Origin of the sequence: Halalkalibaculum sp. DA3122 (assembly GCF_043951865.1) — a bacterium.
Lineage (GTDB): Bacteria > Bacteroidota > Rhodothermia > Balneolales > Balneolaceae > JAMQKA01.
The window spans coordinates 1-57,671 of the sequence record NZ_JBINJF010000002.1 but is presented as its reverse complement, the minus strand read 5'-3'; the positions used below and the strand labels follow the sequence as shown (position 1 = coordinate 57,671).

General features: G+C 51.3%; 48 protein-coding genes (1 of these 48 running past the window's edge). 15 read left to right on the top strand and 33 right to left on the bottom strand.

The window, feature by feature from the left end; genetic code table 11:
* Together mrdA and rodA are read left to right on the top strand one after the other, a co-directional pair.
* On the top strand, nucleotides 1-1,754 hold the 3' portion of the coding sequence (gene mrdA / locus ACG2F4_RS02035) for a penicillin-binding protein 2 (protein ID WP_395257793.1). It extends 100 nt beyond the left edge of the window; only the last 1,754 of its 1,854 coding nucleotides appear in the window; its start codon lies beyond the left edge, outside the window; the stop codon is at nucleotides 1,752-1,754.
* The gene (gene rodA, locus ACG2F4_RS02030) at nucleotides 1,751-3,001 is read left to right on the top strand and encodes a rod shape-determining protein RodA (protein WP_395257791.1); all 1,251 of its coding nucleotides are present in this window, start codon (nucleotides 1,751-1,753) and stop codon (nucleotides 2,999-3,001) included. The genes mrdA and rodA overlap by 4 nt, the downstream gene beginning before the upstream one ends.
* Before the next feature lie 22 nt (nucleotides 3,002-3,023).
* Here the strand turns inward: rodA and ACG2F4_RS02025 are convergent, their stop codons facing one another.
* Nucleotides 3,024-3,647 (bottom strand): ribonuclease HII, encoded by a 624-nt coding sequence (locus ACG2F4_RS02025; RefSeq protein WP_395257789.1) that lies wholly within the window; start codon nucleotides 3,645-3,647, stop codon nucleotides 3,024-3,026.
* Between the two features lie 186 nt (nucleotides 3,648-3,833).
* On the opposite strand from ACG2F4_RS02025, the gene ACG2F4_RS02020 reads away from it, so the two are divergent.
* The 6 genes from ACG2F4_RS02020 to ACG2F4_RS01995 all read left to right on the top strand — a co-directional run bounded on the left by ACG2F4_RS02020 (nucleotide 3,834) and on the right by ACG2F4_RS01995 (nucleotide 11,139).
* Complete coding sequence (locus ACG2F4_RS02020; RefSeq protein ID WP_395257787.1) at nucleotides 3,834-4,406, top strand: RNA polymerase sigma-70 factor; 573 nt, start codon at nucleotides 3,834-3,836, stop codon at nucleotides 4,404-4,406.
* Nucleotides 4,407-4,409: 3 nt separating this feature from the next.
* Nucleotides 4,410-5,360, top strand: coding sequence for a FecR family protein (locus tag ACG2F4_RS02015; RefSeq protein ID WP_395257785.1), 951 nt, complete (start codon nucleotides 4,410-4,412; stop codon nucleotides 5,358-5,360).
* A 107-nt stretch (nucleotides 5,361-5,467) separates the two neighbouring features.
* Nucleotides 5,468-8,239 carry a carboxypeptidase-like regulatory domain-containing protein gene (locus tag ACG2F4_RS02010; protein ID WP_395257783.1) on the top strand — a complete coding sequence of 924 codons (2,772 nt, stop codon included), beginning with the start codon at nucleotides 5,468-5,470 and terminating at the stop codon, nucleotides 8,237-8,239.
* Nucleotides 8,240-8,347: 108 nt separating this feature from the next.
* Nucleotides 8,348-9,151, top strand: a complete 804-nt coding sequence (locus ACG2F4_RS02005; RefSeq protein WP_395257781.1) for a hypothetical protein — start codon at nucleotides 8,348-8,350, stop codon at nucleotides 9,149-9,151.
* 12 nt (nucleotides 9,152-9,163) lie between these two features.
* Entirely contained in the window at nucleotides 9,164-9,661 is a 498-nt protein-coding gene (locus ACG2F4_RS02000) for a hypothetical protein (RefSeq protein ID WP_395257779.1), read from the top strand.
* Nucleotides 9,662-10,026: 365 nt separating this feature from the next.
* Nucleotides 10,027-11,139 carry a VWA domain-containing protein gene (locus ACG2F4_RS01995; protein WP_395257778.1) on the top strand — a complete coding sequence of 371 codons (1,113 nt, stop codon included), beginning with the start codon at nucleotides 10,027-10,029 and terminating at the stop codon, nucleotides 11,137-11,139.
* A 152-nt stretch (nucleotides 11,140-11,291) separates the two neighbouring features.
* Here the strand turns inward: ACG2F4_RS01995 and ACG2F4_RS01990 are convergent, their stop codons facing one another.
* From ACG2F4_RS01990 to ACG2F4_RS01920, 15 genes are all read right to left on the bottom strand, one after another.
* A complete protein-coding gene (locus tag ACG2F4_RS01990) occupies nucleotides 11,292-11,840 on the bottom strand; it encodes an OmpH family outer membrane protein (RefSeq protein ID WP_395257776.1) in 549 nt (182 codons plus the stop codon).
* A 30-nt stretch (nucleotides 11,841-11,870) separates the two neighbouring features.
* The gene (locus ACG2F4_RS01985; RefSeq protein ID WP_395257774.1) at nucleotides 11,871-12,404 is read right to left on the bottom strand and encodes an OmpH family outer membrane protein; all 534 of its coding nucleotides are present in this window, start codon (nucleotides 12,402-12,404) and stop codon (nucleotides 11,871-11,873) included.
* Between the two features lie 54 nt (nucleotides 12,405-12,458).
* A complete protein-coding gene (locus ACG2F4_RS01980; RefSeq protein WP_395257772.1) occupies nucleotides 12,459-13,025 on the bottom strand; it encodes an OmpH family outer membrane protein in 567 nt (188 codons plus the stop codon).
* Nucleotides 13,026-13,030: 5 nt separating this feature from the next.
* Nucleotides 13,031-15,520, bottom strand: a complete 2,490-nt coding sequence (gene bamA, locus ACG2F4_RS01975; protein ID WP_395257770.1) for an outer membrane protein assembly factor BamA — start codon at nucleotides 15,518-15,520, stop codon at nucleotides 13,031-13,033.
* Between the two features lie 46 nt (nucleotides 15,521-15,566).
* Nucleotides 15,567-16,388, bottom strand: coding sequence for an isoprenyl transferase (locus ACG2F4_RS01970; protein WP_395257768.1), 822 nt, complete (start codon nucleotides 16,386-16,388; stop codon nucleotides 15,567-15,569).
* Nucleotides 16,389-16,453: 65 nt separating this feature from the next.
* On the bottom strand, nucleotides 16,454-16,930 hold the full coding sequence (gene ribH, locus ACG2F4_RS01965; protein ID WP_395257766.1) for a 6,7-dimethyl-8-ribityllumazine synthase: 477 nt from the start codon (nucleotides 16,928-16,930) through the stop codon (nucleotides 16,454-16,456).
* An 11-nt stretch (nucleotides 16,931-16,941) separates the two neighbouring features.
* Nucleotides 16,942-17,781, bottom strand: a complete 840-nt coding sequence (locus ACG2F4_RS01960; protein ID WP_395257764.1) for a PHP domain-containing protein — start codon at nucleotides 17,779-17,781, stop codon at nucleotides 16,942-16,944.
* A gap of 3 nt (nucleotides 17,782-17,784) precedes the next feature.
* Nucleotides 17,785-19,440 carry a S41 family peptidase gene (locus tag ACG2F4_RS01955; protein WP_395257762.1) on the bottom strand — a complete coding sequence of 552 codons (1,656 nt, stop codon included), beginning with the start codon at nucleotides 19,438-19,440 and terminating at the stop codon, nucleotides 17,785-17,787.
* A gap of 28 nt (nucleotides 19,441-19,468) precedes the next feature.
* Complete coding sequence (locus ACG2F4_RS01950; protein WP_395257760.1) at nucleotides 19,469-21,454, bottom strand: LysM peptidoglycan-binding domain-containing protein; 1,986 nt, start codon at nucleotides 21,452-21,454, stop codon at nucleotides 19,469-19,471.
* 270 nt (nucleotides 21,455-21,724) lie between these two features.
* Nucleotides 21,725-23,404, bottom strand: a complete 1,680-nt coding sequence (locus ACG2F4_RS01945) for an NAD+ synthase (RefSeq protein WP_395257758.1) — start codon at nucleotides 23,402-23,404, stop codon at nucleotides 21,725-21,727.
* A gap of 243 nt (nucleotides 23,405-23,647) precedes the next feature.
* Nucleotides 23,648-24,130, bottom strand: coding sequence for an NUDIX domain-containing protein (locus ACG2F4_RS01940; protein WP_395258171.1), 483 nt, complete (start codon nucleotides 24,128-24,130; stop codon nucleotides 23,648-23,650).
* Between the two features lies 1 nt (nucleotide 24,131).
* On the bottom strand, nucleotides 24,132-25,784 hold the full coding sequence (locus tag ACG2F4_RS01935; RefSeq protein WP_395257756.1) for a CTP synthase: 1,653 nt from the start codon (nucleotides 25,782-25,784) through the stop codon (nucleotides 24,132-24,134).
* A gap of 418 nt (nucleotides 25,785-26,202) precedes the next feature.
* Nucleotides 26,203-26,982 carry a glycerophosphodiester phosphodiesterase gene (locus ACG2F4_RS01930; protein WP_395257754.1) on the bottom strand — a complete coding sequence of 260 codons (780 nt, stop codon included), beginning with the start codon at nucleotides 26,980-26,982 and terminating at the stop codon, nucleotides 26,203-26,205.
* A 79-nt stretch (nucleotides 26,983-27,061) separates the two neighbouring features.
* The gene (locus ACG2F4_RS01925; protein ID WP_395257752.1) at nucleotides 27,062-27,388 is read right to left on the bottom strand and encodes a hypothetical protein; all 327 of its coding nucleotides are present in this window, start codon (nucleotides 27,386-27,388) and stop codon (nucleotides 27,062-27,064) included.
* Nucleotides 27,389-27,390: 2 nt separating this feature from the next.
* The gene (locus tag ACG2F4_RS01920) at nucleotides 27,391-27,738 is read right to left on the bottom strand and encodes a hypothetical protein (RefSeq protein WP_395257750.1); all 348 of its coding nucleotides are present in this window, start codon (nucleotides 27,736-27,738) and stop codon (nucleotides 27,391-27,393) included.
* A gap of 132 nt (nucleotides 27,739-27,870) precedes the next feature.
* Between ACG2F4_RS01920 and rlmB the strand changes: the two genes are divergently transcribed.
* Complete coding sequence (gene rlmB, locus ACG2F4_RS01915; protein ID WP_395257748.1) at nucleotides 27,871-28,617, top strand: 23S rRNA (guanosine(2251)-2'-O)-methyltransferase RlmB; 747 nt, start codon at nucleotides 27,871-27,873, stop codon at nucleotides 28,615-28,617.
* 405 nt (nucleotides 28,618-29,022) lie between these two features.
* On the opposite strand, the gene ACG2F4_RS01910 is transcribed toward rlmB, so the two are convergent.
* From ACG2F4_RS01910 to ACG2F4_RS01895, 4 genes are all read right to left on the bottom strand, one after another.
* Nucleotides 29,023-29,838 carry an NYN domain-containing protein gene (locus ACG2F4_RS01910; protein WP_395257746.1) on the bottom strand — a complete coding sequence of 272 codons (816 nt, stop codon included), beginning with the start codon at nucleotides 29,836-29,838 and terminating at the stop codon, nucleotides 29,023-29,025.
* A gap of 108 nt (nucleotides 29,839-29,946) precedes the next feature.
* A complete protein-coding gene (locus ACG2F4_RS01905) occupies nucleotides 29,947-31,419 on the bottom strand; it encodes a lipopolysaccharide biosynthesis protein (protein ID WP_395257744.1) in 1,473 nt (490 codons plus the stop codon).
* Between the two features lie 208 nt (nucleotides 31,420-31,627).
* Nucleotides 31,628-32,059, bottom strand: coding sequence for a type II 3-dehydroquinate dehydratase (locus ACG2F4_RS01900; protein WP_395257742.1), 432 nt, complete (start codon nucleotides 32,057-32,059; stop codon nucleotides 31,628-31,630).
* Entirely contained in the window at nucleotides 32,056-32,454 is a 399-nt protein-coding gene (locus tag ACG2F4_RS01895; protein WP_395257740.1) for an HIT family protein, read from the bottom strand. The genes ACG2F4_RS01900 and ACG2F4_RS01895 overlap by 4 nt, the downstream gene beginning before the upstream one ends.
* Nucleotides 32,455-32,678: 224 nt before the next feature.
* Between ACG2F4_RS01895 and ACG2F4_RS01890 the strand changes: the two genes are divergently transcribed.
* The 6 genes from ACG2F4_RS01890 (at nucleotide 32,679) to ACG2F4_RS01865 (ending at nucleotide 39,155) form a co-directional block, all read left to right on the top strand.
* The gene (locus tag ACG2F4_RS01890; protein WP_395257738.1) at nucleotides 32,679-33,215 is read left to right on the top strand and encodes a DinB family protein; all 537 of its coding nucleotides are present in this window, start codon (nucleotides 32,679-32,681) and stop codon (nucleotides 33,213-33,215) included.
* Nucleotides 33,216-33,676: 461 nt separating this feature from the next.
* On the top strand, nucleotides 33,677-36,112 hold the full coding sequence (locus ACG2F4_RS01885; RefSeq protein WP_395257736.1) for a TonB-dependent receptor domain-containing protein: 2,436 nt from the start codon (nucleotides 33,677-33,679) through the stop codon (nucleotides 36,110-36,112).
* Between the two features lie 427 nt (nucleotides 36,113-36,539).
* The gene (locus ACG2F4_RS01880) at nucleotides 36,540-37,244 is read left to right on the top strand and encodes a DUF1080 domain-containing protein (RefSeq protein ID WP_395258169.1); all 705 of its coding nucleotides are present in this window, start codon (nucleotides 36,540-36,542) and stop codon (nucleotides 37,242-37,244) included.
* Between the two features lie 243 nt (nucleotides 37,245-37,487).
* Nucleotides 37,488-37,907 carry a TonB-dependent receptor plug domain-containing protein gene (locus ACG2F4_RS01875; RefSeq protein WP_395257734.1) on the top strand — a complete coding sequence of 140 codons (420 nt, stop codon included), beginning with the start codon at nucleotides 37,488-37,490 and terminating at the stop codon, nucleotides 37,905-37,907.
* 197 nt (nucleotides 37,908-38,104) lie between these two features.
* Entirely contained in the window at nucleotides 38,105-38,533 is a 429-nt protein-coding gene (locus ACG2F4_RS01870) for a TonB-dependent receptor plug domain-containing protein (protein ID WP_395257732.1), read from the top strand.
* A gap of 193 nt (nucleotides 38,534-38,726) precedes the next feature.
* Complete coding sequence (locus ACG2F4_RS01865) at nucleotides 38,727-39,155, top strand: TonB-dependent receptor plug domain-containing protein (RefSeq protein WP_395257730.1); 429 nt, start codon at nucleotides 38,727-38,729, stop codon at nucleotides 39,153-39,155.
* Nucleotides 39,156-39,297: 142 nt separating this feature from the next.
* Here the strand turns inward: ACG2F4_RS01865 and ACG2F4_RS01860 are convergent, their stop codons facing one another.
* From ACG2F4_RS01860 to ACG2F4_RS01800, 13 genes are all read right to left on the bottom strand, one after another.
* Entirely contained in the window at nucleotides 39,298-39,972 is a 675-nt protein-coding gene (locus tag ACG2F4_RS01860; protein ID WP_395257728.1) for a GDSL-type esterase/lipase family protein, read from the bottom strand.
* A gap of 36 nt (nucleotides 39,973-40,008) precedes the next feature.
* Nucleotides 40,009-42,846: a DUF6797 domain-containing protein gene (locus ACG2F4_RS01855; protein ID WP_395257726.1), complete on the bottom strand. Its 2,838-nt coding sequence runs from the start codon at nucleotides 42,844-42,846 to the stop codon at nucleotides 40,009-40,011.
* Between the two features lie 59 nt (nucleotides 42,847-42,905).
* A complete protein-coding gene (locus tag ACG2F4_RS01850; protein ID WP_395257724.1) occupies nucleotides 42,906-44,126 on the bottom strand; it encodes a PmoA family protein in 1,221 nt (406 codons plus the stop codon).
* Between the two features lie 20 nt (nucleotides 44,127-44,146).
* Nucleotides 44,147-45,721, bottom strand: coding sequence for an SLC13 family permease (locus tag ACG2F4_RS01845; protein ID WP_395257722.1), 1,575 nt, complete (start codon nucleotides 45,719-45,721; stop codon nucleotides 44,147-44,149).
* A gap of 47 nt (nucleotides 45,722-45,768) precedes the next feature.
* Nucleotides 45,769-46,539, bottom strand: a complete 771-nt coding sequence (locus ACG2F4_RS01840) for a 3-ketoacyl-ACP reductase (RefSeq protein ID WP_395258166.1) — start codon at nucleotides 46,537-46,539, stop codon at nucleotides 45,769-45,771.
* Nucleotides 46,540-46,541: 2 nt separating this feature from the next.
* On the bottom strand, nucleotides 46,542-47,933 hold the full coding sequence (locus ACG2F4_RS01835) for a glycosyl hydrolase (RefSeq protein ID WP_395257720.1): 1,392 nt from the start codon (nucleotides 47,931-47,933) through the stop codon (nucleotides 46,542-46,544).
* A 22-nt stretch (nucleotides 47,934-47,955) separates the two neighbouring features.
* Nucleotides 47,956-49,056, bottom strand: a complete 1,101-nt coding sequence (locus ACG2F4_RS01830) for a Gfo/Idh/MocA family protein (RefSeq protein WP_395257718.1) — start codon at nucleotides 49,054-49,056, stop codon at nucleotides 47,956-47,958.
* 96 nt (nucleotides 49,057-49,152) lie between these two features.
* Nucleotides 49,153-49,608: a dimethylsulfonioproprionate lyase family protein gene (locus tag ACG2F4_RS01825; RefSeq protein WP_395257716.1), complete on the bottom strand. Its 456-nt coding sequence runs from the start codon at nucleotides 49,606-49,608 to the stop codon at nucleotides 49,153-49,155.
* A 77-nt stretch (nucleotides 49,609-49,685) separates the two neighbouring features.
* Entirely contained in the window at nucleotides 49,686-50,753 is a 1,068-nt protein-coding gene (locus ACG2F4_RS01820) for a PmoA family protein (protein WP_395257714.1), read from the bottom strand.
* Between the two features lie 131 nt (nucleotides 50,754-50,884).
* A complete protein-coding gene (locus tag ACG2F4_RS01815; RefSeq protein ID WP_395257712.1) occupies nucleotides 50,885-52,252 on the bottom strand; it encodes a Gfo/Idh/MocA family protein in 1,368 nt (455 codons plus the stop codon).
* Nucleotides 52,253-52,383: 131 nt separating this feature from the next.
* The gene (locus ACG2F4_RS01810; protein ID WP_395257710.1) at nucleotides 52,384-54,078 is read right to left on the bottom strand and encodes a RagB/SusD family nutrient uptake outer membrane protein; all 1,695 of its coding nucleotides are present in this window, start codon (nucleotides 54,076-54,078) and stop codon (nucleotides 52,384-52,386) included.
* Between the two features lie 21 nt (nucleotides 54,079-54,099).
* A complete protein-coding gene (locus ACG2F4_RS01805) occupies nucleotides 54,100-57,096 on the bottom strand; it encodes a SusC/RagA family TonB-linked outer membrane protein (protein WP_395257708.1) in 2,997 nt (998 codons plus the stop codon).
* Between the two features lie 221 nt (nucleotides 57,097-57,317).
* Nucleotides 57,318-57,536 (bottom strand): hypothetical protein, encoded by a 219-nt coding sequence (locus ACG2F4_RS01800; RefSeq protein ID WP_395257706.1) that lies wholly within the window; start codon nucleotides 57,534-57,536, stop codon nucleotides 57,318-57,320.
* Nucleotides 57,537-57,671: the final 135 nt, after the last annotated feature.

Sequence of the window (57,671 nt, the reverse complement as noted above, 5' to 3'; positions counted from 1 at the left end):
AGCTTCAGATCATAGAATATGACCTGTACAGCCCGATGAGCCGCGATAACTCCCTGCGGCAGGAGATTATCAATCCGGCCCGCGGGCTTATTTACGACCGGAATGGACAACTGATTGTGGACAACGAACCGATCTATTCCATTACCATCACGCCGGCCAATTATGACCAATCAAACACGCCCCTGCTGGCAGACCTGCTCGACTTGCCGGAAGAAGAGGTCAATAACCGGATTGAACAGGCCCGCGCCTACTCCTGGTACCGTTCATCCCGGTTGTTTACCGAAATAAGCTTTCCGAAATTTTCGCTTATTCAGGAAAATATCTGGCGTCTGCCCGGCATTGGGCACCAGATCGAAAGTAAGCGTCACTACGCGGTGGACAGCATGAAGGCCTCGCATGTGCTTGGCTATTTACGGGAGGTCTCGGAGCAGAAATATCTCGATTCTGATAATTACCACATCGGCGACAAGGTGGGGAAAAGCGGTCTTGAGATGGTATACGAGGAACGCCTGCGGGGATCCTTCGGTGTCGAATACATTCGCATCAATGCGCTCGGACAGTCGCTCGGCCCCTTTAACGAGGAAAACATCAGCGAAGCTCCCGAAAAGGGCAACGACCTGCACACCACGCTCGATGCCCGCCTTCAGCTGCTGGCTGAAGACCTGATGGAGGGCAAGCAGGGAGGAGTAGTTGCCATGGACCCCAACAACGGGGCAATTCTTTCTCTCGTGAGTTCTCCCCAGTACAGCATCCGGCGACTTTCGGGGCGTATTGACTCCACTTACTGGCAGGTAGTCAACACCGATACGACCAACCCGCTCTACAACCGGGCCATCTCCAGCAAGCAGCCCCCGGGATCGACCTTTAAGCCCCTTATGGCGTTGATCGGCATGGAGATGGGCATCATCACTCCCGAAACCGAGATCAATAATCCCGGCTACTACTATCGCGGGCGACGGTACGGTGATCTGGCCGACCCCGGGATGTACGATGTGGAGAAAGCCCTGGAAAAATCAAGCAACACTTTTTTCTTCTGGATGATGGACAAAATAGCCTCCAACGGACGGCTGAACCAGTGGCACGATCTTGCCACCGAATTTGGCCTGGGCCGGATAAACGGAATCGACCTGCCGCACGAAACCGCCGGTATTCTCCCTGACAGCAGCTACATGGATCGCGTTTTTGGCGAAAACAGATGGGGAATTGGTGATATCATCAACCTGGGCGTAGGCCAGGGATCGATTGCAGCCTCCCCGCTCCAGATGGCGGTGGTCGCCTCCGGAATCGCCAACGACGGGTACCGCGTTCAGCCGCACCTGGTCAGCAGAATCGAAACGCCTGAAGGGCGGGTGTTCAACTCGAATCCAGACAGAAAAAAAATAAGCTGGGTTGACCAGCATGAAATTGACATCGTCAAGGACGGCATGCGACGAGTGGTTACCGATGGCAGCGGGCGCTGGTATGCCAATCTCGACAGTATTAAAGTAGCCGGCAAAACCGGTACGGCCCAAAACCCGCACGGGCGCGATCACGGCTGGTTTATCTCGTTCGCACCACTCGAAAATCCACAGATTGTCGTAGCCGTACTGGTAGAAAACGCCGGGTATGGATCCATTTCAGCCGCCCCGATCGCCTCACTGGTTATTGAACAATATCTGAAGGGAGAGATCGAACGGACCCACGTGTACGACTATGTCAAAAACTTTGAACCACGGAACACCAACAACAGCAGCAGTGAAGAGGAGGAAGAATGAATGACATTCGTGACATCAGCTGGTCGCTTGTCCTCTTTTGGCTGGGCCTCACCTCCATCGGCCTTATTGGCATATATAGTGCCACACAGGGACCTGTTGCGCAGTTTCTACCCGAGTTCATCCAAAATAATTTTTTCAAACAGCTTGTTTGGATCGGAATATCCATCTGTATACTTGTAGGAATACAGTTCCTCTCTCCCCGGTTTTTCCAGAATTTTTCGTACCTGCTTTATGGATTTGGCCTTTTCCTCATGGTGTTGACCCTGCTGTTCGGGCAGGAGATAAATGGCGCCAAAAGCTGGTTGCAGGTAGGTCCGGTGAACCTCCAGGTCAGTGAATTTATGAAGGTAGCGACCATACTGGCCGTGGCAAACTACCTGACAAGCCGTCGTAATATTTCAGCAGAGAACCTGCGTTACGCACTTATCGCCGTACTGCTCATTCTTATTCCAACCGTGCTGGTCATCCTGCAGAATGATATGGGAACGGCCGTCGTGTTTATGGCGCTGATTCCAGTCATGCTGTTCTGGTCGGGCCTGCCATACGGGGTTTCCCTTTTTATCATCTCTCCAGCTATTATCGGCTATTTGAGTATCATTCAGTGGTACTGGGGGTTGATTGCCACCGTGGTCTTAACCCTTGCGATCTTTATCATTCAGCGACGGACCTGGCTGACGTTTGCCTCTTTTGTCTGCGGGGTGCTTATGGTCATCGGTGTTCAGGTAGCCCTGTTCCAGGTTCTGCAACCGCATCAGCGGGCGCGTATCGCCGCATTCACGAATCCCTCCTTTGACCCACAGGGTGCCGGATGGAATGTAATTCAGGCGAAAACGGCGATCGGATCGGGGGGCATCTATGGCAAGGGATTCCTGGAGGGAACCCAAACGCAGCGGCGTTTTTTGCCCGAGCAGTGGACTGATTTTATCTTTTGTGTAGTGGGAGAGGAGTTTGGTTTTATCGGGGCCAGCCTGGTTGTGTTACTTTTTCTCGGTATGGTGCTGCGGATGCTCAATGCGGCCGGCAGTCATAAACACCCCTTTGCCCAGCTTGTCATCGTCGGGGTAACGACCATCCTGTTTATCCACTTCTTTATCAATGTCGGGAGTGCCACCGGCCTGCTTCCCGTGATCGGCTTGCCGCTTCCGTTTGTCAGCTACGGGGGATCCGCTTTCCTCGCAAACACGCTGATGCTCGCCATCTGTGTCAACCTGGATACGTACAAACGGCAGTTCAGCATTTATCGCTGAGAAGTTCCTTGTCTGCTCATTGCTACTGGTCCTTCTCTCTGTATTCCTTGTCAGTCTTCAGGTTAAAACTGCGCCGGTGATATTGAGTAATTCCATATGCCTGTAACCCCTCGTAGTGCTGAACCGTTGGGTAGCCGACATTCGTTTTCCACCCATAGTACGGGAAATCCTGATGCAGGCGCTTCATCAGCTCATCGCGATGCACTTTGGCCAGGATTGAGGCCGCACCGATGGAAACCGACCGGTCATCTCCCTTGACGAGACAGGTGTAAGGAATCAGGCTGCTGCCGTACCGGTTGCCGTCGACAAGCAGATAATCCGGTTTCTCGCGGGCGGCATCCACACACTTTTGCATCGCTTTCAGGGAGGCCCAGAGAATATTCAGCTTATCGATCTCATCAACACTGCAGTATTCTACTGTCCAGAACAGGGCCCGTTGCTTGATCAGGCCTGCAAGACGCTTGCGTTCGCCTTCCTCCAGGTTCTTGCTGTCCCTGATCCCCTCGATATCGGTGCCGGACTCAAAAATAACGCCGGCCGCGGCCACCGGTCCGGAGAGACACCCCCGCCCCACCTCATCAAGTCCCATCACCCGGCTATAGCCCTGTTGCCATAATCGCTGTTCATATTCCAGTCTCGCATTCATGCTCAGATAATATTTTCTGCAGTATTTGAATGTTGGGTTAGCCGAAAAACTATAAAAAACCGTCAAATTTTCAGAAGTTTTTTACTTATCAGGCATCCTAAAAAATATTCCCGAAAATATCTCATTAAAAAAGCAAAGCCAATAGTTGTTTATCTTGTGGAAGTGTAACTCTAGTAGAATAAGAACATGGAAAAACCGACAGCAGAACAAATACAGATCTGGGCAAAACGGATTTCCGAGTCGGACCAGGAGGCTTTCAACCGCTTTTTCCGGTCTATGTACCCCCGGCTTATCCATTTTGCCATGCGATATACGAGACGTAAAACCGTAGCCAGTGATATCGTCCAGGATGCATTTGTGAAGTTGTGGGAAAAACGGCGAAACATCGATCCGGGCCAGTCGATCAAGGCCTACATTTACAGGACCGTGCGGAACAAGGCTCTCAATTATATACGCGATCACTCAGACGAGACGGTGGGACTGGAGGTGTTGAATGATACACCGGCCGATACCGAAACAGAAATTCAGTTAAACGATCGTTCCGAACAGTTATGGGAACTTCTGAAACAGTGGATCGAGGAGCTGCCGGATCGCCAGCGCGAGGCGTTTAAGCTGAGCCGGTTTGACGGGCTTGACCACGAAGAGATAGCCGGGGTCATGAATATATCATCCAACACGGTGAACAATCATATCGTAGCCGCCCTGGACAATCTGCGAAGCCGCTGCGATCTTTATCAACAAGAAGTAAACGAAGCATGAGTTATGACTGATCACACCGGACATAACAAAACCAACAAGCGTGAAGTGGAAAAACTGCTTAACCAGTTTCCTGCTGACAAGAAAGACCTTGCAAAAAAAATATGGGAGGAGAGTCCCCGGGCCGCCCCTGAATACGCCGCTATAACTGAGGAAGAAACCGAACAGGCACTGAATAACGTTCACGAACGGCTGCCGGATTTCAGTTCTGACAGCCCAAACAACGGCTCATCTATTTCACCTGCCTGGCGGTGGATGGCAGCTGCGGCTGTATTGTTTCTTGCCCTCGGGGCCGGATGGCTGTTCCTTCCCAAAACTGCTTCTGCCCCGTACGGGGAACTCGCCTCGGTGGTGTTGCCGGATGGATCTACCATTGACTTAAACAGTGGAACTCACATCACGTACAACCGCTTGTTCGGAATAACACATCGCGATATAGATTTGGAGGGCGAAGCCTACTTTATTGTTGAAGACGGTGACCATCCATTCGTCGTCAACACCGCCACCTCTACTATCCAGGTCACCGGCACCGAGTTCAACGTCCGTTCGTGGAGCGAAGATCCGGGCGGAGAAACCGAAGTAACAGTTTCGGAAGGAAGTGTACAGTTTTTTCCCGCTGAAGAACCCGACAGTTTCGTTACGATCAATCCGGGCCAGTTAAGCAGGTTCACCGCACGGTGGAACAGGCCCACCCCTCCCGAATCGGTGGCGGTTGATCGCTTTCTGGGATGGCGGAACAATAAATTGATCTTCAACAATAAAACGCTTGGCGTCATCTTCCGGGAACTTGAACGCAGATTTGATGTAGCTATTGACCTTCAGGCCGTGGAGGTCGCCAATGAAACGTTAACGACCTACTATGCAAATCCCAAAGATATTGAGCCCATACTCGCGGATATCTGCCGGGTTAAGGGACTTCGCTACGCGCAGACCGCCAATGGATTTCGCGTATACTGAACCTGGCGGTATTCCGGTTATGAAAGATGGAAAAAACAATTTCTGGTATATCCTGTTATGCTGAATCTCAAAACCAGGATCAAAACAAAACACCCTGATTTTAACAGATGAAAAGCAGCTTTTTACGGACCTGTCTCTGCGTTCTCCTCCTTTTTTGGGCAGGGAGTACCCTCCATGCGCAAGAGCGGCCGGAAAAGAACTACTCGTTCGAGTTCAGGGGCGTTTCCCTGACTGCTGCCCTCGATGAAATTGCCCGCGAGACCGGTATCGACCTGGTGTACGATCCGGAACTCGTCAACGATGTCACCATATATGAACGGATTCAGGCACAACCAGTCCCCGAGTTGTTGAAGACCATTCTCGCTGATACCCCGCTCGACTTCCTCACACTCTCTTCCGGCACTGTTGTCATCGTGCAGACGGTGAATGAAGAACCGGCTTACGGTTCGTACTACGGGAAGGTCGTAGACAGCGAGACCGGCGATCCCCTGCCCGGCGCTTCTGTCATGCTCGCCGATGCATCCGGCGGCACCAGTACCAGCCAGGCGGGCAACTTTTCCCTGAATCGCCTGGTTTCCGGAACATATAACATTATCTTCAGCTACGTCGGCTATCATCCTGTCCAGAAAACAGTGGAGATCAGGCCAAACCAGGATACGCAGCAAAAAGTGGCCCTGCGTCCCAAGCCGCTGGATTTCAGCCCTATTATAGTAACGGGCCACGTTCCGCAGATGCCATTTAATCACGACGGGGGAGAAACGATCGCTGTCGACTCGCAGTGGGAGCCAACCGGGCGCATTCAGAATACCATCCACAGCCTGTCACTGCTCCCCGGGGTCCAGTACGGACTGCCGATGACCGACCTGCACCTGCAGGGCGGGCAGAGCAGTGAACACCGTATTCTGCTGGATGGAGTTCCTGTTTACAACCCATACAGCTTTGGCAAAATGTTCAGTGCATTTAGTCCCTATGCCATCAACAAGGTAGAGCTTCATAAAGCGGGATATGGAGTATCGCAGGGCAGCCAGATTGCGGGACTGGTGGACCTGCAGCATCGCATCGGCAATAATTCCGGGCCGGATGCCATGGTACAAGCTGATCCCCTGAGCCTGAATGCACGAGCCGGTACCCGCCTGAACTTCAGTAACAACGATTCCTCTTCACTGGATATCATGGCAGCAGCCCGTACGAATTACTGGGACCTGTACCAGGAGCCGATACTCCAGCAGACTCTCCGCAAGTGGGATGCCCTCGATCCACTTGTTACCAACCTGCTTATCGATTCTGACGAAGACGCCACCCTGTACCGGCCCGAAGAACACCATTCCGATGTACGGTTTTACGACCTCCACCTGGCATCACAGTACAATATCGATGCCTACCGTACCCTTTCCTCATCGTTTTATGTCGGAGAAAATTTTGTCAGTACTGATCTGCTCCGGCAGGCACCCCGGGCTGAAGAACTTCCGGAATACCTGTATGCCCAGGATGCGTATCGCTGGAACAACGTGATGGGACAGCTAACCTACGAACATTTTATATCTTCACGTTTCGACCTTCAGTCCCAGCTCAGTTTCAGCTCCAACCGGTTCAGCCACCGCTATCGCATAGGAACCAATGAGGACCCCAGCCTCCCCGAACTCAACCTGGCTGCCGGCGATGTATATTCCACCTTCCAGGCGGCTGGAGAACAAAACCAGATACCTACCCAGCGAAATTCGAACCATATTGACCATTTTATCTTTCGAACTGACGGGAGCTACAGTGTAAGCCCGAACTTCAGCCTGGAGGGCGGCCTGCGGCTGGATGCTGTTGAATCGCGGGTGGACCTGAGCGATCTTTTTTACCTGCCGACGATTTCAGATCAGCGGTCGCATTTTTACAGCGGATACCTGAATGGAAACTGGATACTCGGTGAATACTGGAAGCTGACGGCGGGAAACCGGTTAACGCTGCTTCAACCTGCAAAAGAGCTGTACGCTGAGCCCCGGGCCAGCCTGCAGTACGACCGTCCGGATACAAAGATGGGGTATTGGTCGGCCCGGCTCTCCGGCGGCATCTACCGGCAGTTTATCAACCATTATGAAATTACCAATCCCGGTCCAACCTCCCTTGTACCCTCATTTTCCGTATGGTCCCATGCCGAAGCCGACGAGATTCCGGAAGCGTTGCATCTGAGCGGTTCTCTGCACCTTGAACCCAGCACCCGCACCAGCCTGGACCTCGAGGGATTCTATAAATGGCAACCCACGACCTACACGGTCTCTTACCGTAACCTGCTGCAGGGAATTTCCGTTGACCGATCCGGATTTAATGCTTTTGCCGAAACCACCGAAATGAAATCACTGGGCGCCGGTCTTCGTATCAATCAATCTCTGGCCGATGCCCGGCTCAAGTTGTTGCTCGGCTATGATTATAATTTTAGCCGCATCGACCTGGATTCGCAATTCGGGCATGCGGTGCCCGCACCCTGGAACGAGCCCCACCGTTTCCAATTTCGTGCCCTCTGGCACGTCATGCCCGGCTTTTCAACCGTCCTGAAATGGCAAAGCATCCTGGGAAGGTCCTGGGGATTCCGGCAGGCTTATTACAACTTTCTCTACTATGAAACGGGAGGACCGTATGGCGAATATTCGTTCAACAATCCAGAAAAAGACCACCTCAGCCCCTTTCACCAGCTGGATCTCTCCCTGGTTTACGCCCCTTCCTTCAACCAGTTTGACCTGGAGATCAGGCTCGACCTGATCAACCTGATGGATCGTGCCAATACCATCGACTGGAGTCTCCAGCCTGAACGTCCGGGAGCACAGGACTATACCATCCGTGAGCGGAACATGCCTGGATTCAGTCCCTCTCTCAGTATACAGTTGGCATATTAAGCCCCCATTGCAAGAATCACTCCACTCCCTTACGCATAGTTACTGTCCATTTGAAAGTGTATTAGCAGTAGAAACAAGAAAAGTAAAATCAAAAATCATCTGCAAGCCATGAACAGCGCAAGAACAACCCGCTTTATCATATCCATTCTGACTATCTGCGTTCTCAGCACGTGCGACGGCCTGCTGGACAGTACCAACTCCCGGCTGGATACTATTCACTGGCGGGAGGGACCTGAAATTGTACCGGCACCCGAGGATTCACTCTCTGCAGAACAGCAGCAGGCCTACCGACAGGATGCTGAAAAACTGGCTATTCGATATGTTAACAATTCCGATTCAACCGAAACAGCCATACCCAGCCCGTTGATTGACAGGATCTATAATGGACTTGTACATGTGGCTGCCTCCGGGCATCCCAAAGCGAATGAGGTTACCGAAGATTATCAAATCCATGCTCAGATGCCCTCCCATCCGCGCCAGGTGGTAGTTCATGTGGATACAACCGCACCGTGGATCGGTGCCTGGAAAAATGGTGCGCCGGATACCGGCAATGAACAGATCGATATGCTGATGGAGGAATATAATCTTGAGCCAGTCAGCTACCAGGCAGTGGAATCCACTCCCAATGCAGAAGTAAAACTTCAGTCCGACAAGGCGATCAATGTATTTGCCGTGGGCAGGCAGTTCCAAACGCTGGATTACATCGTCAATGCCGGTTCAGAAGGCATAACGGACGGCAATGAAATTGATGTCCTGTTTTTCAGCAATCACCTGCGTTACTACTACACACTCGGATTTGGCGACTGTCCCTCCGGGTGCATAAATTCCCATGTGTGGGTATTTGACGTCTACAGCGACGGAACGGTTCAGTTTGTGGGAGAGGAGGGCGATCCCCTTGAAAATATTAATTAAACGGAGCTACCGATGAAACGATTTATTACCGGCGTGCTGATCCTCTGCACATACGCACTCTTTGCCGGTTGCGGGAACACGCTTTCCCCTTTCAACTCCGGATCGGCAGATAAACTGTGCTTCAGCTCATTTGAGAGCAAAGCCGATACCTCCGGCTGGCAAAGCTTCGCTGCTTTTAACATAAGAAATGAGACCCCACCAGCCGGGGGAGAAAAATCGGTCTATATTGCAGGAGGATGCCTCTACCCGCACGCGTTACTGGAGATACCGGGTATTGGCAAAAGCCTGGAGGTGGAGCTCCGCCTGTGGGGTAAAACCCTTGTCAACGGGGGGAACGTGGTGCTAACAAATACCGGCACGGGAAAACGTATTTCAGTGACCGTCACCGATTCTTCATGGACCGAATACCAGTCCGCCGGCAAGCTTGCCGTGAACAAAAACGACCGACTGGAACTTTCCATGAGTTCCGGGGGGGATCATCCCGGGCGGTATGCTGGTCGACCGGGTTGAAATTGCCGTAACAAAGTAAATATTCCCGATCTCGCTTCACGCGGCTTTATTCCCAACAATATTCAGGCATCTGCTTCTCCTTTCTAATTCAGGCTCAGGCGGTAACTGTCGTTGAAGTTCTCCATCTGGTTGTAAATATTACATATCAAAACCGCCGGTATTGAATGTTTTAGGCTGTTCACTGGTTAACATATACGCAGTAGACTTTGTAAAACCGTTATTTTGTCCAATCTCGGAATTTATGCAGATTATAAATCCCTATAATAGGATATAAACTGCGGTTCTGAATTAACTCATGCGTTGATCCCGGACAAAATTACTGGTTCTGAAACCTTCGACAAACCTAACCCAGATCGCAACTATTTATGTATTTCAAGTACCAACAGTGGGACGAACGTTTCAGTCGTGGAACAGGCAAATCCCCTTTCGATACGTTGTGGGATCTATTCCAGGAGCTGCTAACGATTGCCAGTGGCGATGTGGCGCAGGCCATGCGGTGGCTGACCGAACTGGACAAAGAATACGGGCTTACCGACCAGTTTGAGGAGGGCTACGGCATTGCTGATTTCATGGATGAGATGAAGGAACGCGGATATATTCGGGAGGATGAGAATCAGCAGACGATGATCATAACCCGGAAAACGGAACGCAGCCTGCGGCAGCGCTCGCTCGAGGAGATTTTCAATAATCTGAAAAAAGGCAGTTTTGGCGGTCACAAAACCAATTACACCGGCACAGGGCGCGAACGACAGCCCGAAACCCGCCCCTGGCAGCAGGGGGATGACGTGAGCAATATCGACAGCGTGGGCACCATGATGAACATGCTGAAGCACAGTTCCATCGACCAGGTCAACCTGCATGAAGATGACCTGCGGGTCCATGATACCGACCACTACAGCTCGGCCGCAACGGTATTACTTATCGATTTGAGCCACTCAATGGTGCTTTACGGGGAAGACCGCATCACCCCGGCAAAGAAGGTGGCGATGGCGCTCTCAGAGCTTATTATGAGAAACTACTCCAAAGACTCACTGGACATTGTCGCATTCGGCAATGAAGCCTGGGAGGTCAGTATTGAAGACCTGCCCTACCTGGAGGTCGGACCCTACCATACCAACACCAAGCAGGCCTTGGAGCTGGCCCGTCATATCCTGCACCGCCGGAAATTTACCAACAAGCAGGTATTCATGATCACAGATGGCAAACCCTCCTGTATCATTGAAAACGGGCAAATATACAAGAACAGCTACGGTCTCGACCGAAAAATTGTCAATAAAGTGCTTGATGAGGCGGTGAAGTGCCGCCGGGACGATATCACCATTACCACGTTTATGATTGCCCGTGATCCCTACCTGCAGGATTTTGTCCGCGAGCTGACGGAGGCTAATAAAGGGCGCGCCTATTTCTCCTCTCTCGACAACCTTGGAGAATATATCTTTGAAGACTATATCAAAAACCGGAAGCGCCGGATGAAGTAACATTTTGGAACCGGTTCAATCCACTGGCACTTTTGTCTAAGAGACTTTGCAAAACCGTTGTTTTATAGAAGAGCCCTCGTCTAAAAAAGTGAAGCCCTGAACGCAATATTCAGGGCTTCACTTTTCAACTGTTTTTCAATGCCGTAATCAGCTTAAATGCCTAGCTGCTGCATAACTGAATCGGTGATATCATAATTTTCACGGGCCGAAGGAGAAGCGTACAGTATAATCACATCCCCGTTACTCGTGGTGGTATTCAGTACATAGGTGAGGTCCCGTTCTTCAGCAACCGTATTGATAGCCTCTTCAATCTGCTGCAGCAGCGGACCTACAAGCTCTTGCTGTTTCTGTTGAATCTCCTGTTGAAGCTGTGTTTGGAACTGCTGCAGTTCAGCCTGCATTTGTCCAAGTCGTTCTTCTTCCTTTTGCTTAGCTTCTTCGGAAATGACCGCCGATTTCTGCTGATAGGCGGTAACCTGTTCCTGGAAATTGGTCTGCTTATCCTGCAGCTCCTGGCGTTTCCGATCCGCAAAATTTTGAAGGCGCTGTTGCACCGCCTTCATTTCCGGCATTTTGCTGAGGATAGCCTGCGGGTCAACATAGCCTATTGAAAGATTATCCTGGGCCTGTGCGCTTTGCGTGAGCGCCATCCCCGAAAATGCCAGACAAAAAACTAATACTGTAAGTACTCGCTTAACCATAATTTCTTGCTCTTTTAATATGATTCTAAATTAATTTGATTCGCTATTCATACGATCCAGAACCTGTTGGGTAACATTTAGCTTCTGATCGGCTGAATAATAGATAATAGTTTCACCCATGCCGGTTGCCTCATTCAATACAAAATCAAGATTATTAGCCTCAGCAGTGGCGGCAATTGCCTGATCCATCCGGTTGTAAATGGGGGCCATCAGTTCCGAACGGCGCTGTTGCACCTGCTGCTGGATGCTTTGCTGCATCTCCATCAGCTCCTGCTCCCGGGTTGCCAGCTCTTCTTCCCTTTTTTGCTGTTCCTGTTCCGACATCGAGGCCGCATTCTGCTGGTAGGTGCTTACCGCCTGCTGAAAGGCCGTACTCTCCTGCTCCAGCTCGGATCGTTTTTCCTGGATAAAAGAGTTTAGCTGCTGTTCAATATCGGCCCGTTCGGGAAGCTGACTGAGCACCTCCTGTGGATTCATGTAGCCGATACTCAGATCCTGGCCTACGGCTGTAAGTGTAAATGCGAATAAAAGGACAAAAGCTGTAGCAAGTAGCTTTCTAAACATAAATGTAAAGGGTTTACAGATTATAATGGCGTGTGATTATACTAACTATTTTTCTTAATTGCTCGTCTGATTTGCGCCGGTGTTGATATCCAGTTCCATCAGCACTTCATCATTCAGATTCCATTCCTGCCTGAAATAGAGCATGCTTGTATCTGCCGCCCGGTCGAATACGAAATCATAACCATTACGTTCCGCGACGACGTTTATTGCCCTAAAGACCCTGCGCTGTATCGGTTCCAGCAGTACTTTTTGTTGTTGAAAGTATTCACCTTCGGCCCCAAACTTCTCTTCACGGTACTGCTGGCGTTCCTGTATCCGCCGGCGAATTTCCTGCTGCCGCTGGTTACGAACCTCTTCAGTAAATAGTATTTCCCTGTCGGAAAAATCCTGTTTTAACTGCTCGATCTCATTCTGCATCTGTTCCAGTTCCTTCTTCCATTTTTGGCTCAGGGTACGCAGTTTTTGATCAATACCTTTGTATTCGGGCATCTGCTGCAGGATAGTGTCCGTGTTAACATACCCGATCTTCTGCTCCTGAGCCTCGGCAACTGTACCCACCGACAGGCAGCCGACAACCGCCAGGCAGAGCAGCTTCCAGTTATGTGACGTTAAGCATTTCATCTTTATCAGAATGGCGTTCCGATATTAAACAAGAACTCCCATTCGCCTGCCTCGATCGGGGGATTGGTACCCGGCAGTCCATCCAGGCGATAGCCGTAACTCAAGTCAACCAGTCCCAAAATGGGGAGAAATATCCGTACCCCCACTCCAGTTGCCCGTTTCAGATCAAACGGGGCAAAATCCTCGATATTCAGGTATGCATTTCCGGCATCACTAAACAGGTATGGGATCACCTGGACCTGGTCTTCCTGCACAGCAGGATATCTCAATTCCAGGGAATATTTGCTGTAAAGTCGGCCACCGACCTCTTGCCCGTCAATACGTGGGGTGATTGACCCGTTATTTCCGCCGGGAAACCCGCGCAGATCAATGTTGTCATTGATAAAGCTCTGTCGCTGCTGCATCTGTGTTCCCCCCAGCATAAATCGCTGGAAGTTGCTGCGCTGCCCGGAACCCAGGTATCCCAGGTATCCGTACTCAATCGTATTGGTAAAGACCAGCTTTCCGGCAAGCGCCGTGTGGTTCTGATACGATGTTTTAAGCTTGTAGAATTGGGCAAATGACGGCAGCGGCGGGGCTACCTCGGCAGAGAACAACAACTTTGACCCGGAAGTGGGTGATATCGGATTGTTCAGCGAATTTCGTTCTATCTGCTGGGTAATACTCAAAATGCTGGAAGTCCCCTCGGCAAGAAACGATGCGCCACCGGCCACATCATAGAGTTGGTACGAAAGGACCGTTCGGCGGGTGAAATAATCGTCCGGCCACTTCAGGCGTTTACCGAGCGAGACGCTTCCGGAAAAAAGCTCATTTCTCAGGTCGCTGTTCCGGTACTTGATCAGGTTGTAATTGAAGTTGACGCCCAGCGAGAGGGGTTCGCCACCGAGCCACGGCTCCTGGAATCCAAAACTGTAGCTTTGATAACCGCCACCGGTGACCTGCACCCCAAGTGACAATTTCTGGCCGTCGCCCGAGGGGATCGGGTTAAACCCTTCTCCGCGCAGCGCCCGCCCCATTGAAAAGTTGTTGAAATTGAGCCGCGCCGAAAGAATCAGTCCGATCCCACGTCCGCCAAAACCCCCGGAAAACTCAAAATTGTCGGTACTCTGCGACTCATCCAGCTCATAATTGATATCGACCGTCTTGTCCTGGTAATTGGGTTGGGGGACGGGATTTATATTTTCTGACTGGAAATAACCCAGGGTCCCAAGCTCGCGGACTGTACGCACAATCGCCTGGCGGCTGTATGTTTCTCCCGGAATAGTCCGCAGGGTGCGGCGCACCACATCGTCATGGGTTTTGGTATTACCACTGAACGAAACCTCATTGATGGTGGCAATTTCATCCTCAACAATATTCATATGGATATCGAGTGAATCTTCGGCGACCACATCAATCTGGGGCTGTACATCAAAAAACAGGTACCCGATATTGTGGTAGAGGCTGGTGACGTCGGTATTTCCCTGGGTAAACTGCAGGTTCTCCTGGAATTTTGTCTCGTTAAACACCTCTCCTTTCTGGAAACCCAGTGCCTGTGTCAGGCGCTCATCGGTATACACCGTATTGCCTTCCCACGTGATATTCCGCACTTTGTACTGGGGACCCTCACTGACCTTGATCCAGACCCCGACTCCTTCCTTGTCATCCTTGTAGTTGTAGGTGAAAACCGAGTCTTCCACGATGTAGAAATCACGGAACCCGTTCTCCCGGTAAAAGGTCCGCAAGTTGGTTTTGGCCTCCTCGTAGTCTTCCTGCTTAAACAGCTTTTTTGAAAAAATCTTCCACCATCGATCCTCCTGGATCGTATCCAGTGTTTTCCGGAGCTTCTTCTCGTCGTAGTTTTCATTGCCTTCAAACCGGATATCCTTGATCTCAAGCCGTTCACCCGGGTCAATATCGAAATACATGGTCACCCGGTTTCGCACCGTATCCGCAGTACTCGTGGAGATATCAACTTCGGTAAACCAGTGTCCCTTCTCCTTATAGAAGTTTTTAATCGTATTAACAGCCTGTGTTTTGGCCGATTGGGTCACGGCAAAACCGGAGAGTAGATTCAGGCGTTCCCGAAGATCATTCCGCTCTGACCGCTTCACACCGCGTATTTCATAATCAGAAAGGCGCGGCTGCTCCACCACCTTTATCTGCAGGTGTATCCCATCGGCGGTAGTTCCCGTCTGGTTAATTTCAATATCAGAAAACAACCCGGTCCTGTTCAGGCGCCTCATCGCCTGGGAGATATCTTCACCCGGGATGGTGATGGTCGATCCCACCTCAAGGCCGCTGGTACTTTCAATAAACGAAGGACGAACAGTATTCACCCCTTCCACCGAAAGGCTCAGTATTTCATATTGACTGGGGGTCGCCTCCAACGGGTTGCTTATTTCAATATCAAGCGTGTCGCTGCCTGTATCCTGTGCGTAAGCGGCCGTTGTGAAAACGAAAAATGCTAGTGGAAATAAAAACAGTAAAGCTTTGGTAAGTAAGCGTTGAACCACAATTTTCTTTGATCGCTGATTAGACTTCTGAATTAAGTTGAGTGTACTAAACGTAGGAACCGGCCTTTTTCTTTTGTGATTTATTTCCTTCCAGTGTTCCGAATCTCCGTTCACGGCTCTGGTAGGACTTAATGGCTTTATAGAGCTCGTTTCGGCGGAAATCCGGCCAGTAAGTTTCTGTAATATACAGCTCGGAATAAGCCAGTTGCCAAAGCAAAAAGTTGCTTATGCGGTATTCTCCGCTGGTCCGGATGATAAGATCGGGATCCGGTATTTCAGCTGTCGACAGGTGTGAACTAATTAGATCGTCATCAATATCTTCGGGATCGACCTTCCCCTCCTTAACCTCCTGGGCCAGCTTTTTTACGGCCTCGGTGATATCCCACCGGCCTGAATAACTGAGCGCAAGGCACAGGTGGAGCCTGGTATTGTCGGACGTTAACTCGGCTGCTTCCTTGAGTTCATCCTGGCATCTTTGGGGAAACCGTTCAATTTGCCCGATCGTGGCCAGCTTAATATTGTTTTTATGGAGGTTTTCGGCCTCTTTTCTGAGTGAGTTAACCAGCAAACGCATCAGCGCATTGACCTCTGCTTTGGGCCGCCCCCAGTTTTCAGTGGAAAAGGCGTAGAGTGTCAGGTATTCAACTCCCATCTGCGCACACGCTTCGGTAATGTCGCGTACGGAGTCAACCCCTGCCTTATGGCCATAGGCGCGTATATTGCCCTTGCTTTTGGCCCATCGACCGTTCCCATCCATGATGATGGCTACATGCCGGGGGATCTCCCCGGAAGCAACAAGATCCTGCTGCTTTTGCTTATCCACAACATCCTGTTCTGTATCTGTAAGCTGAATCGGTTTCAATGACATCCTAATGAGTTATTTAAAAGCTCATTATATTAGTGCTTTATCCTCGGTTATTCAAGCATCATAACTTATAAGCTCTCAATTTGTTGTGTTATGGAAAGCATCTCCAGTACGGCCAGGGCTGCTTCCGTTCCCTTATTCCCTTTCGGGGATTCCGCGTCGGCCCGTTTCGTTGCCTGTTCAACGGTATCTGTGGTGAGAATCCCGAACCCCACCGGCTTGCCGGATGAGAGATTAAGATCTGCAAGTCCCCTGGTTACCGCCTCACAAACATAATCAAAATGGGGGGTGTCCCCGCGAATAACCGCCCCGATGGCAATTACGCCATCCACTTTTGTGAGCATCTTTTTTACCGTCAGCGGTATTTCAAAAGAACCGGGACAACGCGCCACCACAAGTTGGTCTTCCGCCAGGCCCTTGCTGCGCAGCAGGTCCAGCGCCCCCGCCAACATCTTGTCGGTTACAAACGAATTCCACTGTGCTGCTACAATACCTATTTTCCAGGTGCTATCCGTTATATCTGCTTCAATCTGTTGAACTGGCATCTATCTACTTTTTAAACTGATATTTTTTTTCGCTGCCGGGTCATCTGCTTGAGTTTTTCAACCTGTGCCAGGCTGGTCGTGATAACGCCAAAATTACGCAGGTAACCCTCCCCGTCGCCGTGATAATCGCTTCCGCCGGTCATAAGCAAATTGTGCTGTTCGGCCATCTCCCGGTATTTTTTCTGCTGATCGTAGTTGTGGCTGGAATGAACAACCTCCAGGCCGTCAAGACCCGCATCAATCCATTGCTCAATCTCTTCCCGGGAGTACAGCACGCCCGGATGCGCCAGGATGGTGGCCCCTCCGGCCCCCTTGATCCGTTCAACTGCCTCTTCGTGCGATACGTAATAGCTCTGGATAGGTCCCAGCGCGTGATTGCCCAGATACCGGATAAACGCCTCCTTGGCACTGCCTACATAGCCTTTTTTGACGAGTACCGACGCCACATGCGGACGCCCCACATTTCCACCGGCAGCTTCGGCTCGCACCTCATTTTTGTCGATATCCAGCCCCTGCTGGGTTAACTGGCCGACGATCCACTCGATACGATCGAGGCGGGCTTTCTTGTGATGGGCCAGCAGCTGCAGGAAGTCGGGATCTTCCGGGTCAAAACAATAGGCAAGCAGGTGACTTTCCCGGCTGTTAAAATCGCAGGTGAGTTCTACGCCCGGAAGGACCTCCACCCCGATCCTCTCTCCGGCTTCAGACGCCGGAAAATAACCGTCAATCGTATCGTGATCGGTTATGGCGATCACCTCCAGCCCGTTTTCACTAGCCAACGCGGGGACCTCTTCGGGAGATAACCGGCCATCGGAGGCGGTAGTATGGATATGTAAATCTGCCTTACCCAAAAACTATTGGTTGATTGCCAGTATTTGTCGGTAACGATTGGCGTTGTGTATTACTTCGATCCCTCTTTCCACAAACGGATCAAACTGAACGGACGCTTCGTACTTTCCGCTTTGCCCCCGGTAACGAGAGATAAGCTCCAGATAGAGAATCTGTTTAATCTCCTCCTTTTGCTCCTGCAAATTTTCCTGCTTTTCATTGTCAAGGGCCTGCTCCAGCTGACTCAAGCTTTGGCCAACGGCATTGCTGGCATCCAAACTGGCAAAGTGTTCCTCCACTTTTTCCAGATGTTGTTCCGTTCTTGTCTCATAACTGAAATCGTTTTCGTCCAGGTAAGCCTCGAACTCCTCAAAAATGGAGTCGGGAATGGTTTGTGCGTCCAGCGATTTGTGATTGGCTGCATACTTGTTGGCAAAAAAGAAAAAGTGGCTGTTTTGGTACAGGGCCGTTTCAAGCAGGGTGGGGGCATCTTCCCTGACCTCAAGGTCAGGAGCAATCCCCTGGCCGTCGTACACCGTTCGGCCATTCCGGGTCTGAAATGCTTTTCGGGCAGAGTCCGGCATGTTGATCTGGGAGTTATTTTCATCATGGGTGTAGGTTACCGACTGAATACTGCGGCCGCTCGGGATATAATATTTTGCTGTTGTAATCTTTAACGCGCTGTTGTAGGAAAGGGGCCTCACTACCTGCACCAGCCCTTTGCCAAAACTCTGTTCACCGATAATTACCGCCCGGTCCAGGTCTTGCAGCGCCCCCGCCACAATCTCAGAAGCGCTGGCGCTTCCGCCGTTCTGCAGAACTACCAGCGGCAATTTCTCCACCATTGCGGGTTCTTCGGTTCTGTATGTGCTGTTATGTTCGCTCAGGCGTCCCCGCGTTTCCACCACCTTGACGCCCGGCTCCAAAAATTTGTCAACCGTGGAGACAGCCTCATTCAACAGCCCCCCGGGATTGTTCCGCAGGTCCAGGATAAGCCCTTTGAGATCGGCCCTATCCTGCAACTCGGTTATCGCCGTTCGGACCTCTTCGGCAGTATTTTGTGAAAACCGGCTTAACAATATATACCCCACATCGTTACTGCTCCCCACCAGGCCGCTGTAGGCCACATTTTTTACATCAATCCGCTCTCGTGTGAGCTCAAAATTGAGCAGCTGATCACTGCCATAGCGCTCTATCGTCAGCGAGACGGTAGATCCAGGTTCGCCAAGCGTCATATTCTGAACTTCCTCGGCAGATAAATTCTCTACCGAAATGCCGTTAACCTTGACAATGACATCGCCGGTACGGATACCCTTGCGATGGGCGGGGTACCCTTCCATCGGGGCGATTACCACTATTTTGTTACTTCTAAATCCAACTTCAAGTCCTACCCCGCCATAATTTCCGCGGGTAATGATATCAAGTTCCTGGTTCTGGGCCTCGTCGATAAATACAGTATAGGGATCCAGCGATTCCAGCATCGCGTCGACCCCTTTGCGCATCAGCTTTTCGGGATTCACCTCATCTACATAATTGAGGGACACCTCGCGGAATACCTCACTGAAAATGGTGAAATTCTTTTTTATCTGGAAGTAAACATCAGGTAACCTTGCCGCACCGGCCACCATCAGAAAAAGGACAAGGGAGCCGGCAACAGCCGTAATTTTTGCTTTTTTACTCATTAAACCACACTACTCGTTGTTTCTAACTCTATTTAATGCGAAGAGTCTGCCCCACGTAGATCTGCGATCCCTGTATATTGTTGAGCTGCCTGATTTGGGACACAGACACTCCAAATGAATTCGCTATCTCTATTAACGTATCGTTTTGACGTACCGTATACACCGTAGACCCAGAACTGGAACCTGAATTTGAACTGGAGCCTTCAGCAGAGGCGTACAGCTGGGTCACATCTTTGCCTGAACGCTGCTCTCGTTCAATGCTCTGCTTCTTATCAAACGGCATTTCGTTGACCTGCCGGTAATAGTTTTCCTTGCTTTCAGGAACATAAACGGTCAGCGTTTGTCCCGGGTGGATATAATTTGAAATTCCGTTCCATCCCCGGATCTGCCAGGCGCGCACATCATACCACTCGGCAATATGGCCCACGGTATCCCCCTTTTTGACCTTGTAACTAACTGCGGTGGTGTTGGCCGGTGCCTTTGCCCGAGATCGCGTGTTCGAAGCGCTGCTGCTGCGCGGCTGATGGGTCGGGCGATTCACCGCCAGCTTCTCGTTGCTGCCCGGCGCAAGGGGAACAACCAGTTTTTGCCCCGGATAAATAACATTCGAAAGGTTGTCATTGGTCTCGTACAACGCGCGGACCGATGTGCCATACTTGCGGGCGATATGTCCCAGCGTTTCGCCCCGCTGTACCGTGTGCATAGCGATGTTTCGGTTGCGATCTTCCCTTGGGATATTCTCATAGTTTTCCTGGAACTCCTCTTTCGTACCAACGGGCAGTTTCAGCGAATATCTGCTCCCCGGGGGAGTAGCCCAACGCAGCAGTTCAGGGTTGTATTCCTTGAGCTCCTCGGTTGTTATCGAGGCCGCTTTTGCCAGCTGATCCAGCGGCATCAAGGGATCTACCTCAACCGTCTCGTAATCGTATTCGCTTTCGCCATATTCCGTCTGGAATCCAAATTCGACGGGATTGTGAGCGACCATCGTGGCAGCGATAAAGCCGGGCACATATCCGCGGGTTTCGCGCGGCAGATAGTCATAAGCAGCCCAGTAATCCTCAATGCCGCCGCCAGCCCGAATTGCCCGTTTCAAACCGCGTGGACTAATATTATAATTGGCCATCGCCAGGTGCCAGTCGCCCCAGATATTATACAGGTCTACCAGGTGACGGGCCGCCGCACGCGTTGCCTTCTCCGGATCTCGTCGTTCATCCACCCAAAAGTTGACCTCCAAACCATACATGGAGCCCGTCGCCCGGATAAACTGCCACATCCCCACTGCGGATGCCCAGCTCCGTGCCCGCGGATTCAGCCCGCTTTCAATCATCGAAAGGTGAATCAGCTCTTCCGGCGCGCCCTCTTCCCTGAAGATCCGTCTCATCATGGGAAAATACTTTTCCGAACGCTGAAGCCATTTCTCCATCACTTCGGGGCGCCGCATGGTGTAATACATAAGGTGACGGTTCACCTGCCGGTTCTGTACCAGCGGTACATCCGTTTCATTTACCGTTATATTTTCCGGCAGCACGTATCCCTCTTTCATCCAGTCATTGTTTTCAGCAAAAAGTTCTTCCTGGATTTCAAAAATTTCCCCTTCAACCTCCCTGGAAGAGTCTTCAATACCGTAAAACTCGCGGTACTCGGTCATCACCGACCGGTAAAGTTCGTTAAACCGCTTGTCCGACTGCACCTCCGGGAATTCATCCAGCAACGACTGGATGGAGGAGAGGGCGTTGTTAATATTTTTTTCGGTGTTGACAGGATCGTTATTGATCTGTGCTTCTATCGCGTTCACATGCAGACGGTAGATACCCGCAATCCGGTTCATTATTTCCTTCTGGAACTCGTCAAGCTCCCTTGCTTCCGGTTCCCCTGCATCGCCAAAATCCATTTCCACAGGTTGCAACGGATTGTTGTAGGGAAGTAGCTTTTTACCGATCGGCACCTCCTCCAACTCCACCTCCGAATCCCGGTTCTGGGCCTCAGCCGTAAAAACAGTTGCTGTTAGAAACATAATTAGGATACACAGATATCGCTTTTGCATGCCGTACCGATTTAATCTTTTAAGGATAGATTTGATATCAAATTAGGTGAAAATTTAATAAATCCGAATTAAAATTAAACATATCCTCCCTAATTCCACAACCTTATGTACACCGGCAATTCGAATTTGCGGGATAAATCACCGCGGGGGTCCCGGGATGAAGAACTTCAGCTCGTGCAGAGTAACCTGCAAGTTGTTCTGTTTCCCGATTTTAAATTTGGGCAGAAGATCCGGGGAACACTACTGGTGTTTCGTCCATTGCTGTACGATAGGCCAGCGCCGCCCGCTGCCAAACGCCTTGGGCGATACTTTTAAACCCGGTGTGGCCTGGAATCGTTTGAACTCGTTGTTGTCGACCATTTTTATAAGTCGTTTTACGAGGTCGTAATCAAAACCTTGTTCCGCGATGCGTTCGGCCGACTCCTGCTTTTCAATATAGCTGTACAGAATGGGATCCAGCACCTCATAGGGCGGCAGGCTGTCAGAGTCTTTTTGACCGGGCCGAAGTTCTGCCGTCGGCGGCTTGTCGATGACAGACTGCGGAATCACATTCCTCCCGTAATAATGCTCGTTCAGCCAGCGGGCCATATCATATACTTCGGTTTTGTACAGGTCGTTCAGCACTCCCAGTCCCCCGTTCATATCTCCATAAAGCGTACAGTAGCCGGTGGCCATCTCCGACTTATTCCCGGTATTGAGCAGCATATACCCGAACTTGTTGGCAACTGCCATAAGCAGCATGCCCCTGATCCTGCTTTGCAGGTTTTCCTCGGCCACCCCAAAGGAAGTACCCCTGAACAACGGTTCCAGCGTATCCTCATATTGCTCGTAAATATCTTTAATGGCCAGCTGATGAAACCCGATTCCCAGGTTTTCTGCCAGCCGTTCGGAGTCACTGATGCTGCCTTCAGACGAAAACTCCGAGGGCATGGTAATGCCGATTACATTGCCTGGCTTAAGCGCCTCGGCTGCGATACAGGCCACAAGCGTGGAATCGATACCGCCGCTGAGTCCGAGAATAACCTTTTCGGCAATGCCGGTCTTTCTCAGGTAGTCCTTCAGACCCAGTGACAGGCCTTTGAAAACACCTTCTGACTTCTCCGGTATTTCAGCAGGGGGCTGCCCAATATTTACAAGTGAATCGTTTTCGACATCCCACGCCGTATCCACGTAACACTCTTCAAAAAGGGGGGCCCGGGCCACCATATTTGCCTGGCTGTCGACCGCCATCGAATCCCCGTCAAAAACAAGCTCGGTGTTGGCCCCGACCTGGTTGCAGTAAAACAGCGGTCGCTGCAGGTTCCGGGCGTGATCCTGCAACATCCGCTGCCTGCTCTGCGGTTTGGTTTTAGTAAAGGGCGAAGCGGATATATTGATGATCGCCTGCGCCCCCCGTTCAGCCAGCTCTTCGGCCGGATTCAACCGGTAGGTGTGGTACTGGATGTCATTTTCATTGTACCATATATCCTCGCAGATGGTAATCCCCAGCCTGATTCCATCAATTTCAATACATTCAAAATGATCGTTCGGTTCAAAATAGCGCAGCTCGTCAAATACATCGTAGGTGGGCAGGAGCGTTTTGTGGACCTGTGCCAGCTTCTTTCCGTTTCGGGCAACCAGGGCGGTATTGCAACACTGCCGGCCAAACCGCAAGCCCCTGTTTGGGGTTATACTGCCAAATACAAGTGCCGTGCTTACCGTGGTGGCTTTAATAATCCTTTCGTTGGCAGCATAAACTGAATTGCGGAAGGCCGCCCGTTCCAGCAGATCCATGGGCGGATATCCACAGACCGTCATCTCCGGCAGGACCAACAGGTCTATTCCATCCGATACAGCTTCTTCCAGGGCTTGGAGTATTGAGCGTACATTCTGTTCCAGGTCACCAATAGTCTGGTTTAACTGTTGAAGACGTATTTTCATGATTGCGGCAACTCCAGGGGCGTCAGTTCACATTAGTTTTACAATTCCATTTAACTTGCAAAAGGACTTTGCCAAACCGTTTTTTGCCCAGTTTCGGCATATTCCCAGGTTTCGGGCTCCTTATCTACTATGGGATAAAAATATTACGTAAGAATTACTGGTACGTAAAAACCGAGAATGGGAAAAACGACAAATTCACGGAATCCAATGTATAACAATGATCCAAGAGATGAAATACGGATTTCAGCGATGCTCCGGCGAATAGCTTATGCCCTCCTTGCCGGCTCGCTGCTCAGCCGCAAAATCGGTTCGTATATAGTCCGGGGCAATCGGTTCAGAGTAGGATTCCAACTCTTCAACCGGTATAAACCGGAGTTCTTCCATAATTTGACCGCTGTCGGAATGTTCGGGATCGCTGCCAAGTGATGGTTCCCCACCCATGCCGGTAACATCAAAATAGAACTCAAGGGCATGAAAAGGGGGAGCCACCAGTTCATTGACGTGCCGCAGGGAGCCGACCTCTATCTGGAGTCCTGTTTCTTCCCGAAATTCTCTTACCAATCCCTCTTCCGCGGTTTCTCCGAACTTCACACCGCCGCCCGGCGGCAACCAGACGGTACGGCCGGTTACAGGAGAACGCATCCTGATCATAAGGAGAGCCTCATCCCGGATCAGCAGGCCGCTGACCCGAACACGAATTCGTCCTTTATAGGGCGAGCCGGGCATGTCAGCCAACCACAACCTCTTCTTTGTTGACAGGACTCGTTAAATCATTCTGCCTGGCATATTCCAGGCTTGCCTTTACAAAATCCACAAAAAGGGGCTGTGGATTGTTGACCGTGCTGGTCAACTCCGGGTGGAACTGAACACCGATAAACCAGGGATGTTCCTGCAGTTCAATAATCTCCACGAGATCCCGATGTGGGTTTACGCCCGAGAGCTTCATCCCCTCTTCGATCAACCGGTACCGCAGGTTATTGTTGACCTCGTAACGGTGGCGATGGCGTTCCTGTACAAAATCGGTGCCGTATGCCTGGTGGGTTTTGGTACCCTCCTTAATCTTGCAATCGTACAGGCCCAGCCGCATAGTTCCCCCCTTGTCTTCAATCTCCTTCTGCTCCGGCATGAGATCGATGATCGGGTGTTCACAGTCCTCGTCAAACTCCGTACTGTTGGCATCCTCCCAGCCACAGACATTCCGGGCAAACTCAATGACAGCGCACTGCATTCCCAGGCAAATACCAAAGAAGGGAACTCCATTTTCACGGGCGTACCTTATCGCCGACAGCTTGCCGTCGATTCCCCGGCCTCCAAAACCAGGGGCTACAAGGATCCCCGATACTTCCTCCAGCTTCTTGGCAATATTGTTGTCGTTCAGGTCATCCGATTGTATCCATACAATATCGACATGGCAGTCGTTAACGGCTCCGCTGTGAATAAAAGCTTCTACAATAGATTTATAGGCATCCCGGTGTTCAACATACTTCCCGACCAGGGCGATCTTTATCTCAGTAGAAGGATTGCGCACCGCCTCAACAAAGCCGATCCACCGATCCAGCTCCGGCTCCTTCCTTTCGAGCGAAAGCTTGTCGATAACCCGGGCGTCAAGTCCCTCTTTCTGCATCAGCAGCGGTACTTCGTAGATGCTCGGGGCGTCGATCGATTCAATCACATCTTCGACCTCCACATTACAAAATTGAGCAATTTTTCGACGAATACTCTGGTCAAGATGATGTTCCGTGCGGGCGACAATAATATCTGGCTGGAGTCCGCTTTCCGAGAGCGTCTTGACTGAATGCTGGGTCGGCTTTGTTTTCAGTTCCCGTGCCGCAGACAGGTAGGGCACCAGCGTCAGGTGAATGGCCAGCGTGTTTTGGCGACCCACATCGTACCGGAGCTGGCGTACTGCTTCAATGTAGGGCAGACTTTCGATATCGCCAACGGTACCGCCAATTTCGGCGATGACCACATCATAGTCGCCCGATTCCCCCAGCTGCAGCACGTGCGATTTGATCTCATCCGTAATATGGGGAATGACCTGCACCGTTTTACCCAGGTAAGCCCCCTGGCGCTCCTTGTTGATTACATCGTAGTAGATACGGCCGGTTGTCACGTTATTTTCCTGGGAGGTCTTGATATCCAGGAACCGCTCGTAATGCCCCAGGTCGAGATCTGTTTCCGCGCCGTCATCGGTCACAAAAACTTCTCCGTGCTCATAGGGATTCATCGTCCCGGGATCCACATTGATGTAGGGATCCAGCTTTTGAATGGTCACTTTCAGTCCCCGGGCCACAAGAAGTCGTCCGAGCGAAGCGCAGATGATACCTTTGCCTAATGAGGATGTAACACCGCCGGTGATGAAAATATATTTCGTTGCCATTATGTGCTGAAGGTTGAGTTGAGGGTTAAGGAAAAATAGAACCTTTCGGCTCACCATTCAAACCGTTATAAACTTTTTTTGGATTTCGTAAGTGCCATGGCGATCGATGGTGTAATTAGCATTTGGTAACGGTCCAATAGAAATGATGACGGGCAGACCGTACCGGGCTTCCCTGCATTATATTGCCCTCATCAGCCGGCATTCTCCTGCTACAGGCTGCAACACCTTGGAACATCTACGCTCAAAAGGGCTATAATGTCAATGTAGATGATAGATCGGGTTCATTACCCAGTAAAAGATATGGTTAACCTAAGGGGGGACAGGCCCTGACAAGTACTGTCCCCCATTTTTTCTTCACGGGAAAAGGGTCAATCGTTCTCTTCTCTAAAGAATATCCATCAAGAGAGGAAGGTCCGTATTACTTGTTCACATTCTCCGCCACCTTCCGAAGCAGGTCGGGCTTATCCGAAAAGATACCCGTCACCCCCATTTTCACCAGTTTTTTCATTCTCTGCTGCTGGTTCACGGTATATACAAACACCGGTATATTGTGCAGCCGGATGTCCAGTAACCGCTTGCGATTCAGCTGCTTGTAACTACAGTTAAAGGCATCAGCAGAGTAATCGGCCACCAGCTGCGAGGGCAGTCGCTTGTTGGAGGTCTGGCTGTTATACAAAAGAGCCGCCGGCATGGTTGGTTCCAGCGCTTTTATGTGTGCTATCGCCCGGTAGTCAAAGCTGGAAAAAAGGACGTGGTCTTCCATCCCGTACTTCCTGACCAGCTCAAGTGATTTCTCCTCTACGCCCCCTCTTTCCTGATCCGTGACAGCCTCGGTCTTGATCTCAATATTCACGGCAATCCTGTCTCTGGCAAACTGAAGAACCTCCTCCAGGGTGGGTATTTTCTCACCGGCAAATTCCGCGCCGAACCATGAACCGGCATCCAGCTCTCTTAACTCTTCCAGGGAATAATCAGCCAGTTCCCCCTCCCCGTTGGTATGGTCTGCAAGTGTTGCATCATGAAAAACGACCGGCACCCCGTCGCTGCTCATCATCACATCAATTTCGATCATCTCCGCTCCCATCTCAACTGCTCCCCGGAACGCCGGCATGGTATTTTCGGGAAAATAGGCACTGGCCCCGCGGTGGGCGATGACGATAAAGTTATCTCCGTTGTCGCTATAAAGAGTGGGAAGCATATAGGGGAAAGATTCAGATTCCTGGGCAGATAGAGCAGGGGATATTGCAGCAAATACTGTTAAAAACACACAGACGGGTCTAATCATGCTTTTGTGTTTGTAAATATTCTATGAGTGACCGAATTTGTCGTTTCTGGTAGAAAATGAGAACTACGTTAATTCCAAAAACTACTGCAATAATGATAAAAAAAGTTTGACTTAGCTGTGTTAAGTCAAAGTAAAAAGAGTAGCCAAAAAGGAGTATAGCAGCCACGTTTATGAGCAGGTGGAACCATTTGTTGCGATCTCTTTTCTCCAGCAGGGTGATCTTTTGATCGATCGGCAGCTCCGTCTGATTTTTTTTGAGATGAATATTCAAATACGATTCGTACTTCTGCTTCTGCTCGTCAGGGATCTCCTGCTCCATAGTCAGTTCTGGGCGTTCATAATTCGGCGGGTGGCCTCGCGCAGCAGTTCTTCCGCATTGCCATCTTTGTGAATAATATTATACAACAGGAACACTCCGATCATGCAGCCGAGGCTTCCCAGCAAACACATAAAGTTCGAGAACCAAAGCGGTTCCATGAGCCCCGCAACCGATGCGAACACAACACCAACACCAAGCACGATCTCCAGGATTGAGGCGATAAAGATCAATGTTGTCGGCGCCTGGCTCCGATTAAACAGGTTCAACAACCTGGAGGATTGGTTCGGCTGCATTAAATCCGATGAATCCGAAGAAAGAAAATGTCCCTTGTTTTTATGTTCTAAGTCCATGACGTTATTCCTTATTTTAAAGAGGTAGGGAAGTCCTTTGCAACGATAATCTACTTTTTTAAATCACCGTTTTCCTATTCCCATATATAAGTTAACCGAATTAGATAATTTTTCAATCTGTTTATTAATAATATGCCTGAAACCGATGAAAACATTTACATTTACGGCCGGAACCCCGTAAAGGAGGCGCTTGAACATGAGCCCGAGCGCATAGAAAAAATATTTGTGCGAGATTCTGTCAAAGATCAGGATATTGACTCCATTTTTAGTCTCTCTTCTAATAACCGTATTCCGATTTCCCACGTTCCGGGATCCCGGTTGCACAACCTCGTGGGATCGGTCAACGACCAGGGGGTTGTAGCCTTAATGAGCGCGATTGAGTACCATGAATTCGGTCCCTGGCTGGACACGCTCGACCTCGCTGCCTACCCGGGCATTCTTTTGCTGGACGGGCTGGAAGATCCACACAATGTGGGAGCCATTCTCCGCACGGCCGCAGCCGCGGGTATTGATGCGGTACTGGTTCCCAAACACCGGCAGGCCCCGATCAACGCCACAGTGTTTAAAACATCCGCCGGCACGGCAGGGCGCATTCCCACCGTAAGAGTGGGCAACCTGAACCAGGCGATCCTAAAACTGAAGGAGGCCGGCTTTTGGATTGGGGGGCTAGACCAGGAAGGTGAAACGCAACTATGGGACCTCCAGGTTGATCGGCCACTGGCGTTTGTGATCGGCAGTGAAAGCAGCGGCATCCGCCAGAAGACGCTGGAACACTGCGACTATACCTTTGCCATCCCGATGCATAACCGGGTTGAATCGCTGAATGCATCGGTCAGTGCCGCCCTGCTGAGCTACGAATGGAGAAGAAAAAAGGGATGACGCCCTCGATCCGTCAAAAGAAAACGGGCGGATACTGATCTCACCCGGAATAACACAACGCCCCTGGAGTCCGTCCCCTCCGGCCGAAACCGTTGTGGCCGGCAACAAATGGGCTGAGCTCTCCAGACCGCTAGCCCGCATTTCTCACGATAATTTTTGATAAAATTATGTACCCTCATGATCGGCAGTATCTTACATCATATTTTACAGACCATTGTATGTAACAGGGTGTAACGTGCCGCGAGATTTGCCCTCCAGCTGCATTAAAGAGGAAATCGCCTGCTCAACGTGCGAAGGTACGTCTGCGCGGCCATTTTCCCTTCGCCTTGCTGAAGAACAAATTTCTTGGTGGGAAATGCAGGCTAGTTCCTCCCGGCCAGCTCCTGAACGGGCCTATAAAAAAGATCAAGGGGCGGAAACCAGGACTATATTTTCTGCCACGAGCCCCTTGTCGCTCTCGGCCAGGTCAAACTCAAAGATCAGGTCGCGACTGGGCAGAAAACTGGTATCAAAATTCTCTTCAAATTGCGAGATATGGGCAAACACGGTCTTGTATGGCGATCCCTTGAACCGGGAATCGGTAATCCACAAATGCTCATTGAAGCTGGTCAGGTAGCGCATAAACCCGTACCCATCGTTGTGCGAAAAGTCGTAACACACCCCCCGAACCCGGGAACCGACACGCCCCCATTCATAAGGCGATTCTATTGGCAGAAGACCCGGTACTAGGTACCCTGAAATATACATGTCCGCCTCCCTTTTCAGCGGACTGGCAATCGCGTCGAAACCTATAATCTCAACCCGGCACCCTTTCTGCTGCACTGCGCGCACCAGGCGCACGAAGCTGGCCTTGTTCGTGAGTAGTACAACCTTGTCCAGCTCGTCGGCCTGCTGCAGGATGTCGACCGTCATGTCTACATCTACCGCAGAATTAATGTTGCTTTCTCCATCAGACTGACTTTCATTCCGGACAAGCGGTTTTTCGATCACTTTATATTCGTAGTCGCGCAGCACCTCGGCAAACCGGGTCGCCTTATCGCGGTAAGAGCTGTCCTGCTTGGCCCGTTTGGCATCATAAATCTGGTACACGTTCAACCGGGCCGGGTACTCTCCGCCCCGGGTCGCAAATTTACGAAGAATCTCATACCGAAGACCGAAGCCACCATTTTGCGAAACATTTGCTGCATCAACATAGACGCCAACTTGTTCTGTTTTTCCCATAATACTTTTGAAACCTGATATTCTTTAAGAAATAATTTTGGCAACAGGTCTCGCTGCTACACCTGGTTATCCAACCTGTCAAAGATAGCGGGATTACTCCTTCTCAATTCACGAAATAGCTGCTGCACCCTTCCGATAACTGAGCAATCCCAACAGAAAGGTGCCTATCAATAACAACAGGATATTGGCTGTCCATTCCGATCCCGCCCATTGAATCATCGCAGGTTGCATAACCAGGCAAAGAGCCGCAACGGCGATCATTAACCCCGCACGGCCGAGCTCATAGGATACGGGGTAGACCTTTGTACTGCGATGATAAAGAAGGAGGGCCATCGCAGCATAGCTCAAAAGGGTGGCTGTTGCTGAGCCGAGCATGCCGTAAAAAGGAATCAAGACCAGGTTGGCGCATACGGTGATGGCGGCCCCTGCCAGCGTAATTTTGGGCAAAATCCGGGTTTCCTCCTCGATAAAAATTCCTGCCGAAAAATTCATATACCAGCCGTGGAACCAATACGCCCCCAGCAGCAGCGGCACGATATGGAGGCCCATCCAGTATTCTTTCCCGATAATGTAGGCGTTCAGGACCGGGATTTCTATCTGTACGATCTCCTCGACAAAAAGGGCTACAGACAAAAACAGGATACCCGCTGCGACATTAAAATATCGAAATACATCCCGAAACAGGGCGGGAGCCTGCGCATCATCGGAGTGGCGCATAAAAAAGGGCTGCCACGCCATCCGGAACATCTGGACAAGCAGCAGCATGAATACGGCCAGCTTGTAGCAGGCATTGTATACCCCGACGACAGCCTCCGGTGTATAGCCGGTCCCGTAAAGAGCGGTCACCGCATCAGGTGAAAGATAATTGTTCAGAAAAAAGCGATCGAGCATCTCATTAATGGCATACCCGACTCCGGCGGGAATAAAGGGGAGGCCAAACTTCAGCGCCTTCCGAAATACCGGGTGCGACCAGCTACCGCTGAGCATGTCGGCCGTCAAAAGCCAAAGCACTAGCGTTGTTGCCCCCGAAGCCACTACATTTGCCCAGAACACAGCCTCAATACCCCAGCCCAGCGACAGAATCAGGAAAAAGTTGAGGCCGAGATTTATCAATACATTCCCGGTCCGCAGAGTGGCAAACAGCCAGGAGCGGCGGACCAGCCGCAGCTCGGCAAACGGTACGATAGAAAGAGTATCGAACCACAGGATGCCGATCATCATCAGGTAGATCGTTTCCGTGCCGGCATCCAGGCTCATCAACGGCATCAGCCATGGGGAGAGCAGCCAGAGCAGGAACGCCAGTATCGTGGCGATGCCCAACAGGCCCAGCTGCAGGGTTTTAAATACGTCTCGGGCCTTGTCGCGATCTTTGGCATACCGCAGGTAGGCCGATTCCATCCCAAAGGTGAAAATAACATTCAAAAAAGCGATCGCCGCATAAATCAGTCCCACTACGCCATACTGGGCAGGCCGAAACACATCCGTGTGGAACGGTACCAGCAGATAGTTGATAAAACGGGCCAGCACACTGCTGATGCCGTACACCAGGGTATCGGACAGGAGTTCTTTAAGCTTCTTCAAGAATATTTTTGTTATCGTTTATTCTTCAGTGGAATCGCCTGTTTTCGGTGATCACGGCTACCCTTTCATGAGATTAATACCGCAATACTGCTCACCCCTCACATTACAAGAGTTCCTGCAAATGATGCTAATTTATGCACGCGGTGCACTCCTTTACCAAACTCAGCAAAGTTTGTGATAAGAGGCCGGCAACTGGCTCAAATTCAACTCATCTATTTAACAGCTGTTCTACCGCCTGGATACCCAAAACGTAGCTCTGTTTTCCAAAGCCGGCAATAATCCCCGTTGAGACAGCACCGGTCAACGTTTTATGGCGGAACGCCTCCCGGGCGTGGATGTTGGAGAGATGGACTTCAACGACAGGAATCGTCAGCAGTTCAAGTGCATCCCGTATCGCAACAGAAGTATGGGTGTAAGCTCCAAAATTGGCCACCAATCCTTCATGGTCGCCGCTGACCAGCTCCTGTATTGCGCTTACAATCGCTCCCTCCCCGTTACTCTGGAAAAAGGTAAGTTCATGCTCCGGGAATCTCTCCACGAGCATCGTCTCGATTTCTTTCAGTGTTGAGGCCCCGTACTGTTCAGGGTCGCGACTTCCCAGCATATTCAGATTTGGACCGTTGAGGATAAACAGCTTCATATTTTTACCTCGGCGCTGATCTTTTTGGCCAGCTCTTTCATCTCGTTTTCCGTCACCTCCACGTTGTGCCCCAGCGCCATCACCTGTCGCGTTTTATACAAGGGAACCAGGTGAAGGTGCGCGTGCGGAACCTCCAGGCCCTGCACGATAATCCCGGTCCGAAACGGTTCGAGGGCGCGGTCGATCGCTCCCGCTATCCCCCGGGCAAAATCCATGGTGCTGTGATACAGCTCATCCGGCAGGTCAAAGAAATAATCGATCTCTTTTTTAGGCACAATCAGGGTATGTCCCCGGGCAATGGGATTAATATCCAGGAACGCAATATGCTCTTCATTTTCTGCAATCTTGTGACAGGGAATTTCTCCCTCGATAATCTTGGTAAAAATAGTAGACATAAGATACCTCTGAATTCTATTTCTGGTTTGTTCTATTATATCGTTTTAAACCTATATTTTCAGGGATTTGATGAAATGATTGAATATGAGTGCCTGACTCCCTCTGTAACGCGGTATGTGCAGATTTACTTCAACCCCCCTCTGAAAATCCATTTGGAACGGGAAGAACTGTTTTGCATATTCTGCTTACGCGTACCACTCATCATTAACCAGGGACCACTGCCATGAAAAAAACACTCACCACTCTGTTTGCAGCCGTTGTGCTCGTATTTTCCGGGTATCCGGCTTCTGCCCAGGAAAGCTCCGAAAACAATTTCAAACAGCAGTTTATCGGCCAGTTTGACTACAGCTCCCGCGTGCTTGAACTCGCAAAGGCGATGCCCGCCGAGCATTACGACTGGCGGCCGATGGAAGGAGTTAGTTCGGTAGGCGAAGTATACCGGCATATTGCCGGAGCCAACTTCTCCATGCTACAGGGAGCTCTCGACATACCCGCGCCCGACGGTGTGGACATGGAAAATATTAGTTCCATGACCGGGAAAGAAGAAATTGTATCCCTACTCGAACAATCCATACAGCATGTCAAGGAATCCGTACAGAACATGCCGGATGCCAAGCTGAGGGAACAAACCGAAATTTATGGTCGATCTACCGATGGGCAGGGCGTGTTGGTCATGCTGCTCAGCCATATGAGCGAACATGTCGGCCAATCTATCGCCTATGCCCGGATGAACGAAGTGGTTCCGCCATGGAGCCAGTAGCACCATTGACCGGGACCGGGGTTGATCTCGATCCCGCGGTGTGCTAATAGAGAGCTCTGCAAAACAAGGCTTTTCAAAAGCTCTCTATTAGAGACCTTTACAGAACCTGTTATTTTGTTGGGAGGGGACTGTACCACCGACCTTATCCCCCTTGAGACGGTAGTACAACCCCCTCCCAACGACCAATTGAGAGTTTCGCAAAACCCACCCAAATACCTATCCCAAAATAAAAGATACGGATGATCGCCGGTATTGAGGGGAGACCTTCGTGACAGCATCTCTACAATCCCAGGTGGTGGTCAACCCGCCTCATCATTTTTTTAACACCGATTTACAAGTTTACACATGTCGAATCAGAATCTTCAAATTCTGATCAGATTTCATTCAGGATTGGGTCAGCATCGGCTATTATGTTTAGAATGAATTGAAAACGGCAATGTAATGAACAGACCAATAACACTATGAAGCGTTTACTCCTGGGCGTGCTGTTAATATGTATCGCACAAATATCATTTGGGCAAACCGGTGAAACAGATCCAGCCGTTGTAGAAGGGGTCATCTACAATGAAGCGGGGGAGACGGTGCCAAATGCCTCTGTAGCTATCTATGACTCCACGGAAACCGACCTTATTACGGGCACTTCCAGCAATAACGACGGCACTTTCAACATTGAAGTGGAACCGGGACGTTATGTTCTCCAGATATCGTATGTCTCCTATAATAATTATACCGAACCGGTTGAGCTCTCCGCCGGAGAAACCTACGATGCCGGAGAAATCAACATGCAGCCTACATCCGCCCAGATGCAGGAAGTGATGGTACGTGGCGAAAAGTCCGAAATGTCCATGAATTTCGACAGCCGTTCTTTTGATGTCGGTCAAGACCTGACCAGCATGGGCGGTTCGGCGCTCGACGTGCTCGACAATGTCCCCTCCATCGCCAGCGACATTGACGGCAACATCAGCCTGCGGGGCAACCAGTCGGTGCGTATTTTGATCAACGGCAGGCCCTCAAACCTGGTGGAAGACGGGGCAGACGGACTCAGAAGCATCCCCTCCTACCTGATCCAGGAAGTGGAGATCATTACCAATCCATCCGCAAAATTTTCAGCGGAAGGCTCGGCCGGGATCATCAATATTATAATGAAGAAAGACCAGCGCCAGGGATTCAACGGCAGTGTGGGCCTTGGCTCGGGCATGCCGCAGGATCATGAAGTTTCAACCAACCTGAACTACCGTACCGAAAATGTAAACTGGTTTGGCGGCGGTGGAATCGACTACCGGAGCGATCCCGAAGAGGGATTTTCCTACCAGGAGTTCAACCTCGGCCAGAACGCCACTGCCGATACCTCCTACGCATACCGCGAAAATACGGATGCCGATGAAAGTGAAATTGATGGTGACCTCAGGCTGGGAGCCGACTTCTTTCTCACCGAAAATCAAACATTGACGATCGACGGAAACCTGGACCTGGAAGATGGGTGGACCGATGAAACCGTCAATTATACCGACTACAATATCAATGGCGGATCGGTCGGGGATATCAGCCGGCGCATACAGCGAAGCGACGAACAGGATGAACAGGAGAAGGAATTTGAAGCGAACCTGGAGTATGAAAACAGGTATGACGGGCAGGACCACCGGTTAACCGCCGAAGCGAGTTTTGAGGTCGAGGATGAATCGGAACGGTCCAACTTTACCGAATCCGTTATGCAGGGTAGTTATGATCCCCAGCGGGAACGCACCTTCGCCAGTGAATTTGCACGCGACTTCCGATTCGACATTGATTATGTGCGACCGATCGGGGAGAGCGGCCAGCTTGAGGCCGGTGGACGCTCCAGGTTTGAATGGATGGACAACAGCCTGCGCGCCGAAGTGCTTGAAAACAGTACCTGGCAACCTCTGCAGGCCGCTGCATTTAATGACAACTTCCTCTATCATGAAAATATCAACGCCGCCTATGCAACCTACAGCCAGGAGTTCGGGGCATTTTCTACCTCGATTGGCGTGCGGGCCGAGCATACGGTCATTGAAACAGAGCTTAAAACGACCGGCGATAAAACCAACCAGAATTACTTCGGGCTGTTTCCGAGCGTGTTCCTGAATTATTCCTTTAACGACCGGCAGTCGGTCCAGGTGAGCTACAGCCGCCGCCTCGATCGCCCCTGGTCGCGCATGCTGCTTCCCTTTTCCGACTATTCCGACTCCCGCAGCCGGTTTACCGGCAATCCCGAACTGGAGCCTGAATATGGAAACTCCTTTGAAACGGGCTACCTGCAATACTGGGAGACAGGCTCGCTGCTCACCAGTGTGTATTATCGCTACCGCACCGGCGTTCACGAGCGCGTGACCACGCTGGATGACCAGGGAATACGACGCACGCAGCCGATCAACCTGGCTACTGAAGAGGCATGGGGCATCGAATTTTCCGGAGACCAGGATCTGGCCCAAACGCTCAGCCTCCGTCTCAATGCCAACTTCTACCGCTCCGACTCCAGAGGCAATTACCAGGGTGAGCTTCTCACCAGCGACGCCCAAACGGCACAGGGACGGCTGACACTGCGCTGGCGACCCACCTCGCAGTGGAATATGCAGTTTGCAGGCCGATATCGCGGGCCGCGCAACACCACGCAGGGTCGACGAGCCGGAATGATGATGATGGACACCGGCATCTCCAGGAGTTTTGAACTCTGGGACGGTCAAGCTACCGTTTCCCTCAGTGTTGACGACATACTGAATTCACGCAATTTCCAGAACACCATCGACAATGCAAACTTCTATTCGGAACGCGAATTCAGCTGGTCGAGCCGAAGCTTTATGCTCAATTTCCGCTATAATTTTAACCAGTTCGGCAATAACCGTGGAGGCCGTGGCGGGGGTCGCGGTGACTGGGATTAACGATTTTATTCCTGTTAACCTATCACACAAACAAGTCCATTACATACTTCTTGTGTGATTTTCCCTAGAAATCGCAAGCCCTTGATTGGGCTTGCGATTTATTTATTTTCACGGTTCCTTTGCAGAACCTGAAACTGCTACTTTATTGGCAGGTGGTTCTACCAACGACCTTATTAACCTTTTAGACAGCCCCCCTCCTCAGAACAATGACGGCGAAAATTACCTATTATTTTTTGAAAGGATATTTCAAAATAAGTAAATATAGTTTATATATATGAGACGGCACTCTTGCCAAACCGGCTATTTCATGATGGAATAGTGGTCAGGTCCCAACTATATTTCGCTACCGGAATCTACCGCGAACCGGCGGTTTGTCGCTGCAGCAGACTTCAAACAATTAATCTACTCGATACGAGGATGTATGCTGATAAAAAAACTGTTTTTGTTCTGCATTATTTTCGCTTTTTCATTGCACATTCCCAACCAGGTACACGGACAGTCCCAGTCGCTTTTTAATGGGAAAGACCTGAGCGGATGGTACATGGACGTACCCGCTCTCGACGAGGATTCAGCCCTCCGGAAACCGTTTATTGTACGGGATGGCTATCTTGTCAGTCTTGGAGAACCCCGGGGACATCTGATTACAGAAGATGAATTCAGCAACTACCGCCTTGAAGTAGAATACCGTTTCCCCGGGGAGCCCGGCAACTGCGGCGTTCTTGTGCATGCCTCTACCTCGAGGGCGCTATATGAGATGTTTCCTAAATCGATTGAAGTGCAGATGATGCATGAAAACGCGGGTGACTTCTGGTGCATCGTGGAAGATATTACCGTACCCAACATGGTGGAACGTCGTGGTCCCAGGGAGGAGTGGGGCATTACAGAGGGGAAAAATCGAAGAATTCTTAATCTCACCGATGACTCCGAACACCCACTTGGCGAATGGAACAGCATGACTATAGAAGCGGTCAGCGACTCGATTAAGGTCTGGGTAAATGGCGACCTGGTTAACTTCGGGTACGACGCCACCGCCAGCAGCGGAAAAATTGCCCTCCAGGCTGAGGGAGCGGAAGTAGAGTTTCGCAAGATAATACTTACCCCGATTCAAAAAATCAGCGGAGACAGAGAATGAGGCAAATTTATGGCCACTCCATCTATTCAGCCCTCAAGAGCATTACACAATAAAACAGTTTTGCAGTCTCTCCTGTTTAACAGCTACTTTGGGTGGCAAATTAATTTATCCTGAATAATTCAGGATAAATGCAATATTTACCTTTATTTACGTTAACTTATAACGGGTGAATAAAAAGAGAGGTACAGCACCAGTAAAATTATATGTTGTATATATATTCCTCCTAAACTAAACACCACAAATATGAAATGCGAAGAAGTCAATATATACCTTCTGAGCATTGCCTTGGCACTGCTTATCTCAGGTTGTGGTACGAGCGGAAATGGTGTGGGAAAATCCGAATCGGCATTCAACAGCTCCAGAGTTGTTGTCGACAACCCGTCGATCGATTTAACTGACTATTTACGCAGGATACCCGGCGTCCAGGTAACAGGACACGGAGCCAACGCCCGAATTACCATCCGTGGTATCAATACGTTTTTAGGTAATCCCAGTCCTCTTTTTGTAATTGATGGCATCCGGATCGGAAGAGATTTTAGCAGTGTCTATGGTTTTATTAACATCAATGATATCGGAAGTATCGAGGTATTGAAGGGCCCGGAAGCTTCGGCTTACGGGGTAGAAGGAGGTGGCGGCGTTGTTCTTTTTCATACGAGGTCTTAGCATATTTTAACGTTAAGAGGCTGGGACACCGGGATATTGCAAGTACTTTCCGTTTCGGACTCTTTGATGAGAATTGACTGTCGGCTACTGTTAGAATACGGAAATCGTGGGAAACGAGTGGGTTCAGCAGTCACAGTATCCGAGTCAAAACGCTGCACTCCCGGTGGCTAAACATAACTTCATTATTATTCCCGAATATGAAACGGTTCCATTCACTCATTGTCATTGCAATCACCATTACGGCTACCGTTGCAGCATCCTGTGCCAGCACGGGAAACAGTGCACGTTCCGAGCGGCAAAGCTCTGAACGACTGAGCCGGGTTCAGGTAGAAAATCCAAATATTTCTCTGGCTGATTATCTTCGGCGCGTCCCCGGTGTCAATGTCCAGGGTTCCGGGAATAATGTTCAAATAATCATACGGGGGATTAATACATTTCGCGGCAGCACCGCCCCGCTTTTTTATATTGACCAAACCCGGGTGGGCCGAAGCTACAGCCGCGTAAACAGCATGGTAAACATGCACGATGTTGATAATATTAAAGTTGTAAAGGGAGTTGAGGCCTCGGCTTATGGGGTTGAAGGGGCCAATGGTGTAATCATTATCAACACCAAACGCAGCGGCTAGTGTAGTTACTCGTTGTATTGTATATCAGCTATCTGTAGGATACAGAGATTGCTGGTATTCGGTCCGATGGCCCTTATGGATTCAACTGATATGTACAGCTTTTACCAAAAGTATTTGCAAACAGCACAGGAATCCCACTCTAACCACTCATACATGAGATAAACCCGTTCTTCTGAAATTAACCTTTTCTGCTATGGATTATCTACATTCAACTTCCGGTATTCTTTTAGTTGTCATTGCACTGATCTTGGCAGGATGCGCAACCAGCGGACAAGGCGGTGTCAGAAGCAACATCGATGAAAACACCAACGAAAGCAACTCTGTTAAAGTGGTGCAAAATAACTCCGATTCCCTGACCGATTATCTTCGGCGGATTGTCGGCGTCAAGGTGATAGGGGATGGTCCCAATGCCCGCATTACCATACGGGAAAAAAGCTCGTTTAACAGCGATACGACACCACTTTTTGTTATTAACGGCATTCGCGCCGGAAAAGATTTTTCCGACGTTTACAGCTTGTTAAACCCGGCCGATATTGTCGAGATAGAGGTGGTTAAGGGGGCCGACACCGCACTGTACGGTATGGATGGTGCAAACGGTGTGATTGTCATCAGCACGAAATAGGTGATATTCTCAGCATCGCATAATGCTTCCGTGCCCATTCGAGGCCGTGAAGTGCAGGTGGTGCTTTTGCTGTCTTTCATCGTCAGAAAATTTTCCTTGCCGGGAAAAGGGCATTTGTGATTTTGGGAGGGAGCCCTGATCGTCAATACAATGTGTCAAGCGCTGGTGCCAGCACCCGGTTCCACGCTGCATACCCCTTCTCGTTGAGGTGCAGCAGGTCCTCCATAAACAAGCTGTCATCCGGCTTGCCGTTTTTGAGAAGAGGAGTGGCCAGATCCACATAAAACAACTGCTCGTATTGCTGATTATAGCTCTTTATCCGCCGGTTTACCTTTTCCATACGCTCCCAGTAATTCCACCGACTGGAACTCGGCTTTATCGGGATATAGACAAACTTGACTTCCGGGAAATCCGTCAGAACCCGTTCCGTGAGATTACGATAGTCGTCCACCACCTGTTCAACCGGCTTGTCGGCCGCGACATCATTATCGCCGGCGTAGAACACAATCACAGAGGGCTCGTACTTATGGATGACGTGCTTATAGAAATGCCGGACATCGGAAATGTGGGAGCCACCGAATCCCCTGTTTATGACCGGGTACTCCGGAAACGCCCGGCGGGTTTTCCAAAACCGAATACTTGAACTCCCCACAAATAAAATGGCATCCTCGGGAAAGGTGTTTTTCGCATCCCACTCCAAAAAAGTCTCTATCTGTTGTTGAAAACGCTGTGGATCGGGGTCCCCGACGGGTTGCGACCGGACCAAATCACCGGCAAATACACAGATAATAAAACACAGCAGATATTTTTGAAGCATGGCATGCGAAATATAGGTTTGAAAAGTACAAGGCACCTACTCAGAAATCGACTCGATGTACAGGATTAACGATTCGATTTCACTTTCAGAGAGCACCCCGAGAAATGAGGGCATTTCAGCCGAATATCCTTCCGCAACCTCCTGCCCCGGTTCAAGAATGGAACGCCGGAGGTATTCCTCATCGGCTATAACAGAGGACCCGTCGTCCAGCTTGCGTTCGGAACCGAACAGTCCCTGCATGGTGGGACCCACTTTACCGGCCTCCGTCCCGTCCACCGAGTGGCAGGCGAAACAGCCCGTGCGCTGAAACAGCTCTTTGCCGCGTTCCACCGACGCCGGCTCCTCTTCTTGCTGAGCTACCATCTGCTGCCCCGAATCCTGCAACAGTTCATCCACATTCAAATCGCCAAAACCCTCAGTCACCAGGTTGGGCTGTTCCACGTCATTGACTGTAAACCAGAATTCATCGTCCATGGCCTCCCCGGCGCTCGTTTCCAGGTTGTAGGCGATCTCCATCTGCATCACCTCCTGGATATCGGGGATGGCGATAAAGACGGAGCGGTTGTCATCCGACAAGTGGGCAGAAAAAACCGGCATCAGCTCTTCTCCCGGCGAACCATCCAGCTTAAAATGCCCGGATCCATACTCCTCTGTCCGCCGGTAATTCCACCGTTTCACCTGGTAGTTGGCGGGATTTGTGGCCATCTCTTCATCCAGTTCAGTTCCAAAACGGAGGATCACTCCACCCTCCCGGACCCTGAAATCTTCGGGAAGCGGGCTTTGCTGACCGGTATACCGCAGCCGGATCAGCGAACTTATCACATCAGAATTCGAGCCCCAGAGCGAAAACCCGGCAACATACAGCTGCCCGTCATCAGGACCGATAGCACCTTTCATGGTCGGGGCCGGGTAGTTGCCCGGAATTGCTGACACCCCGCCCTGCACCGCGTCGCTGGTGCTGTCAATCAGTACCTTGAACAGGCCCGGGCGCCCGTAGGAAAGATGGATCAGCTCCCCGTTTAACGGCCCCATCTGGTCGCTGGTTATCCATACCTGGCCCGTCCCCGAACGGTCCACGCTGTGGGGAATCCACGTTAATGGCGGTGTAATCTCCGGCAGGGGATCGCGGTAGGCGGTTGCCGGCACCCCGTAATAGTCGCCCTTATCGACCAGCATTACGGGGGTCGAAGGCACGTGGTGTCCCTGCTGATCCGAGGCAGTCAGCACCCCGGTCTCGGGATTGATCCCCAGGTAGGGACCGCGAAATCCGGTGGCGTAGCGTTCTATTTCACGCCCATCCGGGGAAATTTTAGCGATGGAACCTCCATACCAGGAGCCCGCGCGAAATCCCATAATCGTTTTCGGAGACGACGTTTCCGGTCCCATATCCAACGCGCCAAATTTTGAAACGTAAAACGATCCGTCCGGGGCGTGCACCATGTCGCTGGCCCACTCCCTGGTCTCGATGGATTGTTCCATCAGGCTGGAAAAATTTTCATAGTAGTCGGCCGAACCGTCGCCATTCAGGTCATGGAGTTTCGTAATCCCCTCTTTCCCGAAAACGTGCACCTTCTCGTCCACCACCTCTATACTTTGCGGTTCATACATGCCCGAGGCAAACCGCTGCCACTCCAGGGTCTCCAGGTCGCGATCTATCCCATCCACAATCCAGACATCTCCCTCAAACGTAACCAGTGCGGCCCGATTGTCATCGAAAAATGCAATGTCTACCACACGTACATTCCGTTTCCAGGGATTCGGGATGGGAAGCGTCAGGCGGTCCACCACGAAGGCGGAAGTATCGGGCGCCAGCTGTCCCCGCGTATGCACCGGTTCCGGCCAGTATGCGGGCCCACCATCTTCAAACTCGGCGAGATTCACATTTAAATCCGCCTCTGACTCCGAACCGGAAAGCAATTGATTAAACGTCTCTACCTGCCCTGCCGACCCCTTCCACAGTACTATCGTAAATTCCACGGTTTCACCGGCAGGTGCAACGGCTGCCGTGGCGTACCGATCCCCGGTAACCTCCAGTTCAACTTCAGCTGCCGACCCGACCAGCCCGATCGCTGTGACCGTATCCTCTCCCGGGCCATGATAAATAAGGGCGGTATTCCCGGACACTTCACTCCTCGCGCCATCGGAAACCTCGGCCGCTGCAAGCGAAAGCGCCTGATCCGGATTTTCAACCTGAAATGTTCGGGTAAATGCAGTGACATCTCCCGATTGGATCGCCCCCGGCTTTTCGTAGATATCGGTATTTTGAGCCGTATATGAGAGTACCACTTCCTGGTCATTCACATAGATACCGTTCCATCGACCAAGCTCCAGCGGCAGGGGTCCCCACGAGGGACCATCGGGATTGGGAGCCGGCGGTCGGGGATCGGAAAAGCCGGGATCCGCACCCATCCAGCCGGGATACAGTCCCGTTGCAATTTTTGGGTTTCCCGCGATCAGGGGAATCTCGTTATCCTTGTTATGGAAATCGCGATAAGAGATCTGTCCCATGGTAACCATCGGCAGGAAATCTCCGGTCCAGGCCACCGACCAGCGCAGCATATCGGTGTCAAAACAGGCATACGCTTCTGACCCCAGTCGCAAAGCCAGGCATCGCGGCGTGATGTTGTCGGCCGGAAATCCGGGTCCGAGTTCACGGGCATCCACCGAGGTGGTAATAAACGGGAATTCCGGCTCCACGAACGGGGCCAAGTCCTCCGGGTCAAAATTCTGTTCCGTGAGTATCTCCTCATCGCCCGTACCGCATCCCGCCAGCAGTATGACGAAACTCAGCACCAGCAGACGGGACGTAATATTCCAAAACCCGGGAAAAATATGTGGATTTTTGCTTGATCGTGGCTTGCTGTAGAACTTCATAGTATCAAAAAGTTATATAATTCATTGCTGAACAGGGCTCTGCAAAACCAGCGCCTGTTTTATTGCTTTTCAACGGTTATCCCCGGCGGATAGGCATAATCATTCCACAAACGATTGATTTTTTCGATGTCCGGTTCTCCGTCATAAGTGACAAATCGATAGCGCATGATGTAGGGCGAACCGGGTTCAATTGTCATTTTCCCCAGCTGCATCGGGGCGTAGACCACATACGGCGTTTCGGGATGTATGCGAATCGGCTGCGGAGCCCGGTAATTGTCGGGATGTCCGAGCAGGGCAACACCGGCACGCTCACCGTTTACCAGCCCCCCCATGTGAACCCAGCGGGCACGGGTTTCATTAGCTTCATCCCGGTTCATACCCTCAGAAGTAACAAAAGATACATTCTCCGGATTATTCCAGTCGCCATGCCCGCGAAACGCCAGTCCACCGTAGTGATATTCCGGCAGAACCAGCGGCTGCCCCGTGTTGGTCGTATGCGTCAGTACCAGATCCACCATGTTGTAATCGCCGTCTGAAGCAGTGTTGTACACGATAACCTTCCACTCCTCGTTGAGTGCAGTAACCGGTGCCGAACCTGAAATATCCACAAAATAGTTTTTTGCCTTGAAACCGGCGTGCACGGGTCCCTCCCAGGCCTTCTCCACCGAATCCGCATGATCTACCCGGCCCGAATGGTTGTGTGGATTCCAAAAATCGGGCGTTCTTCCCTGGAATTCCGTATTTGTCCAGGCCGAGAATATGCCGTAGTGATGGGGATGTATTTCCTGGTCCAGGTGGTTGGTCAGCGGTACGCCCCCCGGTGAATAGAGCGGGTGGATATACCCCGCGCGCTTGTACATTTTATCCATTCCCGGCGGTAATCGGTTTTCACGGTGATAATACGAGAGCACCTTTCGGCTTCCATCGTTAAATATAAGGGTTCGCTGACCGGCGGAGATGCTCATTTCCGGCTGACCCGGCATCGATGAGACCGGGGCTTCGGTATCAACTGTATAGGTTCTGGTCTCCTCTGAAGGTAATTCCCTCAAAATAAACGATCCTCTTTGGTTTTCATCCACCTGCAGTAGCAGGTTTTCCCCTGAATCGCTGTTCATCCGGTAGGTGCCGGGAGCAACCGGTTCGGGAAATGTAAAAGAGGCAACCGTCTCCACCCGGTCAAATGCACCGGCACTGACCGTAATTTCGTATTGTGCCATCGCCTGCCCTGCACCAGTCGCCCAAAACAGACCGACCAGCAGCAGAACAATATGTTGAGCCAAATTTTCAGTTCTTTCCATCGCTAGTAGATAGTTAAGAGTGAACTGATGCCTTCAGGTACCACCCCGATATCGATACCCAAGAATATCGTGAAGAGGAAATAGGTAAGCAGTGTTATCAGGATGGCAAAAAACAGGTTCAATACCAGTCCCGCCCGCGTCATTTGTGGGATGCTCATCACCCCACTGCCGTAGACAATGGCATTGGGCGGGGTAGCCACCGGCAGCATGAACGCACAACTGGCTACCATGGTGATAGGTACGGCAAACAGCAGCGGATCCTGGCCGATGCCAATTGCCACCGAGGCGATAACTGGCAGAAAAGCGGCAGCGGTCGCCGAGTTACTGGCCAGCTCGGTAAACATGATGATAATAACTGCAACAATGAATATAATGAGAATGACAGGCCATCCGCCGAGGATCTCAAAATATCCGCCAACCCACTCCGCAAGTCCTGTACGCTGGATCGCCCCGGCCAGTGAAAGTCCGCCACCAAAAAGGATCAGCACACCCCACGGAATCTCCTCGGCATCTTTCCACCGCATCAGGAACCGGGATTTATCAAGATTGACGGGGATAATAAACAAGAGCAGTGCCCCAAATATGGCTATACTCGCATCCGAAATGCCGGGAAGCAGGGGTTCGACAAGCGGACGTGTTATCCAGAGCAGGGCAACCAGTACAAATACAGCTGCCACCATAATTTCCGGTCGGGAGATCTTGCCCAGCCGTTCCATCTCGCTGTTCAGGTATTCTTTTCCACCGGGCAGCGATTGCATGCGCACCGGGAACACAATGTTGGTGAGCGTATAAAAGATAATCGGAAGTCCGAGTATGACGACCGGCAATCCCAGCGACATCCACTGGGCAAACGTTATTTCCATGTTATACGCGTCATTCACGAATGCGATCATCAGGGCATTGGTGGGTGTTCCGATAACGGTTCCCAGCCCGCCCACGTTGGCGGCATAGGCGATCGCCAGCATCAGCGCCACGGCAAAATTTCGATTCTGCTGCTGTTCCTTGTAGGACTTTCTCCCCTTCTGTGTTAGCTGGATGACCGAGAGCCCGATCGGCAGCATCATCATGGTGGCGGCGGTATTGCTGACCCACATGCTCATGAATGCGGATGAGACAATAAAACCGGCAATTATATTACGGGGTTTTGAACCGATAAAGTTGATAATATTGAGCGCAATCCGGCGATGCAGGTCCCAGCGCTGCATCGCGATGGCGATGATAAATCCACCCAGGAACAGGTAAATCATCGGGTCCGCATAGGGTGCGGCTGCCGCATCGATATCCGTGATACCGAGGATTGGAAACAGGACCAGCGGTATCATCGCCGTTCCTGATATCGGTATGACCTCCGTCACCCACCAGGTGGCCATCAGGGCCGCAACGGCCGCCGTTCGCCACCCCGCCAGGCTCAGCCCTTCGGGAGAACTTGAAAACAACATCAAGAAAAACAGGAGTAATCCCCCGATAAATCCGCCCCATTTTATCCCGCTGACCGGACCCTCTTCGGAATCTCCCATCTTCATACCTGTTGAACTTTGCTCTTCCTGTGTATCGACCGTTTCAGACTCCTGCTTCATATCCAGATATCTTAGATTAATGGATTCAAATTAGTCATACGTTTAGATCAGAGACGCGGCATCGTCAATCCCCCGTCTATCATAATCACTTCGCCTGTGGAATATGGAAAATCACCGTCAACCAGTGACAGCACCGCTTTCCCGACATCTTCCGGATAGCCCCAGCGCTGCTGCACCGTCAATCCTTCGGCGATCAGCTTGTTGTATTTTTCCTCCACTGCGGAGGTCATATCGGTTTTGATCACGCCCGGCCGCACTTCGTAGACCGTAATATCATATTCTGCCAGCCGGGCTGCCCAAATCTTGTTATGCATCGCCAGTCCCGCCTTCGAGATACAGTATTCTCCCCTCTTGGGAGAAACCACGGTGGCTGATATCGAGCCGACCGTAACGATGGTGCCGGAATAAGAATCATCCGCCTCTTTCTGTTCCACCATCCATCGCGCAATGCTCTGAGTCAAAAAATAGGGACCTTTCAGGTTAATACCCATCACCCGGTCATAGCTCTCCTCGGTTGCCTTCAGGGGGTCTTGCCGTACCCTGGGAGCGACCCCGGCGTTGTTAACCAATATGTTAAACCGGCCGTAATACGCTTTCAGTTTCTCAACGACAGCCTGCCGGTCTTCGGAGGAGCCAATATCGCCCTGGCAATAAATTGAATCGGAGCCCGCTTCACGCAGTTTTTCAAGGGTATCCTGCACCTGTTCTTCTCCGCGAACGCCGTTGATCGCCACATCGTATCCGTTCTCGGCCAGCAGCCTGGCAATTCCAAAACCGATCCCCCGGGATCCTCCGGTAACCAATGCAACAGATTTCATCATCAACTTTTATTTTTAATTGCACTGAAAAAGGTGTAATAGGGAGCCTCTCTCAATATTCTGGTTAGATACAGCGCCAGCTCCCGCACGTGATAATCTCCCCACATGCTCGATTCTCCGCAGGGAATTTTCTCTCCCTCCGGTATATGATCCCACCCGTTGGGACGGTGATATACCGAATGCAGGAGCAGCCCGTGGTGATCTTCGTCTGTACTAAGATAGGGTTCCCCGAGGAGCGTGCGGGTGACGGCCAGGCCAGCCTGCCAGTATTTTTTGCCCTCGCTTTCATCACCCTGTGCTTCCAGGTAATGACCCAGGCGCAGCAGCCCCTGAGCGCCGATGGCGGCCGCTGAACTGTCGACCGGTTCATAATCGTTGTACGGGTCGGCCGGTTTGGCCGTGTAGTCGCCCAGCTTGTGAAGAAGGGGAGCACCGGTATCCCAGTACGGGATTCCATCCTGCGAGGTATGATCGATATAAAAATCGCAGGTGGCACGGGCGGCTTTTCGCATCATCGCTTCAATCTCGTCGTAGCCTCCATACGGTTCCAGCTCGGCCGAATCGATCTCATTTAAAAACTCCAGTTGTTCGGCAAAACCGCACATCGCCCAGGCCAATCCCCGGGTCCATGTAGAAAAGGGGGAATAGCCCTGTTGAGAATTGGGACAACGGAATTGCCCGTCGTTGGTATTAAAAACCGCCTCGTGCACCGTTCGTCCCCGGATGTCATACGAATCGCGGCCTTCTCCATAGTAGATACTGTATTTCGCCGTAGAGCGGGCGTGCTCCACCAGGCGGCCGAGCAGCGATATCGGTTCGTCGTGCTCCCCGTAGAGCAGGTGTCCCAGCCGGTGGCTGAGCGCCAGGGCTCGTATCGTTCGGATGGTATCCACAAAAAGGGAATGGGGACCGTTAAATGAGTATATAAACCCGCCGCCATCCGCCGTTTCCGTCCACCGCGCCGCCTGTACGGCCCCGGTGGATTTCAACGCCAGCTCGTAGAACTCCTTCTCCCAGTCTTCCGCCTCAACCCGGCCTTCGCCGGCAAGGCGGCGAAGTGCCCCATACGTGCTTACATTGTTGAATCCGTGATCATGCACCCCGATATGGGTGATGTGAGGAGCCATTTTTTGCACCGTCGCCTTGCGACCCATCTCCAGGAACTCCGCGTCGTCGACAGCGTCGAACTGAAGGATTTCGGAACCGAACTGAAATCCCTGGGTCCACTCGGTCCATCCGCGGGTCGTATATTTGCCCTCCACAGTAAACACCGGTGATCCCTGGGAGGTGTCATACTCCTTTCGAATTCGCTTTATCTTCCGGGCTGAAAGTTCCCAAAACTGTTCAAGTGACTGCTCCAGGTCTGTTACGCCCAATTCATCGTTAATTTTCATCGTGTATCTGCTGCTACATTATTTAAATTAGTGAAGGAACATCGATCCATTCGCGCTTTTCGGAGGCCTCGTACCCCAGTTCCGCCAGCTGAACTCCCTTGGCAGCCTCCAGCAGGTTCCACCGGAAGGGCTCATCCTTAACTATGTGACGCAGGAACAGCTCCCACTGAATTTTGAACGCGTTGTCAAACTCCTGCTGGTTGGGCATCAGCATCCAGTCGTCAAAGAAGTTGTGATCCGAATCCACATCCGGGTTCCAGACCGGTTTGGGCGTGGCCGAGTGGGGCTGAATCCAAACCTCGCGCAACCCGGCTACGGCCGAACCTTTGGTTCCATCTACCTGGAATGTGACAAGATCATCGCGACGCACCCTCGTTGTCCAGGAGGAGTTGAACTGCGCGACCACCCCGTTTTCCAGTTCAAAGATCGCATACGCCGCATCGTCGGCAGTGGCGTCATACGGTTCTCCCTGCTCGTCGTAGCGCTTGTCAATATGGGTCGCCCCAAGACAAGAAACACGCTCCACTTCTCCAAACAGATTGTCCAGCACGTAGCGCCAGTGACAAAACATATCCAGGATAATGCCCCCGCCGTCTTCCTTGCGGTAGTTCCAGGAGGGTCGCTGTGCGGGAACAGTATCTCCTTCAAAGACCCAGTACCCGAAATCGGCCTTGACCGAAAGAAGTTCTCCAAAGAAATCCTGCTCCCTGAGCTGCCGTAGTTTTGCCAGTCCGGGCAACCAGAGCTTATCCTGCACTACGCCGTGCTTTACTCCCTTTTCTTCCGCTATTTTATGAAGTTCAACCGCATCGGCAGTATTGAGTGCTGTCGGTTTTTCACAGTAAATGTGCTTGCCGGCCGCTATCGCTTTTTTGATGTGTGGCGGACGCAGATCGGTGCGAAGGGCATCAAAATAGACCTGGTTGTCCTCGTCCTCCAACTCCTTGTCGAGATCCGTCGTCCACTTGTCAATACCGGTCTGTTCTGAAAGTTTTTCCAGCTTTACCGGGTTTCGGCCCACCAGGACCGGGTCGGGCATAATCACCTCATCTTCACTTATTTTGACGCCGCCCTGTTCAATAATCGGGACTATCGAGCGCAGAAGATGTTGATTGGTTCCCATACGGCCGGTTACGCCGTTCATTATAATGCCTACTCGGTGTGTCGTCAGTTCATCGCTCATGTGCCTGGTAAAATCTAAATGTTTGTTGATTGCGTATTATTTGTACTCCTCGGCAGGTTCCGTGCACTGCGGCCGGGCCCCCTCCGGAAGCGGCGGAACATCTTCACCGGCCCGCGGCAAGGTTCCCTTCAGCTCCTGCTTCCAGTGAGCGACATCGCCGGCCGGACCGTAGCAATACACAAACTTCAGCGGTTCATCGCCAATGTTGGTCAGCTGGTGGAACTCGTTTGAGGGGATATACACGGTCTGCCCGCCGATGATCTGCTGCCGTTCGGTACCGACACATATCTCACCGGTACCCTCCAGGATCATATAGATCTCCTCCTGTTCATGGTTGTGCCAGGGCACCTGTCCCCCGTTTGGTTCGAGCGTTACGAGTCCAAGGCTGAAGTTTTCTGCCTGTATGCTTGAACTTCCTCCCACAATATTTTTCGTAAGACGTCGCGCGGGAAAGGTACGTCCTTCGGTCTTATTCAAATCTGCTATTTTCATATTATTTAATATTGTTTTTAATGATAGTTTGTTATACCGATTCATACACGGATTCTTTCAACGTAAGCCGGCTGGTCTTAAAACGTATCACGGAATTGTTCCCAATCCTGATCCAGTTCGCTGTCAGAAGCCGCCTGGCCGGAATAGATGATAACCCGGTGCCTGAACGTCATGGACCGGCCGGCCGCCAACTCAAAATTGAGTTCCTTCTGTCCACCGCTCAACGCTTTCTGTCCCAGTGGATTGGCCGCAAACAGGCCGTATCCCCGGGCGTGCCAGTAGGTTGGGAAGCCCACATTTTCAGGGTGATCCAGTATCGCCACCGATACCTGCTCGCCTTCAATTTGACCGGACAAGTTCATCCAGCGGGCGCGTGTGCCCCACACCTCCGGACCTTCGATCCCGCTGCTGCTGAGGTAGGTACCGCTCACTCCTTCGTTATCGACGACCTCCCGGTCCGCCGGCCGACCGGATTCATCGATTAAAAGCACCGGTTCATCGGAGGGATGCTCCAGCTCCCGGGCAACCCTTAGTCCCAGCATGCCTTCCTTGTTATCCCGCAGGGAAACCTTCTCGTCCAGTGCCTGCAGCGTGGTAATCCGGTCAATAATTCTTTTGTTACCCGAGCTCCGAAAAATAAAGGTGGCTTGCTCTTCCAGCAGGGGCTTCCCGCCGGGTCCCACCCAGTCGTGGGTTACCTCGAGCAGACCTTTACGGCTACCGCTTTCGATATTGTCGATACTCCGGTGAACCACCGTCCCGTACTCGTCTTCTTCCCCGGGGGGGACGGCATCGGAATTATTCCAGAAGTCCAGCCCGTTCACATCACCATAATTGAGCCACAACCCCACATGATGCGGATGATCCGCCCGTTCCCCGGGTTGCGGTTCCAGCGGATAGCCCCGCGTAACCTGATTGCTATGCTGGGTTTTAATAGGATACAGCACCGGTTTTTTAAATTCCGGGGAATAGAGGTAGCTGGTAAACAGCTGCCCGTCAAACCGTACCTCAACTTTATGTTGTTCTTGTTTGTGAATCAGTTTTATGGACGAATCCTCCCCAAATTTCGCACCGCTGAACGCCACAAGCAGTGTTGCGGCCAGCAAGGTGCCTATATATTTAGCGATACTACAAATTCTATACACAATAATGGAATAATTTGTATCATTTGCCTTTTTACGCACTGGCCCGGAAAAGGCGATGCTGCATCTCTTTTACGTACAAACAAAAAAGAGCTCGAAAAAAAGTACCGAAGTGTATATACGGAAAAATAACCCTAATATTTAAATACGTCGCCTCCCGCCATCACTTCCTGGTTCTCCTCATCGAATGTCACCTGCCGGCCTGTACGAAGTGCGGCTGTGGTCATAATATTGGCAATGGAGTGATTGTAACCCGCTCGAACATCGGCGTTCGGCTTTTTGCGGCTTCGCACGCATTGCATCCAGTTCCTCATGTGGGCCGAGGTCATATTGTCGACACCAGTATTGGCACTGGTTTCCGCACCGGCGGCATCCGAGAGCGACTGCTCTTCGAGCAGGTTGGGCTCCATGCCCATTGCCGACGCGTGGCGCTCGCGCAGTCCACCGTTGGGAGTAACTTTATTCGTACTCAGGTTCAGCTCCCCGGCGTTGGAGAAATAGATCTCTTTTACGCCTCCCGCAGAATTGGTAAACCGCGAGGAGTAGACCACCTGGAATCCTTCCGACGGATCGTCCAGCGGACCGTAATCAAATACGGCGGTCATCGTATCGAAGTTTTCGCGGCCATCTTTCCACAGGTATATGCCGCCGTTGGCTGATACGCTGCGCGGATGCGGCAGCCCGCTGAACCAGTGCACGGTATCGATCTGGTGCGACATCCACTGCCCGGGTATACCCGAAGAATAGGGCCAGAAGAGACGATATTCCAAATACTTGCGCGGGTCCCATGGCTCATAGGAACGGTTCATCAGGTACCGCTCCCAGTCCGTATCCTCTTTTTCAATTTCCCTGGTGAGTTCCGGAAGGCGCCAGCGGCCCGGCTGATTCACATTCCAGGTCATTTCAACACTTACGATATCTCCGAATTTACCTGATTTTATATAATTTTCGGCGGCATGGTAGTTTCGCCCGCTCCTCCGCTGCGAACCAACCTGTACAATTTTGTTACTCTCATTGACCGCTTTCAACGCCGCCCGGTTGTCCTGCATCGTTTCGGCAAACGGTTTTTCCACGTACACATCGCACCCTGCCTCTACCGCCTGCTTGCAGTGCAGTGCGTGCTGGAAATCGGCCGTACTGATAATGACCGCATCCAGGTCGTACTCGTCATATAATTCCTCGTTGTTACGGGCTTTCGCAATTTTTTGGCCGGACTGTTTGCGTATAAATGCGGCTCCTTCATTTCGGCGCTTGTTCCATATATCCGAAACCGCGGTCAATTCAAAATTCAGTTCATCGGCATGATCCAGAAAAGATGGGATCAGCGATCCCCTGGCTCGATTCGAGAAGCCGACAACACCCACGCGTACCCGGTCATTGGCACCGATAATATTTTCATAACTTTTGGCACTAATTCCTGTAGAGAGGCCCGCAGACAAGATAGCCGATGTTGTTAAAAACTCTTTGCGCGTAATGCGGTTCTTGTTTTCAGTATTACTCATATTCTTCTGTAAAAATCAAATATTAGCATGTGATAGGTCATATTTAAACAGTTATAAAATGGTAAAATGACATAAAGTGGCAAGCATGTACATGCCTGCCACTCATGTCAAGGTTCCGGTCCTATCTATCTCTAGTAACCGGGGTTTTGGGGAAATGCACTTTCACCGCCATCTGTCAAGTCAATTTGAGACTGCGGTATCGGTCTCAGGTTGTGAAACTCTTCCAGTCCACCTGTCGGGGGAACGGTATCCGGGTTGTACTGGGTGGCTCTTTCCACCAGCTTTCCGGTTCGTTTCAGGTCAAACCAGCGGAATCCCTCACCCAGGAGCTCGCGTCCCCGTTCATCCAGGATGAAGTCGATGCCGTCGCTGGCCAGCAGCTGGGCTGTCTCAGCAGCCATGGTTGCTTCTTCTCCCGGCCAGGCGGCTCGTTCTCGTACCGCATTCAGGTGTGCGATGGCATCCGGCGAACCTGCACCGTCCATATAGTAGTAAGCTTCAGCGGCGATCAGGTGAGATTCAGCCAGCCGGAAGGCCATCCAGTCGCGCGATCCACCCGTTTCATTGACGCTGGCCCGGTTGGGATCGGTGTGCTTCCAGAGCGGCGGGAAGTTAATGAAGTTGTACTCTTCCGGCGTAATCACCTGCATATTGTAGGTTTGCTGCTCGGAAAGCGGCATATTATATCCCGGGAACCAGATCGCCGTATCTCCCTCGGCGAAGGTCACTTCCACTCCGTCAACGTTGGAGTAGGTGCCCGGATCGATCACGCGGAATGCATCCTTGAAGGTTTTCTTGTACCGGGAGTCCACATCGCGGTCGTCCACGTGGAACATCTCCTGGGTGGTAAACTCCGTAGGACGGAAGCGACGGAACGGACGCCCGAACTCAACGGTACGAAACAGCCCCGGTTCCTGGTCATACGGAAAGTTAAAATAGAGATGCGAGGAGTTGCCGCCCCGGAACAGGTCGTGGTCCGGCGTACCGTTTACAAGAGAGTTCTCGGAGTACTGAACGGCCCAGATCACCTCGGCATTCTGCTCATTTCCGACCGCAAAAATATCTCCGTAGTCATCCAGGAGCTGGAAGTTGTAGTCGTCGATGACCGTTTCGGCCAGGTTGGCTGCCATCTCGTAGTCATTGGATCCCGCTGCGTCGGTTGTAGCGCGGGTTAAAAAGACCCTTGAGAGCAGGTGCTCGGCAGCAGGCTTGGTAGCCCGGCCGTACTGTTCAGGCTCTACCGGCAGGTTGTTTGCCGCAAACTCCAGGTCACTGATGATCTGGTCATAGACATCACTGATTGGCGCACGTGAAGCCTCCAGTTCAACTCCCTCGGTTTCCTCGGTTGTGAGGTGAACGGGTCCAAAGAACTGTACAAGGATAAAGTAGAAGTGTCCCCGCAGGAACCGCACTTCGGCTGTTCTGCGTGTCACTTCTTCTCCACTCAATCCTTCAACGCCGCCCTCGGAGCGGGCAATCACCGTATTGGTGATGTTGATACCGCGGTACATATTTCTCCAGATTGACTCGATCGGGTAGGAGAATGAGTCAAACTCGTTGCTGTACCGGTTCATGGCTTTAAAGTCACCGTCAGCCCCCTCGCGGTAGGTGTCGGTGCCAAAAACGGTGGCCGTCAGTCCCTCCTCGGTCCCGTAAAAGGTCCGCAGGTAGGAATAAGCCGAATTCACCGCCTCGTTGAAGCCTTCGGGGGTACTATACCGCTCGTTACTTACCTGGGTTTTAACATCCTCCTCCAAAAAATCCGAGCAGGAAGCCACCAGCCCCGCTATCATTACAATTGCAAATATTCTTAGATACTTATTCATAATGTTATCCGGTTGGTTGTGTTAAAATGTTATGTTGATTCCGAAGTTCATTTGCCACTGGGCCGGGGTACCGGTTCCGGGATTTTCAGGATCGATACCGCGGTGGTTTTGCACATAAGGTGAGATGATAAGTGGCTGCTGTGCATTGGCATATACCCGGAGTCGCTGTATCCCGAGCGTCTGCTGAACAATATGGCTCGGAAGGTTATAGCCTAACACCACATTCCGGACTTTGACAAAATCGCCATCATAATAGTGACGAGCACTATTATAAATCGGGAATTCCCGGTTGATCGTCGGTTGCGGATGCCGGTTCACCGGGTTTTCCGGCGTCCAGTAATCCACATCGAACTCGTTGTACCGACCCACCAGGGCATCATCGTGGATACCGCTGTCAATGGTGTGGCCGAAGTTGCCGTACAGGAAGACCGACAGGTCTACGCCCTTGTAGCTGAACCGGGTATTCAGTCCACCCGTCAGCTTCGGCATCTCCTGGCCGATAATAACACGGTCGGCGGCATTGATCTGGTCGTCGTTGTTAACATCTCTGACCCTGATTTCCCCCGGGATCTGATCATAATTCTGGGCTTCAGCCTCTTCATCAAGCTGCCATACGCCCACCTGATCATAGTCATAAAACACATCAATCGGCTCGCCGATGAACCACTCGTTTCCGACATCATCCTGCGTTCCGCCGTAGAGTTCAACGATCTCCTCTTTGTTGGAGGCGAGATTCAGGTCAACGCCCCACTGGAAGGCATCACGGCCGGTAGCCTGGATAATATCAGCAGAAATCGACCCCTCAATACCGGTGTTGCGGGTGGATCCGACATTCTCCAAAATACTGGAATATCCACTGGTAATGGGCAGCTGCCGCTCGAGCAGCAGGTCGGACGTCTCCTGTCGATATACGTCGATGCCACCGCTGATTCTCGAGTCAAGTATCGCAAACTCGATTCCAAGGTTGGTGGATGTCGTTGTCTCCCATTTCAGCTCCGGGTTGGCAATCTGGGAAGGTTCAAATCCAAATGCCGCATCGCCCCCGTAATTGTACTGGGTGCGTGCGAGCAATCCCTGCGTCTGATAGGGATCGATACCGGTTTGCCCGGTTTTACCCCAGCTGACACGAAGCCTCAGGTCGTTGAACAGCGCATCTCCGGGAAAGAAATCTTCGTTGGCGATATTCCAGGAAACCGCAACTGAAGGAAAGAACCCGTACTTGTTCTCTTCGCCAAAGCGCGACGACCCATCGCGGCGACCGGTGGCCGTAATAAAATACCGTTCGTCGTAATTGTAGTTTAACCGGAGCATTGTCGAGAGCAGGGTCCATTTAACGTAACCGGTTTCCGCTCCCAGGATTTCCTCGGCAGCGCCAAAGTTGTAAAGTTCCATGGTTTCCACCGGGATACCACGTACCGAGGTGGATGCCGTCTCCTGGTTAAACTCCTGCATACTGAACAAGCCCGTTACATCGAACGTGTGATTTTCACCAACGGTCTGCTGGTAATTCACAATGTTCTCCCACGTATACTCAAAACGATAGTCTTCCCCTTTCTGAGCAGCGGCCGGTCCCAGGAACTGGGCTCGCGAACGGGAGGCCTGGTAATCGTTATCGCGCTCATAGCTGATGTCAGGCGCGAAATTGACCCGGAAATTCAGGTTGTCAGTAAAGTCAATATCGGCAAAGATATTGCTCAACAAGCGCTGCCGGATCTCTTCATCCACATAGGTTTCAGGCTGCACTTCAATCAAGGGATTGGAGCGCTGACCGTCATTGATTGGCTGGAATCGAAGATTTCCCTCTTCGTCATACGGGACACCGAGCGGGCTGTTGGCGATCGCTTCACCGTAAAAATTGCGGTCTCCCCCATTCTGAACGCTGTAGCTGGCCAGCGTAGAAGTACCGATCGTAATATTGTCGGTCACGTCAAAATCGAGATTCAGGCGGGTAGTGTACCGGCTGTAATCTTCCGGGGCAAGAATCCCATCCTGGACGAGTCCGCCAAACGAGACGTTATACCGGGTCGTCTCATTTCCACCGGAAATCCCCAGCTGGTGGTTATGGCGCGCACCGGTCTGCAGGATCATCTCCTGGTAGTCTTGCCAGACCCCGTTTTCCAGGTTTTCCAGCTCCCCGGGTTCCAGAAATTGCGAATCATTCTGGTATTGCCCGGCCTGGCGATGAGCTTCACGGTTTAACTCCGCGTACTCTTCACCGTTCATTACGTCGATCTTTCTCAGTGCCTTCGTAAAGCCGATAGAACCACTGTACTCAACGGAGATCTCTCCATCATAACCGCGATTGGTTGTTACAAGGATAACCCCGTTCGAGCCTCTTGAACCGTAAATGGCGGTGGCCGATGCATCCTTCAATATCTCAATCGACTCAATATCCTGCGGGTTCAGGTCCCGGATACCGCCGGAAATGGGTACCCCGTCCACTACGTAAAGTGGCTCATTACTGGCGTTGATGGAGCGGTTCCCCCGAATCCGAATTGAAGCGCCATCTCCCGGCTTTGTTCCTCCGGAAGAAACCACGACCCCGGCCGACTGTCCCGTCAGACCCTGATCGATAGAATTAACCGGCACTTCGTTCAGGTCATCACCTGACACCGAAGAAACCGCCCCGGTCACAGCACTTTCCTGCTGGGTACCATACCCGACCACGACCACGTCTTCGCCAAGCAGTGTTCCCTGGCTCAATTCTATATCCAGCGTTAGTGATTCGCCGGAAGATATGTTAACGGTGGTCTCAAATCGCTCATATCCTACAAAAGAGGCGACAAGCGTGTAAGAACCGGGCTCAATACCAGTAATTTGATAGTTACCCTCGGCATCGGTTGCCGTACCGGTTTGTGTTTCAGACAAAAAAACATTTACACCGGGCAAGGTTTCGCCGGTGCCTGCGTCTGTGACTGTTCCACTGATCTGCTGTGCATACATTGGTATTGCCGAGCAGAAGAAAAGCCCTGCCAGCAATCCGAAAATTAGTAGCGATGTTTTGTTCGTTTTTCCCATAGTATCACCTTCGTTATTATTTCTAGTTATCCCGACTTACCTACCATAGGGTTACCGGTTAAGTAATTATAAATAAAAAAATTTAACCGGTTAAGTAAAGTGCGAAAAATAATAGCTGCATCTCTGCAGCGTCTTTCCTTCCCTTTTCCCTGAGCAGGCGAATGCGAAGTCCTTTTTATTCTTGGCATTCGCTTGTGTGTCGGTCTCGTTAATTAAATAAATTAATAAGAATTCGCAAACAATTTTTCCGATAAAGGTAAAAACCTGGTAAAACGGGGGGTTTTTGAGCCCTCCTCATTGTCCGACAAGATCATCCATCCCTTGACCGGCTGTTCAGGTGAAAGCGGAGCCGGTACCACCGCTTTTTCCTGCGAGCATCCCGTGCTGCACAGCAGTATGGATATATACAGAACTGCTACAAATCCTTTATTTATATTCATGCCTGTCTTTTCGTTGGAGCCACAATTCACATTTTGGAACCACTGTTGTCCGGTAAACATATTAAGAGGGAACATAAGTCACCTTTAGAGTCTCTTCCACTCGTTTTTGTACCCTAATCTGATTGCGAGCCCCCT

What these genes read in the sequence shown, in the direction of transcription:
- rlmB (WP_395257748.1), top strand. Translation starts at nt 27,871, where the DNA reads ATGCCTGAAACCGATGAAAACATTTACATTTACGGCCGGAACCCCGTA.
- ACG2F4_RS01935 (WP_395257756.1), bottom strand. Translation starts at nt 25,784, where the DNA reads ATGGCAACGAAATATATTTTCATCACCGGCGGTGTTACATCCTCATTA.
- ACG2F4_RS01870 (WP_395257732.1), top strand. Translation starts at nt 38,105, where the DNA reads ATGAAACGGTTCCATTCACTCATTGTCATTGCAATCACCATTACGGCT.
- ACG2F4_RS01835 (WP_395257720.1), bottom strand. Translation starts at nt 47,933, where the DNA reads ATGAAAATTAACGATGAATTGGGCGTAACAGACCTGGAGCAGTCACTT.
- ACG2F4_RS01840 (WP_395258166.1), bottom strand. Translation starts at nt 46,539, where the DNA reads ATGAAATCTGTTGCATTGGTTACCGGAGGATCCCGGGGGATCGGTTTT.
- ACG2F4_RS01900 (WP_395257742.1), bottom strand. Translation starts at nt 32,059, where the DNA reads ATGAAGCTGTTTATCCTCAACGGTCCAAATCTGAATATGCTGGGAAGT.
- ACG2F4_RS02005 (WP_395257781.1), top strand. Translation starts at nt 8,348, where the DNA reads ATGAACAGCGCAAGAACAACCCGCTTTATCATATCCATTCTGACTATC.
- ACG2F4_RS02015 (WP_395257785.1), top strand. Translation starts at nt 4,410, where the DNA reads ATGACTGATCACACCGGACATAACAAAACCAACAAGCGTGAAGTGGAA.
- ACG2F4_RS01885 (WP_395257736.1), top strand. Translation starts at nt 33,677, where the DNA reads ATGAAGCGTTTACTCCTGGGCGTGCTGTTAATATGTATCGCACAAATA.
- ACG2F4_RS01955 (WP_395257762.1), bottom strand. Translation starts at nt 19,440, where the DNA reads ATGAGTAAAAAAGCAAAAATTACGGCTGTTGCCGGCTCCCTTGTCCTT.
- ACG2F4_RS01875 (WP_395257734.1), top strand. Translation starts at nt 37,488, where the DNA reads ATGAAATGCGAAGAAGTCAATATATACCTTCTGAGCATTGCCTTGGCA.
- ACG2F4_RS01890 (WP_395257738.1), top strand. Translation starts at nt 32,679, where the DNA reads ATGAAAAAAACACTCACCACTCTGTTTGCAGCCGTTGTGCTCGTATTT.
- ACG2F4_RS01940 (WP_395258171.1), bottom strand. Translation starts at nt 24,130, where the DNA reads ATGCCCGGCTCGCCCTATAAAGGACGAATTCGTGTTCGGGTCAGCGGC.
- ACG2F4_RS01805 (WP_395257708.1), bottom strand. Translation starts at nt 57,096, where the DNA reads ATGGGAAAAACGAACAAAACATCGCTACTAATTTTCGGATTGCTGGCA.
- ACG2F4_RS01825 (WP_395257716.1), bottom strand. Translation starts at nt 49,608, where the DNA reads ATGAAAATAGCAGATTTGAATAAGACCGAAGGACGTACCTTTCCCGCG.
- ribH (WP_395257766.1), bottom strand. Translation starts at nt 16,930, where the DNA reads ATGCCAGTTCAACAGATTGAAGCAGATATAACGGATAGCACCTGGAAA.
- ACG2F4_RS02020 (WP_395257787.1), top strand. Translation starts at nt 3,834, where the DNA reads ATGGAAAAACCGACAGCAGAACAAATACAGATCTGGGCAAAACGGATT.
- ACG2F4_RS01945 (WP_395257758.1), bottom strand. Translation starts at nt 23,404, where the DNA reads ATGAAAATACGTCTTCAACAGTTAAACCAGACTATTGGTGACCTGGAA.
- ACG2F4_RS02010 (WP_395257783.1), top strand. Translation starts at nt 5,468, where the DNA reads ATGAAAAGCAGCTTTTTACGGACCTGTCTCTGCGTTCTCCTCCTTTTT.
- ACG2F4_RS01810 (WP_395257710.1), bottom strand. Translation starts at nt 54,078, where the DNA reads ATGAATAAGTATCTAAGAATATTTGCAATTGTAATGATAGCGGGGCTG.
- ACG2F4_RS01855 (WP_395257726.1), bottom strand. Translation starts at nt 42,846, where the DNA reads ATGAAGTTCTACAGCAAGCCACGATCAAGCAAAAATCCACATATTTTT.
- ACG2F4_RS01995 (WP_395257778.1), top strand. Translation starts at nt 10,027, where the DNA reads ATGTATTTCAAGTACCAACAGTGGGACGAACGTTTCAGTCGTGGAACA.
- ACG2F4_RS01895 (WP_395257740.1), bottom strand. Translation starts at nt 32,454, where the DNA reads ATGTCTACTATTTTTACCAAGATTATCGAGGGAGAAATTCCCTGTCAC.
- ACG2F4_RS01800 (WP_395257706.1), bottom strand. Translation starts at nt 57,536, where the DNA reads ATGAATATAAATAAAGGATTTGTAGCAGTTCTGTATATATCCATACTG.
- ACG2F4_RS02025 (WP_395257789.1), bottom strand. Translation starts at nt 3,647, where the DNA reads ATGAATGCGAGACTGGAATATGAACAGCGATTATGGCAACAGGGCTAT.
- ACG2F4_RS01865 (WP_395257730.1), top strand. Translation starts at nt 38,727, where the DNA reads ATGGATTATCTACATTCAACTTCCGGTATTCTTTTAGTTGTCATTGCA.
- ACG2F4_RS01990 (WP_395257776.1), bottom strand. Translation starts at nt 11,840, where the DNA reads ATGGTTAAGCGAGTACTTACAGTATTAGTTTTTTGTCTGGCATTTTCG.
- ACG2F4_RS01970 (WP_395257768.1), bottom strand. Translation starts at nt 16,388, where the DNA reads ATGTCATTGAAACCGATTCAGCTTACAGATACAGAACAGGATGTTGTG.
- rodA (WP_395257791.1), top strand. Translation starts at nt 1,751, where the DNA reads ATGAATGACATTCGTGACATCAGCTGGTCGCTTGTCCTCTTTTGGCTG.
- ACG2F4_RS01930 (WP_395257754.1), bottom strand. Translation starts at nt 26,982, where the DNA reads ATGCTTCCCACTCTTTATAGCGACAACGGAGATAACTTTATCGTCATC.
- ACG2F4_RS01985 (WP_395257774.1), bottom strand. Translation starts at nt 12,404, where the DNA reads ATGTTTAGAAAGCTACTTGCTACAGCTTTTGTCCTTTTATTCGCATTT.
- ACG2F4_RS01845 (WP_395257722.1), bottom strand. Translation starts at nt 45,721, where the DNA reads ATGAAGCAGGAGTCTGAAACGGTCGATACACAGGAAGAGCAAAGTTCA.
- ACG2F4_RS01860 (WP_395257728.1), bottom strand. Translation starts at nt 39,972, where the DNA reads ATGCTTCAAAAATATCTGCTGTGTTTTATTATCTGTGTATTTGCCGGT.
- ACG2F4_RS01980 (WP_395257772.1), bottom strand. Translation starts at nt 13,025, where the DNA reads ATGAAATGCTTAACGTCACATAACTGGAAGCTGCTCTGCCTGGCGGTT.
- ACG2F4_RS01815 (WP_395257712.1), bottom strand. Translation starts at nt 52,252, where the DNA reads ATGAGTAATACTGAAAACAAGAACCGCATTACGCGCAAAGAGTTTTTA.
- ACG2F4_RS01925 (WP_395257752.1), bottom strand. Translation starts at nt 27,388, where the DNA reads ATGGAGCAGGAGATCCCTGACGAGCAGAAGCAGAAGTACGAATCGTAT.
- ACG2F4_RS01910 (WP_395257746.1), bottom strand. Translation starts at nt 29,838, where the DNA reads ATGGGAAAAACAGAACAAGTTGGCGTCTATGTTGATGCAGCAAATGTT.
- ACG2F4_RS01950 (WP_395257760.1), bottom strand. Translation starts at nt 21,454, where the DNA reads ATGTTTCTAACAGCAACTGTTTTTACGGCTGAGGCCCAGAACCGGGAT.
- ACG2F4_RS01830 (WP_395257718.1), bottom strand. Translation starts at nt 49,056, where the DNA reads ATGGGAACCAATCAACATCTTCTGCGCTCGATAGTCCCGATTATTGAA.
- ACG2F4_RS01920 (WP_395257750.1), bottom strand. Translation starts at nt 27,738, where the DNA reads ATGGACTTAGAACATAAAAACAAGGGACATTTTCTTTCTTCGGATTCA.
- ACG2F4_RS02000 (WP_395257779.1), top strand. Translation starts at nt 9,164, where the DNA reads ATGAAACGATTTATTACCGGCGTGCTGATCCTCTGCACATACGCACTC.